This window comes from Niallia laureatilytica (genome assembly GCF_046613985.1).
In the GTDB taxonomy this organism is placed as follows: Bacteria; Bacillota; Bacilli; order Bacillales; family Cytobacillaceae; genus Niallia.
This window is the reverse complement of the sequence record NZ_JBKKHP010000006.1, coordinates 115,344-171,656: the sequence shown is the minus strand read 5'-3', so window position 1 is coordinate 171,656 and position 56,313 is coordinate 115,344. Positions and strand designations below refer to the sequence as shown.

Annotated in this window: 71 protein-coding genes (2 of these 71 running past the window's edge); 19 read left to right on the top strand and 52 right to left on the bottom strand. The window is 35.6% G+C overall.

Translation table 11 applies throughout. The features are described from left to right. The 8 genes from ACLIJJ_RS16260 to alsS all read right to left on the bottom strand — a co-directional run. Positions 1-62: the start of an antibiotic biosynthesis monooxygenase family protein gene (locus tag ACLIJJ_RS16260; protein ID WP_233315426.1), read on the bottom strand. 265 nt of this gene lie to the left of the window's left edge; only the first 62 of its 327 coding nucleotides appear in the window; its start codon is at positions 60-62; its stop codon lies off the left edge, out of view. A gap of 124 nt (positions 63-186) precedes the next feature. Then, positions 187-627 (bottom strand): MarR family winged helix-turn-helix transcriptional regulator, encoded by a 441-nt coding sequence (locus ACLIJJ_RS16255; protein WP_237942532.1) that lies wholly within the window; start codon positions 625-627, stop codon positions 187-189. 155 nt (positions 628-782) lie between these two features. Further along, positions 783-1,151 (bottom strand): DUF2750 domain-containing protein, encoded by a 369-nt coding sequence (locus ACLIJJ_RS16250; protein WP_411411294.1) that lies wholly within the window; start codon positions 1,149-1,151, stop codon positions 783-785. A gap of 213 nt (positions 1,152-1,364) precedes the next feature. Next, positions 1,365-2,801, bottom strand: coding sequence for a glycoside hydrolase family 1 protein (locus ACLIJJ_RS16245; protein WP_233315428.1), 1,437 nt, complete (start codon positions 2,799-2,801; stop codon positions 1,365-1,367). A gap of 301 nt (positions 2,802-3,102) precedes the next feature. Next, positions 3,103-4,002 carry an NAD(P)/FAD-dependent oxidoreductase gene (locus tag ACLIJJ_RS16240; protein WP_411411293.1) on the bottom strand — a complete coding sequence of 300 codons (900 nt, stop codon included), beginning with the start codon at positions 4,000-4,002 and terminating at the stop codon, positions 3,103-3,105. A 62-nt stretch (positions 4,003-4,064) separates the two neighbouring features. Further along, entirely contained in the window at positions 4,065-4,508 is a 444-nt protein-coding gene (locus ACLIJJ_RS16235; RefSeq protein WP_237942528.1) for an Rrf2 family transcriptional regulator, read from the bottom strand. 196 nt (positions 4,509-4,704) lie between these two features. Continuing rightward, complete coding sequence (gene budA / locus ACLIJJ_RS16230; protein ID WP_411411292.1) at positions 4,705-5,478, bottom strand: acetolactate decarboxylase; 774 nt, start codon at positions 5,476-5,478, stop codon at positions 4,705-4,707. A 51-nt stretch (positions 5,479-5,529) separates the two neighbouring features. After that, entirely contained in the window at positions 5,530-7,245 is a 1,716-nt protein-coding gene (gene alsS / locus ACLIJJ_RS16225) for an acetolactate synthase AlsS (protein ID WP_411411291.1), read from the bottom strand. Between the two features lie 152 nt (positions 7,246-7,397). Between alsS and alsR the strand changes: the two genes are divergently transcribed. Next, the gene (alsR, locus tag ACLIJJ_RS16220; protein WP_237942524.1) at positions 7,398-8,285 is read left to right on the top strand and encodes an acetoin biosynthesis transcriptional regulator AlsR; all 888 of its coding nucleotides are present in this window, start codon (positions 7,398-7,400) and stop codon (positions 8,283-8,285) included. Positions 8,286-8,377: 92 nt separating this feature from the next. On the opposite strand, the gene ACLIJJ_RS16215 is transcribed toward alsR, so the two are convergent. Continuing rightward, positions 8,378-9,301, bottom strand: a complete 924-nt coding sequence (locus ACLIJJ_RS16215) for a LysR family transcriptional regulator (protein WP_341080642.1) — start codon at positions 9,299-9,301, stop codon at positions 8,378-8,380. Positions 9,302-9,432: 131 nt separating this feature from the next. Here ACLIJJ_RS16215 and ACLIJJ_RS16210 point away from each other — a divergent pair, with 131 nt between their 5' ends. Next, on the top strand, positions 9,433-10,476 hold the full coding sequence (locus tag ACLIJJ_RS16210) for a 2,3-butanediol dehydrogenase (protein ID WP_233315434.1): 1,044 nt from the start codon (positions 9,433-9,435) through the stop codon (positions 10,474-10,476). Positions 10,477-10,519: 43 nt separating this feature from the next. Here the strand turns inward: ACLIJJ_RS16210 and ACLIJJ_RS16205 are convergent, their stop codons facing one another. The 6 genes from ACLIJJ_RS16205 to ACLIJJ_RS16180 all read right to left on the bottom strand — a co-directional run bounded on the left by ACLIJJ_RS16205 (position 10,520) and on the right by ACLIJJ_RS16180 (position 16,153). Continuing rightward, entirely contained in the window at positions 10,520-10,900 is a 381-nt protein-coding gene (locus tag ACLIJJ_RS16205) for a VOC family protein (protein WP_237942519.1), read from the bottom strand. A 24-nt stretch (positions 10,901-10,924) separates the two neighbouring features. Continuing rightward, positions 10,925-11,485, bottom strand: a complete 561-nt coding sequence (locus ACLIJJ_RS16200) for a maltose acetyltransferase domain-containing protein (protein ID WP_237942517.1) — start codon at positions 11,483-11,485, stop codon at positions 10,925-10,927. Between the two features lie 25 nt (positions 11,486-11,510). Continuing rightward, positions 11,511-12,710 (bottom strand): MFS transporter, encoded by a 1,200-nt coding sequence (locus ACLIJJ_RS16195; RefSeq protein WP_237942515.1) that lies wholly within the window; start codon positions 12,708-12,710, stop codon positions 11,511-11,513. A 360-nt stretch (positions 12,711-13,070) separates the two neighbouring features. After that, positions 13,071-14,258 carry a Ger(x)C family spore germination protein gene (locus ACLIJJ_RS16190; protein ID WP_411411290.1) on the bottom strand — a complete coding sequence of 396 codons (1,188 nt, stop codon included), beginning with the start codon at positions 14,256-14,258 and terminating at the stop codon, positions 13,071-13,073. A 174-nt stretch (positions 14,259-14,432) separates the two neighbouring features. After that, on the bottom strand, positions 14,433-15,425 hold the full coding sequence (locus tag ACLIJJ_RS16185) for a DUF3231 family protein (RefSeq protein ID WP_233315439.1): 993 nt from the start codon (positions 15,423-15,425) through the stop codon (positions 14,433-14,435). A gap of 149 nt (positions 15,426-15,574) precedes the next feature. After that, complete coding sequence (locus ACLIJJ_RS16180) at positions 15,575-16,153, bottom strand: DUF6944 family repetitive protein (protein WP_411411289.1); 579 nt, start codon at positions 16,151-16,153, stop codon at positions 15,575-15,577. A 179-nt stretch (positions 16,154-16,332) separates the two neighbouring features. On the opposite strand from ACLIJJ_RS16180, the gene ACLIJJ_RS16175 reads away from it, so the two are divergent. Further along, positions 16,333-16,542: a hypothetical protein gene (locus ACLIJJ_RS16175; protein WP_237942506.1), complete on the top strand. Its 210-nt coding sequence runs from the start codon at positions 16,333-16,335 to the stop codon at positions 16,540-16,542. A 94-nt stretch (positions 16,543-16,636) separates the two neighbouring features. Here ACLIJJ_RS16175 and ACLIJJ_RS16170 read toward each other — a convergent pair whose 3' ends face one another. Beyond that, positions 16,637-17,428, bottom strand: a complete 792-nt coding sequence (locus ACLIJJ_RS16170) for an aminoglycoside phosphotransferase family protein (RefSeq protein ID WP_411411288.1) — start codon at positions 17,426-17,428, stop codon at positions 16,637-16,639. A gap of 140 nt (positions 17,429-17,568) precedes the next feature. On the opposite strand from ACLIJJ_RS16170, the gene ACLIJJ_RS16165 reads away from it, so the two are divergent. After that, positions 17,569-18,357, top strand: a complete 789-nt coding sequence (locus ACLIJJ_RS16165; RefSeq protein ID WP_411411287.1) for a PhzF family phenazine biosynthesis protein — start codon at positions 17,569-17,571, stop codon at positions 18,355-18,357. 251 nt (positions 18,358-18,608) lie between these two features. Here ACLIJJ_RS16165 and ACLIJJ_RS16160 read toward each other — a convergent pair whose 3' ends face one another. The 5 genes from ACLIJJ_RS16160 to ACLIJJ_RS16140 form a co-directional block, all read right to left on the bottom strand. Next, on the bottom strand, positions 18,609-18,992 hold the full coding sequence (locus ACLIJJ_RS16160; RefSeq protein WP_411411286.1) for a DUF3221 domain-containing protein: 384 nt from the start codon (positions 18,990-18,992) through the stop codon (positions 18,609-18,611). A 93-nt stretch (positions 18,993-19,085) separates the two neighbouring features. After that, the gene (locus tag ACLIJJ_RS16155; RefSeq protein ID WP_411411285.1) at positions 19,086-19,634 is read right to left on the bottom strand and encodes a DUF4240 domain-containing protein; all 549 of its coding nucleotides are present in this window, start codon (positions 19,632-19,634) and stop codon (positions 19,086-19,088) included. Positions 19,635-19,794: 160 nt separating this feature from the next. After that, on the bottom strand, positions 19,795-20,379 hold the full coding sequence (locus tag ACLIJJ_RS16150) for a hypothetical protein (protein ID WP_411411284.1): 585 nt from the start codon (positions 20,377-20,379) through the stop codon (positions 19,795-19,797). A gap of 117 nt (positions 20,380-20,496) precedes the next feature. After that, positions 20,497-21,153: a hypothetical protein gene (locus ACLIJJ_RS16145; protein WP_233315447.1), complete on the bottom strand. Its 657-nt coding sequence runs from the start codon at positions 21,151-21,153 to the stop codon at positions 20,497-20,499. Between the two features lie 19 nt (positions 21,154-21,172). After that, positions 21,173-21,910: an alpha/beta fold hydrolase gene (locus ACLIJJ_RS16140; protein WP_233315448.1), complete on the bottom strand. Its 738-nt coding sequence runs from the start codon at positions 21,908-21,910 to the stop codon at positions 21,173-21,175. A 303-nt stretch (positions 21,911-22,213) separates the two neighbouring features. Here ACLIJJ_RS16140 and ACLIJJ_RS16135 point away from each other — a divergent pair, with 303 nt between their 5' ends. Continuing rightward, positions 22,214-22,759 carry a PadR family transcriptional regulator gene (locus ACLIJJ_RS16135; RefSeq protein WP_233315449.1) on the top strand — a complete coding sequence of 182 codons (546 nt, stop codon included), beginning with the start codon at positions 22,214-22,216 and terminating at the stop codon, positions 22,757-22,759. 42 nt (positions 22,760-22,801) lie between these two features. Here the strand turns inward: ACLIJJ_RS16135 and ACLIJJ_RS16130 are convergent, their stop codons facing one another. The 7 genes from ACLIJJ_RS16130 to ACLIJJ_RS16100 all read right to left on the bottom strand — a co-directional run bounded on the left by ACLIJJ_RS16130 (position 22,802) and on the right by ACLIJJ_RS16100 (position 28,784). Further along, a complete protein-coding gene (locus tag ACLIJJ_RS16130) occupies positions 22,802-23,662 on the bottom strand; it encodes a phosphotransferase (protein ID WP_233315450.1) in 861 nt (286 codons plus the stop codon). Positions 23,663-23,803: 141 nt separating this feature from the next. After that, the gene (locus ACLIJJ_RS16125) at positions 23,804-24,361 is read right to left on the bottom strand and encodes a histidine phosphatase family protein (protein ID WP_233315451.1); all 558 of its coding nucleotides are present in this window, start codon (positions 24,359-24,361) and stop codon (positions 23,804-23,806) included. Positions 24,362-24,411: 50 nt separating this feature from the next. Next, positions 24,412-24,621 (bottom strand): hypothetical protein, encoded by a 210-nt coding sequence (locus tag ACLIJJ_RS16120; RefSeq protein WP_411411283.1) that lies wholly within the window; start codon positions 24,619-24,621, stop codon positions 24,412-24,414. A gap of 225 nt (positions 24,622-24,846) precedes the next feature. After that, entirely contained in the window at positions 24,847-25,800 is a 954-nt protein-coding gene (locus ACLIJJ_RS16115; protein ID WP_251647938.1) for an NAD-dependent epimerase/dehydratase family protein, read from the bottom strand. 818 nt (positions 25,801-26,618) lie between these two features. Beyond that, the gene (locus tag ACLIJJ_RS16110; RefSeq protein WP_233315454.1) at positions 26,619-26,816 is read right to left on the bottom strand and encodes a hypothetical protein; all 198 of its coding nucleotides are present in this window, start codon (positions 26,814-26,816) and stop codon (positions 26,619-26,621) included. 476 nt (positions 26,817-27,292) lie between these two features. Then, positions 27,293-28,156 (bottom strand): MurR/RpiR family transcriptional regulator, encoded by an 864-nt coding sequence (locus ACLIJJ_RS16105; protein WP_267913386.1) that lies wholly within the window; start codon positions 28,154-28,156, stop codon positions 27,293-27,295. 64 nt (positions 28,157-28,220) lie between these two features. Beyond that, entirely contained in the window at positions 28,221-28,784 is a 564-nt protein-coding gene (locus tag ACLIJJ_RS16100; RefSeq protein ID WP_233315657.1) for a TetR/AcrR family transcriptional regulator, read from the bottom strand. Positions 28,785-28,942: 158 nt separating this feature from the next. Here ACLIJJ_RS16100 and ACLIJJ_RS16095 point away from each other — a divergent pair, with 158 nt between their 5' ends. The 3 genes from ACLIJJ_RS16095 (at position 28,943) to ACLIJJ_RS16085 (ending at position 30,635) form a co-directional block, all read left to right on the top strand. Beyond that, positions 28,943-29,863, top strand: a complete 921-nt coding sequence (locus ACLIJJ_RS16095; RefSeq protein ID WP_411411282.1) for a DsbA family protein — start codon at positions 28,943-28,945, stop codon at positions 29,861-29,863. Positions 29,864-29,878: 15 nt separating this feature from the next. Next, positions 29,879-30,187, top strand: coding sequence for a monooxygenase (locus ACLIJJ_RS16090; RefSeq protein WP_233315457.1), 309 nt, complete (start codon positions 29,879-29,881; stop codon positions 30,185-30,187). A gap of 229 nt (positions 30,188-30,416) precedes the next feature. Continuing rightward, the gene (locus tag ACLIJJ_RS16085; protein ID WP_411411281.1) at positions 30,417-30,635 is read left to right on the top strand and encodes a hypothetical protein; all 219 of its coding nucleotides are present in this window, start codon (positions 30,417-30,419) and stop codon (positions 30,633-30,635) included. Positions 30,636-30,847: 212 nt separating this feature from the next. Here the strand turns inward: ACLIJJ_RS16085 and ACLIJJ_RS16080 are convergent, their stop codons facing one another. The 6 genes from ACLIJJ_RS16080 to ACLIJJ_RS16055 form a co-directional block, all read right to left on the bottom strand. Beyond that, complete coding sequence (locus ACLIJJ_RS16080) at positions 30,848-31,681, bottom strand: hypothetical protein (RefSeq protein ID WP_251647934.1); 834 nt, start codon at positions 31,679-31,681, stop codon at positions 30,848-30,850. Between the two features lie 170 nt (positions 31,682-31,851). Beyond that, positions 31,852-32,289, bottom strand: coding sequence for a GNAT family N-acetyltransferase (locus tag ACLIJJ_RS16075; protein WP_411411280.1), 438 nt, complete (start codon positions 32,287-32,289; stop codon positions 31,852-31,854). A gap of 84 nt (positions 32,290-32,373) precedes the next feature. Next, positions 32,374-33,171: a phosphotransferase enzyme family protein gene (locus ACLIJJ_RS16070; RefSeq protein ID WP_411229130.1), complete on the bottom strand. Its 798-nt coding sequence runs from the start codon at positions 33,169-33,171 to the stop codon at positions 32,374-32,376. 331 nt (positions 33,172-33,502) lie between these two features. Further along, positions 33,503-33,814 (bottom strand): DUF6980 family protein, encoded by a 312-nt coding sequence (locus ACLIJJ_RS16065; protein WP_248574489.1) that lies wholly within the window; start codon positions 33,812-33,814, stop codon positions 33,503-33,505. A gap of 78 nt (positions 33,815-33,892) precedes the next feature. Further along, positions 33,893-34,072, bottom strand: coding sequence for a hypothetical protein (locus ACLIJJ_RS16060; RefSeq protein ID WP_233315462.1), 180 nt, complete (start codon positions 34,070-34,072; stop codon positions 33,893-33,895). Positions 34,073-34,336: 264 nt separating this feature from the next. Continuing rightward, a complete protein-coding gene (locus ACLIJJ_RS16055) occupies positions 34,337-35,218 on the bottom strand; it encodes a LysR family transcriptional regulator (RefSeq protein ID WP_411411279.1) in 882 nt (293 codons plus the stop codon). Positions 35,219-35,330: 112 nt separating this feature from the next. Here ACLIJJ_RS16055 and ACLIJJ_RS16050 point away from each other — a divergent pair, with 112 nt between their 5' ends. After that, a complete protein-coding gene (locus ACLIJJ_RS16050; RefSeq protein WP_237942471.1) occupies positions 35,331-35,780 on the top strand; it encodes a rhodanese-like domain-containing protein in 450 nt (149 codons plus the stop codon). Between the two features lie 211 nt (positions 35,781-35,991). Here ACLIJJ_RS16050 and ACLIJJ_RS16045 read toward each other — a convergent pair whose 3' ends face one another. The 6 genes from ACLIJJ_RS16045 to modA all read right to left on the bottom strand — a co-directional run bounded on the left by ACLIJJ_RS16045 (position 35,992) and on the right by modA (position 40,756). Continuing rightward, positions 35,992-36,690 carry a hypothetical protein gene (locus tag ACLIJJ_RS16045; protein ID WP_251647923.1) on the bottom strand — a complete coding sequence of 233 codons (699 nt, stop codon included), beginning with the start codon at positions 36,688-36,690 and terminating at the stop codon, positions 35,992-35,994. A gap of 674 nt (positions 36,691-37,364) precedes the next feature. Continuing rightward, on the bottom strand, positions 37,365-37,964 hold the full coding sequence (locus ACLIJJ_RS16040; RefSeq protein WP_251647921.1) for a histidine phosphatase family protein: 600 nt from the start codon (positions 37,962-37,964) through the stop codon (positions 37,365-37,367). A 250-nt stretch (positions 37,965-38,214) separates the two neighbouring features. Beyond that, on the bottom strand, positions 38,215-38,850 hold the full coding sequence (locus tag ACLIJJ_RS16035) for a LysE family transporter (protein WP_233315467.1): 636 nt from the start codon (positions 38,848-38,850) through the stop codon (positions 38,215-38,217). A 138-nt stretch (positions 38,851-38,988) separates the two neighbouring features. Continuing rightward, the gene (locus tag ACLIJJ_RS16030) at positions 38,989-39,204 is read right to left on the bottom strand and encodes a hypothetical protein (RefSeq protein WP_233315468.1); all 216 of its coding nucleotides are present in this window, start codon (positions 39,202-39,204) and stop codon (positions 38,989-38,991) included. A gap of 80 nt (positions 39,205-39,284) precedes the next feature. Continuing rightward, positions 39,285-39,941 carry a molybdate ABC transporter permease subunit gene (gene modB, locus ACLIJJ_RS16025; protein ID WP_411411278.1) on the bottom strand — a complete coding sequence of 219 codons (657 nt, stop codon included), beginning with the start codon at positions 39,939-39,941 and terminating at the stop codon, positions 39,285-39,287. 5 nt (positions 39,942-39,946) lie between these two features. Next, on the bottom strand, positions 39,947-40,756 hold the full coding sequence (modA, locus tag ACLIJJ_RS16020; RefSeq protein WP_411411277.1) for a molybdate ABC transporter substrate-binding protein: 810 nt from the start codon (positions 40,754-40,756) through the stop codon (positions 39,947-39,949). A gap of 149 nt (positions 40,757-40,905) precedes the next feature. Here modA and ACLIJJ_RS16015 point away from each other — a divergent pair, with 149 nt between their 5' ends. Then, positions 40,906-41,829 carry a substrate-binding domain-containing protein gene (locus ACLIJJ_RS16015; protein ID WP_237942465.1) on the top strand — a complete coding sequence of 308 codons (924 nt, stop codon included), beginning with the start codon at positions 40,906-40,908 and terminating at the stop codon, positions 41,827-41,829. 39 nt (positions 41,830-41,868) lie between these two features. Here the strand turns inward: ACLIJJ_RS16015 and ACLIJJ_RS16010 are convergent, their stop codons facing one another. Beyond that, positions 41,869-42,411 carry an RBBP9/YdeN family alpha/beta hydrolase gene (locus ACLIJJ_RS16010; RefSeq protein ID WP_411411276.1) on the bottom strand — a complete coding sequence of 181 codons (543 nt, stop codon included), beginning with the start codon at positions 42,409-42,411 and terminating at the stop codon, positions 41,869-41,871. A gap of 37 nt (positions 42,412-42,448) precedes the next feature. Further along, on the bottom strand, positions 42,449-42,865 hold the full coding sequence (locus ACLIJJ_RS16005; RefSeq protein ID WP_411411275.1) for a hypothetical protein: 417 nt from the start codon (positions 42,863-42,865) through the stop codon (positions 42,449-42,451). Positions 42,866-42,980: 115 nt separating this feature from the next. On the opposite strand from ACLIJJ_RS16005, the gene ACLIJJ_RS16000 reads away from it, so the two are divergent. The 3 genes from ACLIJJ_RS16000 to ACLIJJ_RS15990 all read left to right on the top strand — a co-directional run bounded on the left by ACLIJJ_RS16000 (position 42,981) and on the right by ACLIJJ_RS15990 (position 45,371). Then, complete coding sequence (locus ACLIJJ_RS16000) at positions 42,981-43,496, top strand: CBO0543 family protein (protein WP_233315474.1); 516 nt, start codon at positions 42,981-42,983, stop codon at positions 43,494-43,496. Positions 43,497-43,737: 241 nt separating this feature from the next. Next, positions 43,738-44,814, top strand: a complete 1,077-nt coding sequence (locus ACLIJJ_RS15995) for a saccharopine dehydrogenase family protein (RefSeq protein ID WP_411411274.1) — start codon at positions 43,738-43,740, stop codon at positions 44,812-44,814. Positions 44,815-44,891: 77 nt separating this feature from the next. After that, entirely contained in the window at positions 44,892-45,371 is a 480-nt protein-coding gene (locus ACLIJJ_RS15990) for a hypothetical protein (protein WP_411411273.1), read from the top strand. Positions 45,372-45,401: 30 nt separating this feature from the next. Here the strand turns inward: ACLIJJ_RS15990 and ACLIJJ_RS15985 are convergent, their stop codons facing one another. Continuing rightward, positions 45,402-45,668 (bottom strand): HPr family phosphocarrier protein, encoded by a 267-nt coding sequence (locus ACLIJJ_RS15985; protein ID WP_233315477.1) that lies wholly within the window; start codon positions 45,666-45,668, stop codon positions 45,402-45,404. Positions 45,669-45,706: 38 nt separating this feature from the next. After that, positions 45,707-46,879: an MFS transporter gene (locus tag ACLIJJ_RS15980; RefSeq protein WP_237942457.1), complete on the bottom strand. Its 1,173-nt coding sequence runs from the start codon at positions 46,877-46,879 to the stop codon at positions 45,707-45,709. Between the two features lie 230 nt (positions 46,880-47,109). Here ACLIJJ_RS15980 and ACLIJJ_RS15975 point away from each other — a divergent pair, with 230 nt between their 5' ends. After that, positions 47,110-47,997 (top strand): LysR family transcriptional regulator, encoded by an 888-nt coding sequence (locus ACLIJJ_RS15975; protein WP_411411272.1) that lies wholly within the window; start codon positions 47,110-47,112, stop codon positions 47,995-47,997. A 67-nt stretch (positions 47,998-48,064) separates the two neighbouring features. On the opposite strand, the gene ACLIJJ_RS15970 is transcribed toward ACLIJJ_RS15975, so the two are convergent. From ACLIJJ_RS15970 to ACLIJJ_RS15950, 5 genes are all read right to left on the bottom strand, one after another. Beyond that, positions 48,065-49,105, bottom strand: a complete 1,041-nt coding sequence (locus tag ACLIJJ_RS15970; protein WP_233315480.1) for an NAD(P)-dependent alcohol dehydrogenase — start codon at positions 49,103-49,105, stop codon at positions 48,065-48,067. Between the two features lie 142 nt (positions 49,106-49,247). After that, a complete protein-coding gene (locus ACLIJJ_RS15965; RefSeq protein WP_233315481.1) occupies positions 49,248-49,487 on the bottom strand; it encodes a hypothetical protein in 240 nt (79 codons plus the stop codon). 29 nt (positions 49,488-49,516) lie between these two features. Next, positions 49,517-49,657: a hypothetical protein gene (locus ACLIJJ_RS15960; RefSeq protein WP_233315482.1), complete on the bottom strand. Its 141-nt coding sequence runs from the start codon at positions 49,655-49,657 to the stop codon at positions 49,517-49,519. A gap of 111 nt (positions 49,658-49,768) precedes the next feature. Beyond that, complete coding sequence (locus ACLIJJ_RS15955) at positions 49,769-50,545, bottom strand: AraC family transcriptional regulator (protein WP_411411271.1); 777 nt, start codon at positions 50,543-50,545, stop codon at positions 49,769-49,771. Positions 50,546-50,568: 23 nt separating this feature from the next. Then, positions 50,569-51,147, bottom strand: coding sequence for a LysE family translocator (locus ACLIJJ_RS15950; RefSeq protein WP_233315484.1), 579 nt, complete (start codon positions 51,145-51,147; stop codon positions 50,569-50,571). Positions 51,148-51,311: 164 nt separating this feature from the next. Between ACLIJJ_RS15950 and ACLIJJ_RS15945 the strand changes: the two genes are divergently transcribed. From ACLIJJ_RS15945 to ACLIJJ_RS15930, 4 genes are all read left to right on the top strand, one after another. Beyond that, positions 51,312-51,626, top strand: a complete 315-nt coding sequence (locus tag ACLIJJ_RS15945) for an ArsR/SmtB family transcription factor (protein ID WP_233315485.1) — start codon at positions 51,312-51,314, stop codon at positions 51,624-51,626. Between the two features lie 82 nt (positions 51,627-51,708). Next, on the top strand, positions 51,709-52,137 hold the full coding sequence (locus ACLIJJ_RS15940; RefSeq protein ID WP_233315486.1) for a DMT family transporter: 429 nt from the start codon (positions 51,709-51,711) through the stop codon (positions 52,135-52,137). 12 nt (positions 52,138-52,149) lie between these two features. Then, positions 52,150-52,617 (top strand): DMT family transporter, encoded by a 468-nt coding sequence (locus ACLIJJ_RS15935; protein ID WP_233315487.1) that lies wholly within the window; start codon positions 52,150-52,152, stop codon positions 52,615-52,617. A gap of 230 nt (positions 52,618-52,847) precedes the next feature. Then, a complete protein-coding gene (locus tag ACLIJJ_RS15930; RefSeq protein ID WP_267913362.1) occupies positions 52,848-52,970 on the top strand; it encodes a hypothetical protein in 123 nt (40 codons plus the stop codon). Between the two features lie 57 nt (positions 52,971-53,027). On the opposite strand, the gene paiA is transcribed toward ACLIJJ_RS15930, so the two are convergent. After that, complete coding sequence (gene paiA / locus ACLIJJ_RS15925; protein WP_341080575.1) at positions 53,028-53,543, bottom strand: spermidine/spermine N(1)-acetyltransferase; 516 nt, start codon at positions 53,541-53,543, stop codon at positions 53,028-53,030. 125 nt (positions 53,544-53,668) lie between these two features. Here paiA and ACLIJJ_RS15920 point away from each other — a divergent pair, with 125 nt between their 5' ends. Then, positions 53,669-54,304, top strand: coding sequence for a YczE/YyaS/YitT family protein (locus ACLIJJ_RS15920; RefSeq protein ID WP_251647906.1), 636 nt, complete (start codon positions 53,669-53,671; stop codon positions 54,302-54,304). Positions 54,305-54,347: 43 nt separating this feature from the next. Here ACLIJJ_RS15920 and ACLIJJ_RS15915 read toward each other — a convergent pair whose 3' ends face one another. Next, positions 54,348-55,574 carry a TolB family protein gene (locus ACLIJJ_RS15915; protein WP_411411270.1) on the bottom strand — a complete coding sequence of 409 codons (1,227 nt, stop codon included), beginning with the start codon at positions 55,572-55,574 and terminating at the stop codon, positions 54,348-54,350. A 112-nt stretch (positions 55,575-55,686) separates the two neighbouring features. Further along, positions 55,687-56,313 carry the 3' portion of a TerC family protein gene (locus tag ACLIJJ_RS15910; RefSeq protein WP_233315491.1) on the bottom strand. Its footprint extends 144 nt past the window's final position, so only the last 627 of its 771 coding nucleotides appear in the window; its start codon lies beyond the right edge, outside the window; it ends in the stop codon at positions 55,687-55,689.

The window sequence follows — 56,313 nt, the reverse complement described above, 5'->3', positions numbered from 1 at the left end:
TTGTTTATTAATTTATCTTCATTGTGCTTCTCCCCTTCAAAATGGGCCTGATTAACAAACATTATGAATACCTCCTTTATATTATTAAATAATTATCTTACTAACTAAGATATTAGTTAGTAGTAAAGTTATCATTGTTACTGATAATAGTCAATGAGAATTTATATCAATTAATGATAATATTAGTTATTTTAGTTTTTTATTTAATTTACGAAATACGTTTAACATTTGATCAATTTCTGTTTCCTCTAAATCTTGCAGAAGTTCTACAAACGCAGTTGCTCTGCTTTCAATAATTCGATCAACAATTTTCTTTCCTTCAGGTGTTAAAGTAAGCTCTACGACTCTTCGATCACTTGCAGACCTTTGACGATTGATTAAATCATGCTTTAATAACGTATCAGTTAATACCGTTCCCCCACCTGATGTTATCCCTAAATATTTAGTAATATCGGATGCTGTGCAAGTCTTGATTCTGTACAAATAAGTCAAAATTAAGATGTGACCATCACTAAGATTGTATTCTGTTTTCGGGAAAAAATTATGCTGTGTTTTCGTTTTACTAAAAATATTTTCAAACAGCTCCTGAAATTCTTTCAGTTTCTTAAATCGTTGCTCAGACTCCATATCTTCCTCCATGTCCATATATTAAAGGGCAGCAGCATCATTCAACAGCGGCTCCCCCACCTCAAAGTCAATATAAAAATAAAGTCTAACTCAAATATTTTTTCACCTGCTGTTATATTCAAAATCTTAATGATAATGAAACTTATGCGTATCCGTTAAATATTACGTATCATTTCTATTATTTCTTCCCTTGTTTGAATACTTGCATCCTTTTGGTTTGGAAAGATAGCTGCTGCACCGCCGTCATTTTCCGCATCAATTAGCAGCTCCTCTATGAATTGGCTCAATGGCATGTTAAATGCTTCATATGGATCCTCTAAATGGGTTGACTCCATTTCGGCAAAGCTTCTGCTTGGCCAGACTGGCAGTACAAAAGAATACTGTTCATCGCCTTCTAATACTAATAAGTCATCTTCTTCATTACGCAATAGCCAGACTTGTTCATCTGTTGCCACAACACCGTAGAAATAGGCCATTCTTTTATCAGCAGGACGATTTAACATAAACTGTTTAATTAACTTCATCACAGGTCATTCCTTTTGCAGTATATTTTTAAAGAAAATACCAAATAAAACAATAAGTTACTAGATTTATTTTTACTCTAGCAGGATAATAACCACTATCAAGGCATATATTTATTAACTTCCTAGAAGACTATATACCTTTGTAGTGAAGGCCGTTAAGGAATAAATGCCTATAACAAAAGCGCTTGGGATAATCCCAAGCGCTTCATATTATTACAGATTTTCACCATTTGTTGCAATTACATCTTTATACCAGAAGAAGGATTTCTTCTTGCTGCGGTCAAATGTACCGCTTCCGTCATCATGTTTATCTACATAGATATAACCATAACGCTTAGACATTTCTCCTGAAGATGCACTTACTAAGTCAATACAGCCCCATGAAGTATAACCCATTAACTCAACACCGTCTTCGATAGCTTCACCCATCGCTCTAATATGTTCACGAAGGTAATCAATGCGGTAATCATCGTTAATAGAACCATCTTCTTCTACTTTATCGTATGCGCCTAGACCATTTTCTACAACGAACAATGGTACTTGGTAGCGGTCATACAGATTGTTTAAAGAGATGCGAAGTCCAGTCGGGTCAATTTCCCAGCCCCATTCACTTGCATTCAAGAATGGGTTTTTAATTCCGCCGATAAGGTTACCTTGTGATTTTTCCTCATCTGTTTTAACCTTTTTCTCTGTACGAGACATATAGTAGCTTAAGCTGATGAAATCAACTGGATATTGCTTTAACAATTCCAAGTCGCCATCTTCAATCTTCAGATTAACGTTATTTTCTTTAAAGTAGCGCTTGGCAAAAGTTGGATATGCTCCTCTTACTTGAACATCACCACACAGATAGTTAAACACTTGCTCCTCTTTAATAGCATGAAGCACATTTTCAGGGTTGCTATCATACGCATAAACTGGTGCGTAAATTAACATACAGCCGATTTGTGCATCAGGAATAATTTCATGTCCTGCTTTAACTGCTAAGCTGCTAGCAACAAATTGGTGATGCAAACCTTGGAAGCTGTCTTGCAGCTTTGTTTCCTCGTTTTCAGGAGAGAAGCCTAGTCCTAAAATAGGCATATGTGTTGCACCATTGATTTCATTGAATGTTAACCAGTATTTTACTTTGTCTTTATAGCGGTTAAATAACACTGTTGCATAACGCTCAAAGAATGTAACTAGTTCACGGCTTCTCCAGCCACCGTATTCTTTAATTAAGTGAAGCGGTGTTTCATAGTGAGAAATAGTAACAACTGGCTCAATACCATATTTAGCTAGTTCATCAAAAACTTTGTCATAAAATGCTAGGCCTTCTTCATTCGGCTCTAGTTCGTCGCCATTTGGGAAGATACGAGACCAAGCAATACTCATGCGGTATGCTTTAAAGCCCATTTCAGCAAATAGTGCAATATCTTCTTTGTAACGATGATAGAAGTCAATTCCATCATGGTTTGGATATACATATTTTGATTTATCGATTTCAAAATCAAAGCCAGTTTGAGCGATAACTTTTAGACGGACTTTTCCACCTGGCAATACATCTGCTAGGTTTAGACCTTTACCGCCTTCATTATATCCACCTTCTAATTGGTTGGCAGCAGTAGCTCCGCCCCATAAAAAGTTTTCTGGAAAGTTAAGTTTTGACATGAGTGACTTCCTCCTATTTTAACTAAGATCTAGTAATAGATTTTGTAATATCTAACCTAATGATACTATTATCAGCTGAAAAAAACTGGTCTGAAAGAGACTAGTTTTGTAATTTGCATTTTTATCAAAAGTAAATATAGTAAAGGCTATGTAAGAAAGTTTAACTTAGTAAAAGACGAGCTAATTAGTTATTTAACTGGCTTCTGTTACTATTCCCATACTTCTGAGTTCCTACCATATTAAATAAAAATAGGGCCATTTCTTATAGGCCCTTGTCCGTTATATTTTAAGAATTACATTTTTAAAAGTCCTCATTCACTAAATCACCAACAACTGCCATAGCGGCTTTGCTTCCCTCTGCTGCTGCAACAATCAATTGAGCTGGCGCAATAACAGCATTATCTCCGCATGCGTACACTCCTGCAATATTCGTTCGGCCAGAATTGTCTGTTTCGATTCCGCCCATATTGTTCAAACTGCATCCTAATACTTGTGCTAACGGTGATGCCTGTTGCAAACCTGCTGTTACAAAGCCTCCAGCTCTTGCAATTTCTCTCCCGCTTTTCAATATAATATGGCGAAGCTGCCCTTTATCTCCTTCTAAGTATTCTATCTCTTCTTCAATTAATTCTATATTGTTATTAGCTAATAACTGCTTTTGCTCGTTTGTAAAAACAGCTTTTCCGTTTGTACAAACAACAACATCTTTGCTCCAATTGTATATCATCTTTGTTATATGAAAAGCGCGCTCATTTTCTGATATCACAACTAATGGGCGGTCTTTCAATTCCCAGCCATCACAAAATGGACAGCTGAATATGCTTGTTCCATAGTAATCATGTATACCTTTAATGTTTGGCAATATATCTTTAAGTCCTGTTGCCAGAATTATCTTACGCGATTGATAGGTTAGGCCGTCACTTGTTAGAATAACAAAATGATTATTTTCTGTTTTTATATCGTATACCCTTTGATTTTTTATGGTTATTTCCGGGTATGCCTTTAAATCTTCCAAAGCAATCTGTTTAAATTCTGAAGGTTTTATCTTATCTCTAGTAATAAAACCGTGAGATTCATGTGTAACAGCATTTCTTGGTTTGTTTTCATCAAATAAAATGATCTTCTTTTTCGCTCTTCCTAATACAAGTGCGGCATTTAATCCTGCTGGTCCTCCGCCGACTACTACACAATCTAGTAACATAATCCAGTTCCTCCTATTAAATATATTAAAGACTCTTAATATCTGTAATTACACAAAAAAAATTACTTTAAGTCTGTAACTACTGTTTTTCCTTTTTTTGTTTTTTCTAATTTTGCAGCAATATCAATGATGTACTTATTTGCCAGCTCATCAGCCATATTTCTTTCTGCTTCCATCATGACATTTTCAATTAAACATACACCATTTTTAGCATCCTCATGCTCCCGCGAACAGCTGAACAATGATGTTTTCCCTTCAATTGCCTGAATTACATCTAAAAAAGAAATTTCACGTGAATGTTTCACAATACTATAGCCGCCATTCACTCCCGGAGTTGATTCAATTAGGCCAGCTTTCACTAATTTAGTTAATATCTTTGACAAATATGTCGGGGAAAGATCTTGGATTTTAGCTAATTGCTCTACTCCAACTAACTTTCCTTTCGGCATTAATGATAGATATACCATTGTATGCAAAGCGTAGTTAGTAGCTTTTGAATATTTCATAAAAATCCCCTTTAAGCATATTAAAGACCTTTGATGTCTATTATTAATAGTAAACTAAAAAAGGATATATAACAAGTTATTTCACTTTATCAATATTTATTCCTAAAAAAGGCCAAAACTACAATACTATCACTTGCTGTTCTTAAACTAAAAAAGCGAGGCCCGTTATAGTTCAGGCTTCGCTTTTTACGTAAAATTATCTCTTTTCTGGACTTCCTTCTGCTTCGGCGATATCATTGGCGAGATCAGCGCGATCTAAATCGGCTTTAAAAAACTCTTCTGTCTGAGGCAGTCTTAAGTTCATTATTTGTTTTTTACAAATACGAATTGTGACGTTCTCTATCGTAAAATCGAAAACATGGCCGCCGCTTTTTCTGTCTTTATCAATAAAATGTAAATGGTAGCCAGCAACTGCTATACCATTTGCATATTGTGGTGTGCGGAATCCAGCAATCGTACCTTCTATATGCTCTAAATTAAAAATTGGCTGTGTTTGAACTGCCTCAATCATTGGTACATATGGTTTGCTTTGAGCTTCTACTGTTCTAGTTTGGACCTTTTTAAACGCACCGTCCATCCTAATAGCATAAAATACGTTTTTACTAGGAAGAATTTCGTCTAATTCTTCTCCTAATTGCTCTAATGTCAGGGGCCGATCCACACGATGAACGATTTCCGTTTCAAAGAATGTCAGGGAACAAAATGGCGATTTGTCGTTTTCTTTCACAGGTGTTGCTGTTCCATCTGAGCGGAGCCTGTAAAACTCTCCGTCAAACCCAATTAATTCTCCGTCTAATTTATTAAAAGTGCCAATCCCGAAATCTCCGTGTTCAGGTATTTCTCCTAAACTAAAGTCTCCGTCGTAAACGCCATCCAGAAGTGCAGTCATGGTGGATACTTGATAAACTTCCTGCTTTTGATCTTGTTCGTCTTTTATTATGTCAGCATGTATTGATTTAACCATCTCCATGCATAATCACCTCTATTCTTTAAAATTCACTTATAAATGGGATGTGGCATATTAGATGGAAGAATGCCACAGTTCTTTTTCCATCATTTGTTGTTTAAAATAATCCGGCCATTTTTGGTTAGCCAAATCCATATTCTCACTGTAGTCGATTGGAATATCAATAATCACAGGTCCTTCTTGCTTTAAGCCCTCTTCTATTACTCTTGCAAGCTCTTTAGGAGAGTTTACCCTAAGTCCTGTTGCTCCAAAACTTTCAGCATATTTAATGATGTCAACTTGCCCGAAATCGACACATGAATTGCGGTTATACTTCATTTTTTGCTGGAATGAAACCATATCATATGAGCTGTCATTCCAAACTAAATGCACAATGTTTGCCTTAACTCTGACTGCTGTTTCAAGCTCCATGCTTGAAAAGAGGAAACCTCCGTCTCCAGAAACGGAAACGACCTTTTCATCTGGATTTATAATGCTGGCCGCAATAGCCCATGGCAGGGCAACACCAAGTGTCTGCATACCATTGCTAATCAGCAGTTTATTAGGCTGATATGTTCGGAAATGACGAGACATCCAAATCCCATGAGACCCAATATCACATGTTACAGTTACATCATCTGCAATCTGCCTTCTTAACTCATGAATTACATTCAGAGGATGAGACAATCCGTTTTCTTCTACCGTTCGTGGGGCTTCCATTTCCGTGTGAAGCTCTTTTAGTCGAGAAAGAAAGTGTTTATTTTCTTCATTTAATCTAACTTGGGCAGAAAACATTTCCATTTTATCTGCAGTTGCCGGGATGTCACCAATCAATTCAAGAACAGGCTGATAATAATGGTCTGCGTCTGCTTGAATCTCATCGATATGAATAATAGGAGACTTCTTTTTATTCCAAAACTTCGGATCAAATTCGATAGGATCATAGCCGATAGAAAGAATTACATCTGCCTGCTCAATCAAAAGATCACCTGGTTGATTAGGAAAAAGACCGATTCGTCCATAATATTGATGCTCTAGCTCTCTTGAAAGAACGCCAGCTCCTTGATATGTTTCAACAAAAGGTATTTGGAGTGTTTGCAATAAGTTCCGGATAGCTTTGACAGCTGCCGGTCTACTTCCTTTCATTCCTACTATGGCAATAGGAAATTTTGCTGTTTGGATGTTTGTAACAGCTGCTCGAATGCTGCTTTCACAAGCAGGGCCGAGTGCTGGCACAAACAGCGGTGCTAAAGCTTCAACTGAAGTTTCTTCTGTGACGACATCTTGAGGAAAGCTGATAAATGCAGCACCAGCCTGGCCTGATTGAGCTGCCCGAAATGCATTAGTCAGTGCTTCTGGTATGTTTTTAACATCTTGTACTTCCACACTATATTTGGTAACGGGTTTAAACAAAGCTGCGTTATCTAGCGATTGGTGCGTACGTTTTAATCGATCCGTTCTAATGACATTACCAGCTATCGCAACAACTGGATCTCCTTCTGTATTAGCTGTCAACAAACCTGTAACAAGATTGGAAGCCCCAGGACCTGAAGTAACCAAGCATACTCCTGGAGTCCCTGTCAGCCTGCCTACGGCCGCTGCCATAAATGCTGCATTTTGTTCGTGTCTGCATAGAATTAATTCTGGGCCTCTGTCTTTAAGCACATCAAACACTGCATCTATCTTTGCACCAGGTATAGCAAATACATGTGTGACACCTTGAGCAATCAATGTATCAACAATCAGCTCAGCTCCACGTCTTGTAATGTTTGTTCCTTCGTGAGAATCCATTCTTTGTTCACTCCTTAAAAATTGAAATTCTTTCTATAAGTTGGAATTTCATGATATGATTTACTATACATTTCACATGATATTTTTTCCAATATCCATTTAATGTGTTATTGATATGTTTTACGAATGAATTAGTAAGGTGGGAATATATAATGGAGCTTAGACACTTGCAGTATTTTCAAACAGTGGCCGAGGAGCTTCATTTCGGAAGGGCGGCTGCCAGACTGAATATGACACAGCCCCCTCTTAGCCAGCAAATAAAACAGCTGGAGGAAGAATTGGGTTTCCCCCTGTTCCATCGCTCCAGTCGAGCTGTGGAGTTAACAACTGCCGGAGATGTGTTTTTAGGGCAAATTCGGTCTATCTTAAGTCAATTAGACAGAGCAGTTGATACAGCACGCCATACAGCCAGAGGCGAACTTGGAAAAATCATTATCGGCTTTGTCGGTACCGCTACATACGAAATTTTGCCGCCAGCTATTAAGGAATTTAGGACTATTTTCCCGTCAATTGATATTGAATTGCGGCAATTATCAGCGCCAAATCAGCTGAATGCGTTATTGAACGGTGATATTGATATCGGCTTTTCCCATCCTCCTGTAGCAAGCTGTGAGCTTATCAGCAGAAGCTTGAAAAAAAGTGAATGTGTGATTGCGATACCTAAAAATCATCGTTTAGCTGATAAACAAGCTGTTGCGATAACAGACATGATGAATGAACCGATTATCTCCTTATCGAAGGAGGCGTGGCCTTCCCTCTACGAGGACTTTATCCAACTATGCAATAAGCATGGATTTCAGCCGAATATTGTTCAAGAGTCCACTGAATACCAAATGGTAATTGGTTTAGTCACCGCTGGTATTGGCATTGCCGTTGTGCCTGACTCTGCTAAAAAGCTGTTTAATCTAGATGTGCTTTATAAAAAACTGGATCAGGAAGAACTAATAGCTGAATGGATTATTTCTTACCGGCGAGAAAATCATAACCCAGCTCTTTTTCACTTAGTTCACCATGTATTACAGCGCACGAGCTTATTTTAGCTCCTCTAAACCTTCTTCTAAACTATTAAAAAAGCTGCCCATCGGCAGCTGACAAAAGCTAAAAATGATAACGCTCTCTAACCATCTATCTTTTACATTTTACTCCCATTGTTAACATCGCTTGCTTTTATCGTTCGATGAATACGCTTTAAAAATTCTCTAATAATACGGGATAACCCATTGTTGGCATTATAAAAATAGCCAAAGGAATATGTTTTGTAATGAGGTTCTGCAAAGTTAATGACCACATATTTATCACTTCTTGATAATCCCGCATCTGTTTGAAAGGCATAATCAAATCCTATATTTATGGCAGTATTATTTTCAAGCGTATGACGTATGGTATCCACATTATTTGTTGTGAACAGGATATCGTAGGGGAGCGAGCTAAAACTCTTCATAAATTCCTGAATATATATATCATTGTAAAGAACGATAGGCTGGTTAATTAACATTTCTTGTTTAATGAGTTTGTTACGGGCCAATGGGGAGTCCTTATTAACCGCTACCACCATGTGTCCATCCAGCAGCTTCTTAAATACGAGATTCTTATACTTTTTTTCCTCTTTTTCGGTATAAGTTATAAAACCAACATCCACTTCCCCTTCTAGCACTTTCTCAATAATATACTCAGTGCTATTTTCATAGATAGATGCCTTAATATTCGGATATTCACATTTTATGTCAGAAATTAAACCAACGAGCATTTCCATCGGTCCAGGATATGTTGCAATCTTGATTTCACCATTCATTGTATTCGTGTAAGCTTCGGCCTCATCCATAAACTCCTGTAATTTCTGCAAAACTGAATTTGCCTTTTCCACAAGCTTTTGTCCCTCATCAGTCGGAACAGATCCTCTTCTGGAGCGATGAAAAAGCATAATATTTAATTCTTTTTCAAGATTTTTAATAGATTGACTCAACGCAGGCAGTGTTACATGCATATTATCAGCCGCCTCCTTTAGCGAGCCTGTCCGTGCTATTTCTACCATGTACTTCAGTTGTTCAATATTCATCAGTATCTATTCCTTTTAATCTCTTTAGTTAAGCAGCCCTTAACCATAGTTAATATTAACTAAATTTATCATAAGTGAAACTAGCTGTATACTAATATTTGTAAACAACATTACATAAGGAGCTGTTTTGAATGAAGGCATTGAGATGGCATAATCAAAGAGACATTCGTTTAGAGGAAATAGACGAACCAACAGTAAAACGTGGCCAAGTGAAAATGAAGGTTAAATGGTGCGGTATTTGTGGCAGTGATCTTCACGAGTATTTAGGCGGACCTATTTTTATTCCAGTTGATCAGCCTCATCCGTTAACAAAAGAGGTTGCTCCAGTAACATTAGGACACGAATTCTCTGGTGAAGTCGTGGAAATTGGCGAAGGAGTAACAAACTATCAAGTTGGCGACCGCGTTGTCGTAGAACCAATTTTCGCTACATATGGACACCAAGGGGCGTATAATCTTGATGAAAACATGGGCTTTTTAGGCCTTGCTGGAGGCGGCGGCGGTCTTAGTGAATATGTAGCTGTAGATGAAGAACTTTTATTTAAATTACCGGATGATTTGTCATATGAACAAGGTGCACTCGTTGAACCAGCAGCAGTAGCACTTTATGCTGTCCGTTCAAGCAGAGTGAAGGCCGGCGACAAAGTGGCAGTTTTCGGATGCGGACCAATCGGCTTACTTGTTATTGAAGCACTAAAAGCAGCAGGAGCTACCGATATATATGCTGTTGAGCTCTCTCCTGAAAGACAGGCAAAAGCAGAAGAGTTAGGAGCAATCATTATTGACCCGTCTAAAATTACAGATACTGTTGCAGAAATTGCCCGCTTAACAGACGGCGGTGTTGACGTGTCATTTGAAGTGACAGGTGTGCCAATTGTGCTTCGCCAAGCAATCCAATCTACCGGAATTGGCGGGGAAACTATCATTGTCAGCATATGGGAAAAAGGCGCCGAAATTCTGCCGAATGATATTGTTATTAAAGAGCGCACTGTTAAAGGTATTATCGGCTATCGCAATGTTTTTCCTGCAGTCCTGTCTTTAATGCAAAAAGGCTATTTTTCGGCTGAAAAGCTTGTGACGAAAAAGATTGCTTTAGACGATGTTATTGAAGAAGGATTTGAAAGCTTGATTAACGAAAAAAAGCAAGTGAAAATCTTAGTTAAATCAGAGCAATAATAAAAAAAGCAGGCTGTCTTTAACGACAGCCCTGCCCTGCACATTATACAGTTAACTCTAACAAGTTCCCTTCCGAATCTTCTATAACACTTTCATAATAGCCGTCACCAGTAACCCGAGGACCATTTACGTGACGATAACCGTCATTTTTTAATCTGGCGGTCATATCATCCACTGCCTCCCTGCTTCCTAAAGAGATGGCAATATGAGCCCAGCCGAGTATTTCCTCGTTGCTCTTCTTATCAATACCTGCTTTGCGCATTATCTCTAATCTTGCACCTGAGTCAAATGAAAGAAAATAAGACTCGAATTCTTTTACTTTATTATGATACTTGCTTGATGACTTACCATTAAAATACTTTTCATAAAAAGCTTTCGTCGCTTCCAAATCATTGACCCAAATGGCCACATGCTCTATTCTCATTTCTGAATCACTCCGTTTTCTGTATCATAGTTCAATATATTTAATGATTCTTGCCGGATTTCCACCAACGACTGCATTGTCTGGAACATCCTTTGTAACAACCGCACCTGATGCAATAACAACATTATTCCCTACTGTCACTCCTGGATTAATAATCGCACTGCCGCCAATCCAAACATTGTTTCCAAATGTGATTGGTTTACCATATTCCTTGCCTGAATTTCTGTCTGTTGGATGGAGCGGATGTGTTGCTGTGTAGATTTGCACACCTGGAGCCAGCATGCAGTTGTCACCAAAACGGACTTCACATACATCAAGAATAGTGCAATCGAAATTGGCATAAAAGTTTTCTCCAACATAAGTGTTTCTTCCATAATCAAAACGGATATTAGGTTCCATATAAATGTTTTGTCCTGTTGCCCCAAGTAAGTCTTTTAATAATGCAGTCCGTTTTTCGCCCTCCGTTTCTATTGTTTGATTATATAGCCTTACCTTTTGTCTTGCTTCCTTACGCTCACTAGTTAGTACTGGATCTGCTGGATCATACATTTCTCCCGCAAGCATCTTTTCTTTTTCTGTTTTCATGACGAGTCCTACCTTTAATATGTTTTTATAAAGCAGTTTTTGTATTTCTTTTTAATAGTTGGTTCAATTTTTCAGAACATAACAGCATTGCCGCAGCAAAGATAATGATACAAATTGGAAAGATTCCAATTGTTAAGGAAGATGAAATAAACCCAACGAGCGGCGGCATGAAGGTTGTGCCAGTATAAGCTAATGCCATTTGGTAGCCCATGATCGTTTGTGAATGTCTCTTTCCAAAACGGGCAGGCGTTTCATGAAGCATACATGGGAAAATCGGTGCTAACCCTAAGCCTATAATGATAAAGCCTATTAGTGAAAACAGTGATGGCAGTGGTAACAATAATATGATTGCACCAAGCAAGGCAATTAATTGCCCTGAACGTATTAATGTTCGATTAGTCAATTTGAAGGTGATAAACCCTGTTAAAAACCTGCCCACAGTAATTCCTGCATAATATAAGGAAACCCATTGTGCGGCAGATGCGGCACTTAGTCCTTTCACGTTTACGAGAAAACTACTGCCCCATAGCCCTAATGTTGCTTCCACTCCACAATAAAACAAGAACGTCGCCATAGCCAGTTTTACCCCTTTAACCTGTAAAGGCTTTAGCGCTTTTTCATCATCAACAGAAGCAGCTTCTAATAACTCTTCCTGTACAGATGTATTATGATTATTACCGACTCTTTTCCATAAAGGCAATGTGAACAAAAGAATGACTACTAATACAAATTGAATGGCAGAGATAACAAAATAGCCACTTCTCCACATATTTCCCTCTGAGATAAACTGAGCCATAATAATCGGGCCAAGAGTAGCCCCCACTCCCCAAAAGCAATGCAGCCAGCTCATATGATGGGCTTTATAATGAACAGCTACATAATCGTTCAAGCCTGTATCAACGGCCCCCGCTCCTAAACCAAGCGGGATAGCGCATACAATTAGCCAAACAACAGAGGGCGCAAAGCAAAATCCAAGCAAGGCAGCAGCTGTCATTAAAACACTGACAAATGTAACCTTGCCAGTTCCGAAACGTTTGAGCACCTTACCGCTGATTAAACTCGAGATAATTGTACCGCCCGCAATGACCATAAAAAGCAAGCCGGCAGTCTCAAGCGGTGCGCCAAGGTCTAATTGCATGACCGGCCATGCTGCCCCAAGCAGCGAATCCGGCAAGCCTAAGCTGATAAATGCCAAGTAAATAATGATTAATAGAAATAATGCCATAGTTAACCTCGCTCATCATTATTTTAGTAATTTCATTGCCGCTTCAAGGACTTTTTAAAACCATTTAATAAGTCTCCAGAAACTTATTAAACAACTTTAATAAGTTATGAAAATACTATAACATATAAAATTAGCCAATTCAATTACGATTATTAAATCCTCATTTTATAGTTATTTATATTACTATTCTAGATGATTAAATTTAATGTCTATTTTTAAGCAATCAATTCATTATTGTTACCTATACGATATTACTTTCATTATATCAGGGCTTTTTTAAAATATAGGATCCCTTTCTTTTCATATAAAAAAACAGCTGCAATCTGCAACTGAAATTTATTTTTAAATATACATTATTTTCTATTTCATGATAAGACGTTCATTTCTTAGTCCAGTTCTTTTTATTTCCGAATCAAAAATAATTTGGATCTTTGATTTTGCAAACCCCTCATCCCAATTATTCTTATATTTTTTAAAATGCTTGTAGTCTTGTTCTCTTAGCAGTTCTCCCAACCCAAATATGTCTGCATTAAAATCCTCTTTCATTTTTTCAATACTATCGGTTATTTCTTTTTCCATCAGAGTGTTAATTGCTTTTTCAAAGTCCTCAAATGCATATGGCTTCTTAATATTAGTTAGGCATTGCGTCCCTAGGAGAAATCCCTCTGTTTTAACTTTTATTGTAAAGGTTGGTACCCCTTCCTTTTCTGCTGCAGTTACTTTTGTCAGCGAATTTGTAACACGATAGCCTATTTTTTTATCATCTTTCCCACACACAGCAGAAATAACGGTACTTTTAATATTATTTTGGACAAACAGCATATTTCTAACATCGTAGAAAGAGATATAACCAAGCAATTTACCACCTTTTACAATACCGAGAGAATCAACGTCTACTTTACTTTCAGGAGTTACACTTTTCATATTTTCAATATTGCCGCCTTTTTTGGGGTCTCCTCTAACCTTCATCGCTACAAGTACAGGCGTTTGTCCGTCAGAATTATAAATTCGAATAAAATCATTCAGCTTTAATTCAGGCACCCCTCCCCAGTCTTTATACATGGATACGAGCTGTGTATAAACTTTTAAGGATGAACTTTTTTTGTACATGTTATTGACTTTTAATACATCGGCAGCATCGCCGCCTCTTGCGATAACTACTTCAAAATCATCGCGTATTTCCCGATTCCTATCCAAAAAACCCATAAATTCAAGCATGCCTTTTTCTGCTATTTCTTCACTAATCACTAACAGCCTCATATGGGAAAGTATAAAACTTTGTTCACTTGTAATATTAAATTTATGGGTAATCTCCGCAATCGTGTTACCTTCTAATGTCTGAACGTTTGCAGGAGCAAAGCCTTCCGCCGTACGAGGACTGACTTCTGAAGCTGCCGTAGTTTCAACTGTCAGTCTATATTTTTGATTATCACCCTTGTCCACCGCCATCCCTGTAACAATGGAAACATTCATCAATTCTTTCCGATCCCAACAACCGCTTAAAAGATTAACTAAAACAATCAATATTATTAATTTTGTGATTTTCAAAAAATCCCCTTCTTTAATCAGCGGCATTTTCGCTAGGAGTGAGACACTTCCATTTATTATGCTTTTTATTTTGAATTTTTATCCGATACCACCAATTTACTTGCTATTAACAAGTTAAAAAAGTGAACAAGGAAGCTGGACGGAGCTCCCTATGTTTTACTATTTCCAGTTTAGTTAATTTCTGTCGGCTGACACTGGCGGCTGTTCTAACCACTCATGATCAATCATGATATTTGAACCGTCTTCAGAGAGCTTCAACACTTCCCCAATTAAACGCAGATAATCCGCAACTAAATCGCTTCTCTGACTTTCAGAAATAGATATTCCATAGTTGCCAATCCCAGCATAAACCATCAAACTAAAGTGGAACATCATGAGTTTATCCGAAAAAGGTGCTTCCATTGATTCTGTTATTTCGTGAACAGCAGACATGGGAGTCGGCAGTGAAGCCATTTCTAAATAACTGTCTAATACCTTCACATGCTTGATAGCAATTTCTTTCCCTCTTAAAAAATATTTACGAACCTTTTCATTTTTTGTAACTTGGCTAAAAGCCATCGCTAAGCATATTCCTGTATGATTTGTTTGGACATTAGCAAACAGATTGGTTACCTCAGTGCCAGATAGTACCCTCCTTCTGCCAAAACCTTCTAAAATAAAGGCTTGCTTATGTACGAACTCTAATTTTTCGGGATATGGAATAACAGGTGGACGAACTGCTATTCCTTTTTCTAATAACAGGCTAGTTATTTTATTATCAATTTCAATTGTCTCAGTTAGGCAAGCGGTAAAAAAAGTACGTATATCTTGACGGTAAGTGTTCTGCAATACTCTTCCATGTGTAGCTAGCCCGCCTTTAGACATATTTCTAAGATAAACTAAGTAAAAAGTATCTGAAAACAAGCGCTTAACATTTAAATTGACATCTTCCTCAGTAAATCCTTGGGGTATTTGAATTTTTTCCATTGAATATATCTGTCTAATAAATTCAACATGCTCTTCTGAGAGCTTCATTGCATGAATAATAATTGATTTAATATCTTCATCTTCGATATGTTTAAGAAAATACTTAAAAACACAAATAGACATACTATCTGCAAGGAAGGTAGCCCATAAGTAGGACAATTCTGCAGCAGTTAATTTAATTCGGTCGTGATTTACTTCCATTTTACTCCTCCATCTTTATCCTTACTATTGGCCTTAATATTGTTCCCTTACTTTTCCTAAAAATATGTCCAAAAGTTAAAGTAAGCTGATTGTTTTGGATTTTTGACCAACGAATCTACATATAACAACTACTAATAGTCTGTAATAATTTATTCATTAATATTAAGCCGAATTTCCTCCAGCTCCTCTTGTATTTGCCCAATAAGGGAGATGACAGAACCTGCAGCTTGTATCCAGCTGCCAGCAACCCCTGTTTTACCTTGGTTTAAGTTATTTGTGTTTAACGCTTGCACACCACCTACAGCTTGTAACGAATTGCCGATTCCTTGCAGCAGATTACCGATAATATTCTCTGCCCTGCCCATTTCTGTTGAATCAAAGAATTCATCGGCAAGACCCACAAAGCTCCCTAATGCTTGAAGCCAGTTACCAGTAATAATAAGTCTTTGCTCCGTTTCTGTATTAGTAGTTCCATAAAGGATCAGACCAGTAATGACTGTCGAATTACCAACAGCCTGGATTTCGTCCCCGATCTTTTCTAACGATACGGTTCCTTGACCATCAGCAGATAATGCACTCCCAGAAGCCTGCAGCACATTACCCACTAAGCGGAGTTCATAGTTTTGATTTTTGCTCAAATGAAAATCAGGAGTGCTCCCAATCGCAGCTTGGATCGTACCAATTGTAGAAAGAAGGGAACCAGTTATTTCTTTCCAATGACCGTTCATATAACACCATTCCAAATAAAGTAATTGATGTATCTTATTCGTCAGGCAGCTGTTTGGTTAGTGGAGTGATTCTAGTTAACGAGTGCAGAGCTTCGGACGTCCGTATTAGCAATATTGTTTATCCTTTTCATGTATGGGCCATAATGATTTTATAAACTAATTAGGAGGGATTTAAAAATATGAACAATCCTACTTTGAAAATAGCAATCGAGATAGATGACAAACAAAAGGAATATTTAGAAGTAATAAAAAATCAAATTAAAGAAAGACTGGTTGATTCTAATCAAGGCTATTTCAGCATTATTGATGAATCGAATGAAAATATATCTATTGCTTTTTCTCCTAATACTTATTCCATCCAAATGAATATGCTAGCATTAGAAAAATAATTTTGTGGCATCCAATAAAGCCTTCACATTACTGTGAAGGCTTTATTACCATATCGAGCTTATTTCATAGGCTCATTAAGAAGAGAGGGGAGCATTAAAAAAATTCATACAATCCATTTACATAAAAATCGTAAATATTTTCATCTATAATATTATCTCCATATCCTTTAAAAAATAGTTCTTTATCTACTCTTTCATCAAAAATATTGGTTCTTGGCTGTACAGCTAAGGCTGCATCATATCTTGGATCGCCAAAATCCCCGCGTCCCCAATCAATGACACCAGTTATTTCGCCAGCAGACACTAATACATTATCAATCGTAAAATCTCCATGAATGAGCGTTGATACATAGCTTGTAGGTTTCGTTTTCTTCATTTTTTCTAATAACTCCTTATTTCCATCCACCTGATAATTTTCTAGGAAGAAATCCGCCTCCTCTAGCATGCGGCTTAGCCAATGCGTGTTCCTTAGTTCACCAGGACATGGAGTGGCATGAATCTGAGCTAAAATTGCGCCAAAATTAACCAATATTTTTCGCCTCTGCTCCTTATTTTCTTCTTTCGATAAAGCCGCTCTCACTGTTTCTCCCTCTATAAATTCAAGAAGAGCCCAGCATTCATTTAGCTTGGCTTGTTTTACATACTTTATCACTTTTGGAACAGGTAATGTTGTCTGATTACTTAAGCAGTTTAAAACAACTATTTCTTTGTCCAGCCATGAGCAATAAAGGTCACCCTTTGCCCTTTTTAGCGCATAAGTTCCTTGTGTACTTTCAATTATTCCAACATCTGAGGTGCATCCCTGCCGAGGAAACTTAATTGATTTAATATTTTTAAGATAATCTGTTATAGCAGCTGGAATTTCCGTAGTTTTGATAGGCTGCATTCAAATCCCCCCTATTTATTATGAAATAATTCCCCATAATTTATGGCTGTTTACAAATTTCACTTTTACTATTGATTGCATACAAGCTACATGATATTTTAATATTTATAATTATTTGAACCTTTAGGAGGCTAATAGTAATGAAATGTTATTTTGTCGATGCTTTTGCTGAAAAAGTATTTGAAGGAAATCCAGCTGCTGTGTGTATTTTAGAGAAATGGCCTTCTGATAATCTCATGCAGTTAATTGCCAAAGAAAATAATTTATCAGAAACTGCTTTTGCTGTAAAAACCGGTGATAAATATCATTTAAGATGGTTCACACCAGGAGGAGAAATTGATTTGTGCGGCCATGCTACCCTTGCGACAGCTTTCGTTTTAGCTAATTTTTATACAAAAGAAGCAAAACAATGGATATTCCAAACACTAAGCGGTGATTTAACTGTATTAAAAAAAGGAGATTTATTTGAAATGGATTTTCCAAGCAGGATGCCAGCTAAAATAGACATCTCTAATAATATAATAAACGCACTAGGCGTTACTCCTGTTGCAGCCTATTTAGCGAGAGATCTTATGTTAGTTTTGGAAGATGAAAATAATGTGCTTCAAGCAACTCCTAATTTCACTGCACTGAAGGAAATAGAAGACGGAGTCGGTGTCATCTTAACAGCTAAAAGCAATCAGTTTGATTTTGTCTCAAGAGCTTTTTTCCCGAAATTAAATGTTAACGAAGATCCTGTGTGCGGCTCTGCACATTGCCAGCTTATTCCCTACTGGTCAGAAAAATTAAACAAAACAGAAATGGTAGCAAGACATCTATCTGAGCGGGGCGGAACTTTATATTGCAAGCTGGATGGTGAGAGAGTCAGAATCAGCGGCTATGCTGTACTCTATTCTGTTGCAGAATTGCAATTAGAAGCAGACTATTAACAGGGGTGATATTCTATCACAGCATGCATAGTTAGCGCTGTACTGAAAGTTATATATTTATTTCCAAAAAACGGAAGCAGCATAAGCTGTAACTCAAATAACCAATGGACAATCTAATAGCTGATTGTTTTTTGGTTTTTTAAAGGAATTGTTGCTTTAATCACTCCATGCCTCAATCGTATTAACTCCTTTTCCAAAAAAGAATATTGATTTGGTTTGCTAAAAACACTGCTAACTTTTCTGTATACTTCCTATTCATCTACAATGGTTACCCAATAAGCATCACCACCGCTAGGAGCAGAAGCTTCAACTATCCCACTATAGTAAATTTTCACTTCTTGGCCTTGAGATAGATTTTTTATTACTTTATCAGGAATATAGGCTGGCATATCAAAAACAATCCCTTGGTATTCATACATCTTCCTTAATTCTCTTTTCGTTTTATTTGTGGTGTCATCAGGGGAATATTCCTTTACCCATATGGAAGGGTGCCTATCTTGCTGATTATTTTGCTGAACTTCTAAAACGGTACCATGATAAATCGGGGTAACAGTGAAAAATAGCAAAACACCTATTGCTAATAGTCCTAATATCGCTGCTGCAATGATAAGAAAAAGTTTTCTTCGTTTTTTCAAAGTCACAGCACCTCCACCATTTTAAGCAGCGTCAATTCCAATTAATTAGAATCACCGCCACAGCAGTGTCTTAAACATGCCCTTTATGTAAATTCATCCAAGAGGATTTTCTCCAAATCTTTTCCATAGTATTGGAAATAAACCCTCTAAATCTTCTTCTTCCCAATCAAACTCTATTTCTTTTGCAGGCTGTAAGCCCTTCTGATCAAGTGCATCTAGAAACTCATCATAAATACTATCATTCCATTCTGTATCACCTGTTTTAATGAGACTATAAGCATCTAAGCCAGCAGAAAGCAATTCTTCATTTTGAGGGAAACCTTCTTCGTCAAGATTATCTTCGCTGATATACTCTGCTAGAAACTCAGGGTCTTTCAATACTTTATTGAACACTTCCTCTCCTTGTCCAATCAGCCATCCTCGAAAATAATCAAAAGCATCGTCAGAACATCCGCCCATTAATACATATGCCGCTCCCCATAGGCGAGATTGATAACTGCTATTCATCAGTGATTGGAAATGACATTCAAAATCTATCACTTCCTCTATTTTTTTCTGAGCTAGTTCCTCAATTATCCATTCTGCTTGATCATCACCTGATTTAGACAATTCTATTAAGCTCCACAAGTCCTTCTGTTCCACTATAAAACCTCCATTATGTTTTATAAGTTTATGTTCGACATATTGTAAACGACTTCCTTCCACCATAAATTCAATATTGTTTAAGTTATTGTAAATAAAAAAAAGCGGACTCTTTTCATAAAGAACCAGCTTTATAATATAATAAACAAGTTACACATAATTAGGATAATCCTCTAAATACAATACCTCTATTTCTATTAAAGTTATAATGTAAATGTATGAACAAAGTAAGCCATAACCAACAATCCTCTTCATATGCTGACTCTACTTCAAAGCTATGCTTATCCTCACTGTGATGCTGATATGTTGCCACAAACGATTTGTCCTTTAAAATCTCAAATGTTAAGCCATCATCATCAAAAAATAGTTGATAAATCTCATCATTAAAGGGAAATTCGTAGAAATATTTTACGGTTTCATTGTGATATGTGAGTGTAATGGTTTGGCTGCTTCCAGCCTTTTTATAAACCACTTCTCTATTTAATACACGATTAGCTGCTGATGACATGCTTGTATCGCATGTCGCTTTTATTTTTATTGTCTCCAAAGCATTTTGAATTGTGATATGGTTTTGTCTGACAAAAACCTCTTTTTGGCCAAGAATACTTCTTTTTGCTAATTTTTTAGTTGTCCCCTCTGTTTCTAATCTAATAGTACCTATTACATTTCCGTTGCCATCTTGCATATTTACAATCGTATCAAAAGAAGAAAGCGCTTTATATTGCCAAGGAATTACTTTTATCATATTAAAACCCCCGAATAAGTATTACCTATATATACGGAAACGTATGAAAATGGTTTCATTAAATCTTTTGAAACAGCCCAAAACCCCTCTTTATAAAAGAGGGGTAATAAACTTCTATTACTTTACTGGATTTCTTGCTTGGAATAAACTTGTTGATAACAATGATACTACTAAAACGACTTCAAAAAGATTAGTAACAGCATTACTGTTTATTGGTATTCGTACGGCACTCATAACAATCATTAAAAAAGCTCCGACAAAAAACCAAATCCATTTTTGTTTAATTAGAACGATAATAGCAGCAATCAAAAGAATAATAGAAACAAGGATAACCATAATAGGCGGCCCGCCGCTGTGCTCTGAACTGTATGAAAGAACACCATACTCCCACTTAGGAACGATTCTCAGGCCAACCACTTCTGTATAAAGTTCTATTAGTATTAATAATGGCGTTACGATAAAAGGCGCTATTTGAAAACTAACACTCTGACCAAAACGGCTGTTTGTTTTCTTTATCGCAGCCCAAGCATAAAAGACCAGAAAAGGTGTGAATAGTGCATGAAGAAGAAAGCGCAGGAGATTTAAGTTCTCTGCTAGCGTTCCTTCTCCAAGAAATTTCCCTATTGTAATAACACCATTATCGTATAAAAGGCCGATTACGACTGGTAATAGGAAAAACAGGCTTAAAATAGAAGATTTTTTTAATATTTTAAGGATTATAATAAGGATAACTAAGTATATAATCGTAAATAGCAAAAATAACAAACTGTCCATACATTACTCCTTACTCGAATTATTTAGTCCAATTATGCTCTTCTGCCCATTTTTCTATATTGTCTACGATACTATCTTGTTGTTCCTTCACACTGATTTTGGCTTCATTATCGCCAGACTGCTCACCATAAACACCAAATTGAGCATGGTTTCCACCTGCGATTTCAACATACTCAGCAGTATCAGGCAGATAAGGTTTATTTTCTTTAATTTTTGCTTGTGTACTTAAGCCATCTTCTGAACCACTAATGGATAGCACTGGCAGACTGGAACTAGACAGCGTTTCATTTTCAGCTGCGTAAGAACCTAATAATACTAGCCCTTGAACTTTATCAATATTCTTATCGGCATACATCGCAGCTGCCGCTCCGCCCATTGAATGTCCGCCTAAAATCCAATTTTCCACACCTTTATATTCACCGATCAGCTCATCAGCTTTACTATAATCGAAAATAGGCAAATTCAATGTTACATTTGGAATAGCTACCAGCATATTATTTTTAGCAAGCTCTTGTGCTAAGTAACCGTAAGCTTCAGGTTCCACTTTTGCTCCAGGATAAAGGATGATACCTGTTGTACTGTCCTTATCTCCATAAATTAGCCAATCACCATCCTTAGAATATTTATTGTCCATCTTAATTGCTGGATCATCAATTGCTTCATAAGTGATCTGTGTCCAGACAAAAAATGCTGAAACAGCTAATAAAATAACGATTAGTAAAGAAAGAAGAACTTTTTTGTTAAATATTTTTTTCATATGTCTAATACCTTAATTGCCTAAACATGGATGAATTGCGGCAATTATTTGCCCTTTCTAGTTTTTTCTTTAGTAGTTAATATTTCCGTTAGCCTTATAACTTAAAACAGCAATTACTAACTTCGGATTTAGAATCCTTTAGTAATTTTATTCACTTGTATACATCTTCACTCCTAACCTAAATAGTCATATGTCTAAAATGACATATGTTAATAATATAATAATATATGCCTTTATTCAACTTAGACAAGGAGTTATGGTATAATTTGATAACATTATAAGAATGGAAAAGAGTGGGATACATTGAGTTTACGGTATGCTTTATTAGGAATAATTGCAAAAAAACCTGTTAGCGGTTATGAGGTTGTGAATATTTTCAAAGAGCAGGTAGTGTATTTTTGGAACTCTACCCATAGTCAAATTTATACAGAGCTTCATAAATTAGAAAACGAAGAGTTGCTGCAGCATGAACTTATTATCCAAAATTCTTCACCTAATAAGAAAATATATACGATTACGGATACGGGAAAAAAAGAATTATTGGATTGGATACTCCATAGCCCATTAAAGCCTGCCAAAATAAAGGATGAATTTCTAATTAAGGCAGCAGCATTTGATATTATGTCAAAAGCAGAAATTATTCAGTTATTAGACGAAGTTATTACAAGAGAGGAAAGAGTGCTGAGCATGACAAAAGAATGGCAGGAAAACTTCTCTGAAAAATCTCCAAACACAAATTTAGGCTCTGTAATAACTTCAGAATATGGTATCCGTTATGCAGAAATGTATTTAAATTGGTGCAAATGGGTGAAGGAATATTTACACAATTATAATTCGGATAACAACTAAAAGAGTAAAAGCACAAAGGCAATAATTGCTCTCTGTGCTTTTTTATTTCCTATTTATTTCTTCAACTATCCTGACCCAGTAATTCCATGCAGTCAAATAGTCTTCTAAATCGCTTGGGTGATGCTTTATGCATGTTGCAAGACGAAGATATAATCCAATAAGTACTTCTTCATAGAGGGAAGCTTCGTTCAGATTATGTTTGCTTGCTAGCAATCCTACTGCACTGTTGAACGTTTCTTTCGTCAAATCATCTGGGCTCGAACAAAAGGCGTATATTAAGTCATAAAGAGGTTCGCCAATTACTGGGGTTGGATCAATAACACCTGCTAATTGCCTGTCATGAAAGATAAAATTGTGCACACCGCAGTCGCCATGCAATAAATATTGTTTTCTTTCACCGCTTCTTTTAGTAGCAACATTCAATATGTACTGATAAACATAGTTGTCTAAATAGTGCTGTAAAATGTCATTCGCTTCCTTCATTTCCGCGGTAATAAAATCTTCCCAAGATACCGATGGCTCATCAGCCCAACCCCACCCACTTTCAGTTGCTACAGGGGTATATGTATTTAAAAGACCTTGTACAAGCTTTTGTAGCATATCTTTTTTATTTACTCTCTTGTCATTCACAGTGCCTTCAATGAAGGAATAAACAAAATATCCATTTGTTTGTTCAACAAATAAAAGCTTAGGTAGTAACGAATTATCCTTGTAGCATTGCAAAAACTTTGCCTCTGCTTCCACTATCTTTGGCTGATTTTTCTTCACTACCACTTTACTATTATCAAGGTTTAGAACATACAACTCACTTACCGTTCCACCATTTAACCTGTGATAATCAAGTGGTGCTTCATGAAGAATGTTATTGTGCAGCAATAGCTTTATTACTTTTTGTATATCCATATTTTCTCCTATATCGTGATTTTATCTTCTTTTATAATGGCTAATCCATACTGCTGTCTGTTAAAGACAATTGGTTGCATTTTGTAATAAAAATAACTGTATCTTTTTCAACTATACCTTCAAAGTCCCAGTGAACATCTCTTACCTATGCCAGATTTTAACAACCTCTTTCAATACTGTTTTATCAAAGCTTAATTTATAAATATCCGGCATATCCAAACCTCTCCAGAAATTTAAATCGTATTGTTTATCGAAATAATTCATTATTAAAGCAATCAGATTACCGTGTGATCCTACTACAATATTTTTACCTTTAAATCTTTCCAAGGTATTTAACGTTGCATAGACTCCACGTTTTTGTGCAATTAAATTCGATTCTCCGCCTTCCCAAGAAAAAGATGGCTCTTCCCATAATTTCGAAATCGCCGTTTGAAAGTCCTCTACAGCATTTTTTGAAAGCATTCGTTCCTTAAAGCTGTTATCAATAATTATCTCTCTGCTACTCTTTAGGCCAACTTCCTTGACAGTTTGAATTGCCCGCTTATAAGGACTAGAAATAACCACATGTATATTTTCTTTATTCAGGAGATCTGTTACTTTTTTTACGTCGGCCAGCCCCTTTTGTGATAAAGGCCTCCCTGATTCATCAGAAGAATAAATAGAGTGAGCGTGGCGTACAAAATACAAATTTGTTAGCAATATTACCTCTCCTAAACTTTAAAGTTTACTAAAAAATTTCCGCATACATTTTATACCCCAAAAAACTCTGGTAACTGAACCCCCAGATCAAATAATGTACTCATTATAAAAAAGAACAGAATGATTATTACACAAAGGTTTACAATAATTTTTCCGATAATATTGTCATCTTGTTCTATTTCTTTCTGTTTTTTTATCTCTCTGTATATTCCTTGAACCTTTTTTTGCATGCGGATTTTATGTTTTGCTTTTTCATTCATACATTTTCCTCCTGTATTCAAGGGGTGATAAACAATCTCCAATTACCAACAATTTTACCATATTGATACATCTATGTATCTTGTGATTTGACAGAAAATTGACTTTTTTACGTCTGCAACTAAACTATTATTTACCAACTTAAAAAGACTGCCCACTATAGAGGCAGTCTTTTTAAGTTATATGAAGTTAATAGTCTAGAGGTATTCATTAGAAACAGATGCTTTCTAGTCTATTTTAATAATATTTCGCTCCAAGTAGCTTTTCACACTTTCTTCAACTGTTTCTAAAGTAGTATGACGGGGACGAAAATCAATAAGTCTTTTTGCCTTTTCCATACTAAAGTGACCACTGCGTGCAAGATGGTAATAGGATGAACTGATGTCTTCTTCCTTTTTAACATGCTCACACCATTTTTCCCACGGCAGAAATTTTATGTTTGGCTCTTGTCCAAAGAAACGATACATAGCTGTCGCAAAACCAAATAATGTCATTGATTCATCAGCAACTGCATGGAAGCTTTCGCCTATAGCTTGGTTTCTGTGTGTAATCGCATTCATAAATACTTGTGCAACATCGTCTGCATGCACATGATGCAATGTTTCCATTCCAAAATTAGGCAAGAATATCTCTTCGCCGTTTGCAATTCTTTGGAAAGTATCAGGATTTACATTTCCTAATGGGCTTATAATATTCCAGCCTGGACCTGAAATTTGCCCCGGCATAATAGTAGTTGCAGGGAAACCCTTTAAACGATATTGCTCTTGTAAATATTGTTCACATTTAAGCTTTTCCAATCCATACTCATCAAGTGGCTCTTTAACACAGTCCTCTGTTACAGGTAAGCTTCGCGCCCTGCCATGTGCCCATATGGACGAACAAAATAAATAATGAGTTAATCTTGTTGCTTGCAGTGCTTCTACCATATTCTTTGTATCTTCTAACGTAAAGTTAATTAAGTCTATAACTATATCTGCATCCATGCTTGCAATTTTCTGAGCAAATGTCTCATCATTTTTTCTGTCTAAAACAACATTTTTGACTTCATTCCATGCATAATCTTCCTTATATGGTTTGCTTTTACCTCTGCTGATATTTATAACTTCGTTTCCAGCTTTAACTAGCTTAGGTACTAAGTAAGATCCAATATGACCACATCCACCTATAATAACAACCTTCATCCATCATTCCTCCCTTAAATCTGAGATTAACAAAATCCCTTAAAAAAGAATATAGCTTCCATCAATCCTTGAAGCTTTTTCTATTTTTATATGATTTTTCAGCGATAATATGTAAAAGATTTTTCATTGCCCTTCAATCAGTAGCTCGTTCGGCTAATTCCGTCAGTATGTTGGTTTAGCTATATCTTCCTTTCTCAAAAGGGTCATAAATACTCCTATATCATTACATAACAACGGGTAATATAAAATAATTTATATATACAGAATAAGCCAAATGTTGAAATTACCTCCTAACAAAAACTCAAAAATTATTGTAGGAGGGATAAGTATGTCCTGGCGGATATAAATAGGAATGGAATAGAGAAAGGATTTAAGCATCCAGATCCTATTAAACTTAGAGAGAAACTTGATGTTCTTATCTTGAAAAACAACAAAAGAAAAGATGTTAAAAATATCGTTAAATAAAATACAGGAGATTTTGTTCTTTATTTTAGTAAAGAACAAAACCTCTTTCTCCGTTGAATCAGAACATAAGTTTAAGAATATTACATGATATTAAGGAGAAGAATTTCATGAATAGGGATAGCAGGAATATTAAATCAAAGCAATAACGCTTCCTGAACATCTTGTTAAAATAACCTGCCCATTTTAGGTGGAGAAGGATAGCTGCGATTGAGATGCTAATTCATGAAGCAATGGAGTATAACTTGCTGCTAGAATTTTAACCAATTAAGATTGTTTCCACTCATTATCTGTCACTTTTTTTTATAAACATAGCACTCAGCATTATCCCTAAACAGTATAAAACGAATAAAAACTTAATCGCTTAAAATAAAATTCAAAAGAAAATAAAGCATGGTTGACAATACAATAACGGGTATAATCCCTACACCAGCACGTGCAAGATATAGCTTAACACTACTTGATTGATATTTAGTGAATTTTAACTTTTTTACATAATTAGACACCACAATAATTGAGGCGACTGTAACTATAATAGTGACTGTGCTACTCATCACTGTGACCCACCTTTTTAAGAAAAATATTTTTCCCAAATCTAAAAACTTTACCATGTTTAATATTTGTACTTAAATGAGCTTTTATTTATTTATCCTCCTCATAAGTATATTTATCTAACTTATAATATGATATAACAACAACATATTTAAAAACTACTAAATTATGAAAATGTATACAAAAAAATACATTTTATCTCATGATATTTTTTATTTATAATTGTGATATTTTTAAAAAAATTACTGTTGTTACTGCCGTAACAAATCCAGCTGATATTTTAAATAACGGCAAGAAATGAAGTGCTTAGAAAAGGGATTATAGCTAGTTCTAGTTGGTGGACAGACAAATTCTATGAAGATAATAAAAAAGACAGCTTACGCTTGTATTTTTTTAAAGAACGTTTTTATTTTTCATCTTCCTTATCTTCAATTAGTATTAAATTAAGCTTTTTTATCAATAATATCTTATGTTTGTATCATTCTTCGTCTTCTTGTATAATCTGATTATTTATTTGACGTGTTTCCGTTTTTTGAGCTAACTTTACTTTAAAATCATAGTTACTATGATATTTAACAGAAAACAAACTAGAATATAGGATATCTAAAATAAGAGAAATCGATTCAAGTGAAGCGAAGCCTGCTATTTTAGAATACGATTTTTCTCTTGTTGTTATATGTAATGTTACATCAGCAATTCTTGATAAACTATTTTCCCCCATACTTGTAATGGCAATAAGCGGAACTTTGTTCATTTTTAAATATTGAGCTGTTTCTAATAATGAAGATGTTTCACCAGAATAAGAAATACAGATAGCACAGTCATCAGAAGATGTCATCACAGCCTCTTGATACATCATACTTTCAGTAGGATTTGTATCAGCCTTTTTACCAATATGTCTTAATTTATATACAAATTCTTGTCCTAAAAAAGTTAAATTAGAAATGGTAAATACTTTAACTTCACGGCAGTTACTCAATATTTGAACTGCTTTTTGCAAAGAGTCATGGCGAATGAGAGCTAATGTATCTTTTGCACTTTCAATATGAAGCTGAGTAATTTTACTGGCGATATTCATCATAGGATCACGATGGGTAAAAGGGGTATTTGCATCGATGTCTTGAAAATTCGTTTTTAAGTATGCAACCTCTTTAAGAAATGCCCTTTTCCATTCATTCCAACCGTTAAATCCTAATTTTTTTGATATTCTAACTAAGATGGAAGGAGAAGTGTATGTTTCTTCAGCAATCATTGTTGTAGAGTATTCCTCTATAAGTTCCTGTTTGTCTATAATAAAATCCAGAACAATTCTTTCATTAGGAGAGAACTTTAAATTTTTCATTTTCTCTTGTAGTAACACTGTTATCACCTTTTCTACAGGATGTGGAATGAATGTATCTTAATTATTATTTATCGGTATCACTACTATAAAAGCCATTCTCAAAATAAGGAATTGCAAACTTAATATATTCTTCTGGTTGTAATTCCCTGTTCTTGCTCCACTCCATTGCAGCTCCATATATTCCCCAGCTTAACAAAACAGCGGAAACTTTTGTGCTAGTTTCTGCTCGACCTTGCTTTTGCAGCATTTTATAAAAGATAATTTCAAGCTGTTCTTTAATAATCCGTGCAATGGTATCTTCATAGCCGCGATGACAGCGATTATGTAAAGTACTATGAAAATTAGTTATTGCTGTAAATATATTTATAATAACTTCTTCATTCAGTATATATCTTTTTATTAATTCATCATTTAAATTTATTAAGAACACCTCGGACAGTACCTTTTCCAGCAATTCATATTTATCAACAAAATGATAATAAAATGTTGCTCTGTTTATCATAGCCTCTGTCGTAATATCCTTTATGGTAATATCCTTAAAATCCTTCTTCCCCGAGATTTCGATAAACGCATCCATAATTGATTTACGGGTACGAACATACCGTAAATCCTTTTTTGTTTCTTTCATCATTGTTTCTCCTTTTTAGACAAATAGCTGAATATGTCGTATATACGATAATAATTCATTTTTATTGGTATTGTTGTTTTTCATTATGTACTAACATAATATCGTAAATCAACTTTAAGCCAGCTTCTTGGTTAGAATGATAGGAGTGAAATGTAATAATGAGTAAAAACCCAATGGCTTGTGATTTGGAAACAGGAATTTGTGGGGCAGCTGAAGAGGAAGCAATGGAAGTAATCGATTTTAACAAGTCTGATATATCCCTTAATTTATACTATGTAACAGATCCAATTTGTTCTCATTGCTGGGCACTGGAACCAGTACTTCGCCGTTTTGTCTCTCAATATGGTCACTACTTTAATTTCCATACGATAATGGGCGGCTTGTTAGAAAAATGGGAAGATTTTAGTGACAGTGCAAATGGTATTTCTAAACCAGCTGACGTTGCAGATCATTGGCGCGAAGTTGGTGAACATAGCCGCATGCCAATAGATGGCTCACTTTGGCTAAATACCCCGATACAGTCTTCTTTCCCTCCATCGATAGTGTTTAAAGTTATTCAGCAAAGAGATGATTCTTTAGCAACCGAGTTTTTGCGCCGTGCGAGAGAAGCAGTTTTTGCTTTTAATCAAAATATTGGAGATCCTGTTGTGCTCCTAGATATAGTAAATAAATTAAATCTTGATGGAAAATCTATATTGAAAGACGCTCAACAGGAGATTGGAAAAAATCTTCTCAACGAAGATTTTCATTTAGCGGCTAGTTTAGGAGTGAGAGGATTTCCATCTATTATCATTGTTAATAAAGATAATAAAGGTGTAAAAGTTGTTGGTGCGCGTCCATTAGAATATTATATAAACGGACTAAAGCAAGTGCTCAATCAGGATAAACTCCAACCAAAGACTCTGCCTTCTCTTTCAGAACTACTAAAGAAGGAACAGCTGTTATTCTCAAAAGAACTGGAAATCATGTATAGCATTAAACAAACAGACATCCACTCTTTTATAAAAAAAGAACTTTCCTCAGATAGTTACGAAGAAAAGGAAATACTAGGCGAAGCTTATTATCTATCAGCATATTAACTTAAGGAGAATAAAATGGCATATATTTTACAAATAGATTTTAACATGAATGGTCCCTTTGGTGATGAAATGGCGGAAGCTTTTTCAGAACTGGCAGAAAGCATTAATAAAGAAGAAGGTTTCCTGTGGAAGATTTGGACAGAGAACGAGGAATCTCGTGAAGCTGGTGGTATCTATTGCTTTCAAACAAAAGAAACAGCTCAAAGTTACTTAGAGATGCATTCTAAAAGGTTAGATAGCTTTGGTATTACTAATATTAACACTAAAATTTTCTCCATTAATACGAAATTAACAGCAATTACAAAAGGAATAAATTCACAATAAACAACGCTAGAGAAAAGGACATCCCCTTTTCTCTAGCCCTTTTTTAATCTGTCATATATTCATTTATCAGCTCATAACATCTTTCCTTTGTTGATTCGTATGAAGAAATATAATAAGCAATCCATTCATGTGTTTTCCCACTGTACTTTAGTCATTCTTCCTTGCTGACAGATACAGTCGCAAGAAGTTTCACCATTTAAAAAGTTCGAAGAAAAACGGCACATAAGCCATGTTTAATACAATAGCAAGAACTGATTTGAGAAAGGATTCTTTTAATACGATCGCTCCTATTCCAAGTAAGACTCCACAAAAAGCAAACATCGGACTTAAAAGAAACAAAACATTTATATATGTGACAGGTGTAAAGGCAAGTATAAGTAAGGCTATATTGAAAGCTATACAAGAAAATGAAAGGTTGTTTGCAGGCATCAGAACTCCCCATTTATAAATGGTATATTTCAGCATAAATGTACGAAGAATTTCTAGATAAATATAATAATTGTAAATAGCACTCTGCTTTAGTATCCTTCAATAAAAAATTTTCTTTTTAGTATCCTTTTTCGCTGTTCCGTTCGTTGTAGTTTTTGATTTCTGACATTCCTATTAAAAATAGAAGACTTGCTCATAAATAAAAAAACGGTTCTTTTTAGACGGCTTCAATTAGATACTTTCGGATAATCGATTGACTTCATCAATAAGACCTAAATTGACCATTGTCTCTATTACTATTTGAGCTAGTTCTGGGTAATCTTGCAAAACATAATTAAACTGTATGTCCCTAAACACTGCAAGTCGTGAGGCAACTGGTGCAGAATTAAGATATTCCCGCAACAAGTTCAAATCCAAATCTTTTTCCTTATTAATCTCAAATGGTTTATGATTTTCACATGGAAGTAGTGGAGTAATAATGCCTAATCCATCCTGTGTAGCAATACTTACATTTCTTTTTCGCTCCAATTCAACCTCTTGAATATATCGAAACGGATTCTCAATAAAAGGTATTTGAAAATTATTCATTATATAATTTTCGACCCTTTCCTGAGTTAACTTCTCATTTTTTGTTTGGTGGTAAAATGAGTGAGCTTCCTCTTCTTCCCATTGTTCTCTAGCTGCTAAATAAGCACCTTCACTATTAAATTCATTATAAAACAGTTCACTATTCGAAACATTTAATCTTAAAAATTCACTGAGGCTTTGGGCAATAATACGGACTGGCCTGTCAAAGTCAACGGGACAGACACAAACTATAGGTGCCTTCTCAAGATTCATAACAAGACCATAATCAGTAAGGAATCCATAATGAACACCATCTACACCAATATTTCCAAAAACAACTACATCACTTGGGGTATTGAAATATCTAATATCGTTTTCTAGAGAAAGGTAAAAATGAAGACCAAGATAAAATTGTTCAGGATCACTAAGTAATTTCTCTAATTCAACTAATCTTTGAAGCGTGGCTGGTACTTCGTATTTACCAAAATTAGTATTCATTTTGATAGCCCCCTTAAGTTATGGAATATAATTTACACCATTGATATAATCACCCATAAGTTACTTGCAGAGTGTAACAAATAAAGAAATTAATTCCATACCCTAAACCTCTAAACCTTCTTCTTTCCGAATCATGCAAACAGTCCACATCTTAACATTCACTGATTGACTCATTGTTTCCCTTCCTTTAATTCCTTTTTCAAATAGTAATGCTTATGTTCTCTCCCCACATTATCTAAAGTACCGTATACTTGGTAACCATTCTTTTCATAGAAGCCTAATGCTTGAAAGCTTAAAGTATCTACCTTTATGAAATCACAATCTTTTTCCACTGCTATTTTCTCAACCTCTGCTAATAATTTCGTACCATAACCAGATTTTCTCATGTCTTCATCTATCATAAATGTATGGTTTTCTAACCAATTCCAGCATACTTCACTCAGGATTCCGCCACGGACTGTTCCTTTATCGTCCTTCAGAAACAGACATATTTCTTCGAATCTGCCTCCTAAATCTTTAGGAAAATGACTTAGGTTATACTTGTACAGTGCTTCTTCAATGTATTGTTTATCTTTTTTATTTACCTCTCTCGTAATTTGCAATGTCACTTGAATTCCCCCTGTCTGTCTCTTTTAATAATATTCAGATTATCTAAAAAAATAGCGTCAAAAACTGACGCTACGATAACCTTCCTAATTCCACTCGTTTCCATGTTCACGAATAAATATAATGTCTTTTTGATAATGTTCGAGATGTCCTTGTTTCAGCATATTTTGAAAAGCAACATCACCTTCATTTGCTTTTTTTATCATATATTTACATAACCCAGCCAACCTTAGCAAAACCATCTCTAAATAATTCTCTTTCAGCCCCTCGATCCCGTAAGCTTCAAAAAACACGTTCACTCTATTTTTAATACGTTCGGCATCTTTTATAGAATTATAATAGATTTCCTCTCCATTTTCGTTGTGATAAAGTCGACTTAAAGGAACGCATGTGTATAGAGTATACGCTATGTCCCAAAGTCTCGGACCAGGTGCAGCGACATCAAAATCAATTATCCCAACTGGCTTTTTGTCATGAAAAATGATGTTGTATATAGCAAAATCATTATGACAGATAACCTCCATCTTATCTGGAGTATTAACCATAGGAACCCATTCATCTGTTATCGGAAAATCACTGACAGCATCATGATATTGACGAAGCATTTTTGCTATCTCTGCTAAAACACTATTAGACCACATATACTCTTTCAAAGGATAATTTCCCGCTTCTCCTTCAATAAATGTTAAAACCTCTCGACCTTTGTCGTCAATGCCTAATAACTTTGGAGCATATCCAAACCCTTTATTTTCCAAATGGTTTAATAATTTATGAATTTTGCTGCTTTCTTTTTTTAGTTCACGGCGAACAGTATCTCCTGCACGATAGACATTGGAAATATTACCGCCTGTTAATATTTCTTCCTTTTCAAATTGATTTGTCATTAAAAAAACCCCCAATTAGGGTATTTATGAATGTGACAATAGCGATGTTTTTTACTCATAAATAAAAGCAGATTAGAAAAGTATCTGCTTTGAAAACGGGAGTTTCTATTGTCCACACCATGAATCCCGAAAATGATTACAGACAGACTTATAAACTTTCGTTACTACTCTATCAATTAGATAATCATTACAAAGTCCACATGTGCAGTATAGATTCCCCTTTCTTTACATCTCTACTTCATATTACCAAAAGATGTTAATTATGTGAATCAATTTGCAGAACTATTCCGTTTATTCGATAAGTCTCTATACTCCGTAAACATAAAATCTCTCATTTACCTTTTGTATACCACTTATTTGTATGAAATTCCTTTGGAATATTTTGCTCCACTGGATCGTCAAACCCTAATTGTGCTAATGTATCAAACCATAAGTCACTTTTTGATTCTGGTAATTTTGTACCGCACCACGGACAGAAAAATATTTGTATACTCGAACTTCCTCCATCATGGATAATTAAGCCATATTCATCAAATTTTTCATGATAACTTACTAAAATGTCTGGACAATCTGATTCGTTTGTATGAAATTCACCTTTATAATTAATTTGCCCTGTCATCATTTCACAGCAGTGTTTACTCATGTAAGTTTCCTTTCTCCTAAAGAAAGTATGAGTCTTAATGTAAATCTTCGGACCACCTATACCAACCTTCATATAGATTCACTTCTCCTTTTCCCTTCCATAGGCATAGAAACAGTAAATGGCTATCGCAATTAACACTAATGGCAGTATTTGAAAAATAGAATTATATTTTGCAGAACTCACTTCTTTCAATCCGTATAAATAAATAATCATCCAAAAACTGCAACAAAGCGATATAACAGCACTTAATAATTTCATATACTCCCTCCTAATCAATTCAACAAGTTATTGTTAATATTTCTTATTTAAGTTTTTGAACTGCGCTATATAAAATGAGGCCAAACATCCTTAAAGCATCAAGATAACAGGAATATTTTAGAAGTGTAAGATAATGCAGCATAATTTGCGGTTAACATAACATTATTCCCCAGCCGACTGTAACATTACCTATAATAAAAAAACATCCTCCATGATTAGGTGCTAGTAATACGGTTATTAAATCATGGAAGTTTCAAAAAAACTTTACTGAGGAAACCTAGACTTTTTTGCAAAGAGATTTATGAAGTATTGATAGACAGGAATGTCAGAGCTGCTTTTCCGATAAAGTAATTGGCTGTAAAAATGGAAATTTTCATCCTGAAAAGGAATCCCGGTAACTTGATCATGGTCTTCCATACTAAACTCAGGCAAGAAGCCGATTCCCCATTTATTCTGAACCGCTTTTTTAATTGTTTCAATGCTGCTTAGCTCCATAGATAAGGTAAATTCAATATGATTTTTTTGTAACTGGTTCAATATATAAGCTCTGTATGTACAGCCTTCTTCTGTTAGAATAACTGTTTCATCCTTAAAGTCTTCCAACGTAAATAATGACTTTCCTGTATAAATATGATCAAGAGGTAATACGACTTTCATTTTTTGTTTTTCAATAGAGAGACTGTTGATTCTTTCTGACACAAATGGTTTATCAATTATTAGTCCAAAATCTAGTTCTTTATTATAAATTTTTTCAATTATTACTGCTTCTGTATCAGGAATGATTTGCACTTTTACATCAGGATACTGCTTTTTAAATTCGGATAATATTGCGGGCAGTTCATAAATTGCTAACGATTCAATCGACCCAATTCTTATCGTTTTTACTTCTTGGTTATGTAATCTTTGCTGTGATTCATCAAATAATGCGAGCATTTTCTCTGCATAGCTATAAAGAAGCTCACCTGATGGAGTTAATTTCATTAATTTCCCATGTCTTTCTAATAAGCGCGTTCCCCCATAAAGTGCCTCCAGCTTTTGAATATGGGTTGTAACACTTGATTGTGCATAGTCCAATACATACGCAGCGCGTGTATAATTGCCGCTTTTCACAACTTGAATAAATGTTTTGAAGTATAACAGCTCCATCTTCTCACACCCTAACTATCAGTATTATTGATAGTATAAATCAATAACTATCAGATCAGCGAATACTTTTTCCATTTATACTGAAGAAGAAATCAACTAAGGAGGAATTATTTTGAAAAAAGAACCTAGATATTCATTAACATTGGACATTCAGCCAAGTGAACCAGAAGCAGCCTATGCTCATTTTATGAAAAAACTATCCTTTGAGGCAGATGTTGCTGATTTATTAATTGATTTGAAAAAGGGATACCAAGGCCTGACTGTTATTGATGTTAGAGATGAATTGGCTTATGAAGAATGTCATATTACGGAGGCTATTTCTTTTCCAGGAAATAAAATATCTGATCGTACTGTTGGTACACTACCTAAAGATAAACTAATCGTAGTTTATTGTTGGGGACCAGCTTGCAATGGTGCAACAAGAGCATGTGCTAAACTGTCCAAATTAGGATTTAAAGTTAAAGAATTGATCGGCGGGCTTGAATACTGGCGGAAAGAAGGCGGCGCAGTAAGCGGGACATTAGGTGAAAAAGCGCCTATGTATTGGGCTCATAAACATTAACTCCTGTTCCCCATATAAAGTTAGAAGGAACCTTAAAATATTATTCTAAGGTTCCTTTATGCACAGTCATCTTAACAACTTATGACCATACTTTATCAAGAAGTTTTTTCAAATATTTCGGGGATTCATTATTTGCTTATTAACAACATTACATGTCTACCTTGATTTAAAAAGGACCTCATAGATTCAGCAATTTTTCTATAAGTGGTAGTTATCTATATTCATATATTGCCCAAGGCAGCCACAAAACTGGTTCGGTTTCTACTTCCTCATCATTACAATAATGACAATAGCTGATTGCTTCTTCTAAAGAGCTGATAAAGCCATTTTCATTTAAAGTAAATCTAAAGTTCTCTTTAAAATCCTTTTCCAGTCCGTTGCACAAATAGGTGTGAAATTTCCCACTTTCGAATCCAAGGATTTCATAGCCCAACATCTTACAATCTGCTTTTGACATCAAATTTTTATTTAAAAGCTTCTTTTCTAGTACATATTGGTTTTCTTCCGGTTTAGTTTCAGATTCTTCTTCTGCAATAAACTCATGTACCAATCCTTCTGGCAAACCAATACCAAAAATTTTGGTATCCTGTAAATTACTCAAATATTTCTGTTTATATTTTCTAGCAACAGCCACAGTTGTAAATAGATTTGGATAAGTAATTTCACCTAATTCAAACATTTCTTCAACCTCTGCTTCTAAATGATAGTAAGTATTTTCAGATATTCGCAGTTTTTCACTATATTCTTTTTTGCTCTTTTTAGAACTAGCCCATAAGATATTTATATCAGGATGAATATCACATAGACATTCACTCGCTGAGTATATTAGCTCTGGAATAACTTCTTTATCTAAATATTCAGGCCGTTCTGATGAGGAAATAATATAATACCCACCTAAAATATGTCTCATATCACATACTCCTTGCCTCTGACATGTTAGTAATTCTTTAAAATCCTTTTTAATATAAAGATAATCAGTCACTTCATCATTAATAAAGAGCTAACTAAAATGAAATTTTAATAATTACTCAGCTACAGTAATGACAAATTCAAGGCTGGTCGGTTTTCTTTTAAATGGTTCATTGTATTCCTTGAACAGGAATTTAATTTTTGACATATCGTCAGGGAGGGGCGGTGACACTATGTACTGATAAGATATATGTCCATTTGAACCTCCTCCTACTCTAATTTATAATTCGACTTTAACATATAATGGGTATTTATTAAAACTAATACTAAGGTGAGTATTTACCTAAAGTTCACACAAATATGAACCTACCATGACCTGATATTACTGATAATATATTATTTTTTCTTTCAAGCTAATATTTCTGTTCCCATAGTTCCCTTTAAGGCAGCTTGTGTAATGTAGACAGTATGAGGGCATTCCTTTATAGTAACCTTGAAATATAAATACAACCCCTGACATCACAGGAGTTCTTATATCTCTTTTTCTGTTTTTTGCAGTTCACTGATAAATAAGTCATATAGAGCTGTGGATGGTTCCTAATGATACTACCACCATACGCAATAATTTTTTCAAAACAAAAAAGACACCCAACTACAGGGTGTCTTCACATGAATTTAAGAAACAACTGGTAATTCACCTTTTACATCACTAACGTTCTGGTTGATAATTTCCACTAGTTTAAATTCTTTGTTTTCATATTCAAACTTCATGATGCAGCAATTTCCAATTTTCTGTAGCTGATTGATCGTGCTTGTATGTTCCCAAACTCTCATAAAGTTTCGGCATGCTCCCCCATGGGATACTGCCAACACTACTTCATTATCTTCTTCCATTATTTTTTGACATGTCTCAGCCATTCTTTGCTGTACTTCCTTCTGGTCTTCTCCTCCGTACTGTACAAAGAAATCATTGTAAGGCAAAGGCGGATTTAAATCTTCACTTTCTCCTTCAAATGTCCCAAAATTCCATTCCTTTAACCCTTTTAATCTTGTATATGGTAAATCTGTAATAATCTCTAATGTGTCACTTGCTCTTTCTGAGGTGGAGCAATAAGCTTGATCGAAGACAATATTTTGCTCTTTAAAATAAGCTGCAGCAGCCTCTGCTTGCTTAATCCCCAATTCTGTTAGCGGTGAATCACACCAGCCTTGTACTTTTTTTCGTAAATTAAACAATGTTTGACCATGTCTCATTAAATATAATGTCTTTTTCACGTGTATCCCCCTCTTTTTTATAAAGAACATCTTTTTAGTCAATAGCATTTCAACTACCTTATTAAAATTATCCTCTAAATCGAAAAAAAGCGTTATCATAATTCTCTTAAATCATTGCCTAAAACTCTCAAAGTACATCTTAATAACACTTTCCCTATATCTTTATTTACGTTAAAATCTAAAAATGACAAATAAGCATGAAAAAGACAGCTGCAATTGTTAGCAGCTGTCTTTACCTTTACATTACCTTTTAAGAAAAAAGCGACTGAATACCTATGTAGAATTCATATAAGAAATAAAACCCAAATCCAAATAATAAAATGCCTGCAATGATGGAAGTCCATTTAATCATTTGGCGGTTCATTATTTTTCTGGTGAAAGACACAATTGTCAGTAAGCCAATATCGTGTAATAAAATGCCTGAGATAATTCCTAGCGCTACAATAATAAAGCTGTTTGAATCACTGCCTTCATATGAATCTGCTAAAACAGCTCCAAATACCGAAATCCAAAACACTAAATTCCCAGGAGAAACAGCTACAAGCAGACCATTACGATATGTTTTGAAAAGTGATTTATTAGCTTTCTCCCCTGCCATTGTTATATCTTTATCGGCATTTTTTATGGAATCATAGGCTAGAAAGAATAAGAAAATCGCCCCGACTATCCATAATGGCATTTGAATAAAAGGAATCGCCAAAACTTTTGCTAATCCAAAATACAGGGCAAATATTAAGATCAGATCAACTGTCATTCCGCCAATACCAACTGCCCAGCCATGCATAAAACCATTTTTCAAACCTTGCTTTGTCATTTCAACTGTAATTGCACCTACTGGCATTGCAATAGCAAGTCCCACCATTACATAAGCAAAATACAAACTCACATAAACACTTCTTTCAACTTAAAGAATAGCTTCTTACGTCCGTTTTATATGCATTATTATACATAACATTCAATAAAAATAAAAGATTAATAGACAAATTAAAGAAAAAACCAGTTAGTTTATACTAACTGGTTAAAATTATCTTCTAAATGTTACCGGCAAATTTGGTCCTAAATAAGGAAAAAAAGGATGTGCCCCTGGAGGTCTTGGAGCAATATTATATTGTTGCCCTCCTAACATATAGTGATATGGTGTGACTCCAAGCAGCTTTTGATTCCAAGCTCCATATGATGGATTCGGAAAGTTTTGATAAAGTGCACCACCATTTAACCCAGTAATAATACTCGGATGCATAATAATTCCTCCTTACAGTTTGTTTATTATATGCTGCCGAGGCTAATTACGCTTAAGTACAAATAAGGGCGATATATCCTTTAAGACCTTATAAAATATACAACTGCCAACATAAAAAACGAAATAACTATTATACTCGTTACCCACAGCCAAGCCATGTCCATATTGCCTGAATCAATAGCAACATAGATAGCTGTTGGGATTGTTTGTGTTTTTCCTGGGATATTGCCAGCAAACATTAAGGTTGCTCCGAATTCCCCTAATGCTCTTGCAAAGCTCAAGATTGCTCCAGACACAATTGACTTTAAGGTGAGCGGAATGGAAATAAACATCATTAAACGTAATTCACCGGCCCCATCCACACGTGCTGCATTTTCTATATCTGCATCAATCGCTTCAAAGCCTGTTCTGGATGACTGATACATAAGAGGAAATGCAACAACTGTAGAAGCAATCACTGCTGCCCACCAAGTAAACATTATCGGCTGATTAAAAACCCATTCGATAAATTGACCTGCCGGGCTGTTCCGGCCAAAAATAATAATTAATAAAAAACCTACCACCGTTGGAGGCAGTACTAAAGGTAAAAGCAAAATTGTATCAACTAATACTTTTCCCTTAAATTTTCTGCCTGCCATCAGTTTCCCGAATATTATTCCAAATACAATGACAAATAATGTTGAAACAGCTGCAATTTCAATTGATAATATAACAGGTGCTAAAAAGTCAGCAGTCATCTTTTTTACTTCATCCCTTTAAAACCATATTGTTCTAATATTTTTAAGGAATTAACACCTTGCAAATAGTCATAGAAGGTCTTTGCTTGTGCATAGTAAGTACTATTTTTGATCACCCCTGCTGGATAAATAATCGGATCATGGCTACTTTCCTCTGCAGTTGCAGCTATTTCCACTTTATCGGAAGTTAATGCATCTGTTTTATATACAATCCCGGCGTCCACATTATTTGTTTCAACATATGTAAGTACTTGGCGCACATCTTTGGCGTAAATCACTTTATCCTCTAACTTAGTCCAAAGATTTAAACTTTCTAATGTATCCTTACCGTATTGTCCTGCAGGCACAGATTCAGGCGTACCAAGAGCTATCTTACCTGTCTTTGTTAAATCTTCAAAGCTCTTAATCCCTTTATCCAAATCTCTAGGGACTACCAATACAAGTTCATTTCCAACTAAATCTGTACTGTCACTCTTTTCCATAAGTCCATCATCCACCAAAATCTGAAATTTATCTTCTGCTGCCGAGACAAATACGTCAACAGGTGCTCCTTGGGAGATTTGCTGCTGCAATGCTCCTGATCCGCCAAAATTAAAATGGAGGATTATGTTTGGGTTTTCCTTTTCAAAGTCTGCTTTAATATCAGTCAAAGCATCTTGCAAACTCGCAGCAGCAGAGACCGTCAATTCCACTTTATCTTGACTAGCATCTTGTTTATTACTATTTTCTGCAGTCGTTTTGTCGTTTGCTGAACACCCGCTAAGGATAATCAATAGCAAAAGCACACTTAATACGGAACGATAGTAATTCTTCATTTTTTATCCCCTTCTTATAATTAGTTATAATTGATTATAACTAATTATAACTAATTGCTAAATCGAAAATTGTGAAAACTTTTAGAAATTTTTATTTACTTAATTATTTTTTTAACGATTACGTTAAAATATTAATGGAGGGGTGCACAATGTCAAAAGAATTTTCTTATACGATTGAAGAGGTATCTCAACTATTAAAAGTTTCCAAGCTTACCTTATATGATATGGTTAAAAAAGGAGATATCCCAGTTTTCCGTGTTGGGAGGCAGATGAGGATTGATTCAAGAGATTTAGATGTTTATATAAATAACCATAAAACAAAACAAACTTCGAACCTTTCTGTAACTGTACCGAAAGGCGAAACTGATGCGAAAACCATTGTAATAAGCGGACAAGACATGGTTCTTGATATTCTGAGTAAATATATGGAGAAACACTCATCTTATCAAGCATTGCGTTCCTACACGGGAAGCTTAAACAGCCTGATTTCCATGTACAATGGCAAAGGAGATATTGTTAGTTTACATATGTTTGACGGAGATACTGGAGACTATAATGTTCCTTATTTAAAAAAAATATTAGTCGGACGCCCCCTTATTTTACTTAATCTCTTATCAAGAAAAGCAGGCTTTTATGTTCAAAAGGGCAATCCGTTAAGCTTGACTGCTTGGACAGATTTACAGCGAAAAAACATAAAAATCGTCAATCGTGAGAAAGGTTCAGGAGCACGCATTCTCCTTGATGAACAGCTCAGAATAAACAATATCCTTTCAAGTGAGGTAAATGGATATGATAAGGAAGAATCGAACCATTATAGTGTAGCAACAGCTGTTGCAAATGGAATGGCTGATGTTGGGGTTGGAATTGAAAAAGCCGCAAAAATGGTCGGAATCGACTTTGTACCGTTAATATCAGAAAGCTACGATTTAGTTATGTTAAAAACTCCTGAAAATGAACCGTTAATCCAGACAATAAAAGATATTTTAAACTCTGCCCACTTTCGGGATGAAATACAACTTTTAAGAGATTATGATATTTCTAGAACTGGAGATATTGTTTATGAAACATTTTAAAGGAGACTGCATTTTTTGCAGTCTCCTTTTTAATGTCTATCAAAGCCACTGAGAACGGATGATATCCTTAACACAATTCATTTCAATTACACCCTCACCTGTAGTAAAATGCCCTCCATCAGGCAATAAAATAAATGGAATCCCTAATTTTTCTGCTAACACATTCGTTATCTGCCAATCAATTATCTGATCTGTTCTAGAGGATATTATAAAAGACTTTCCTAATAAATGCGTGATTTTGTTTAAATCTAAGTTATCCATATAATTATCGAATTGTGGAAAATCTTTAATTGCTTGTGCAAATCCTGATACAAACACCGCTCCCTTTATCTGTATATGATGACGAAGAAGAAATCTTAAAAAAGTAACACAACCTAAACTATGACATACAAAATACGCATCTTGCGCATTGCTGACAGCTCGGTCTAAGTCACTGTCCCATTGTTTTACATCTGCAACTGAGGCAGTCGTGTATTCCACTACTTGTATCTCTAAAAAATCTTTAAAGTTTTGTTTAATATCAGCAAGCCAATTTATATCAGGTGAGCCGCCGAATCCATCTATCAAATATAGTTTATCCAAGATTATTCTTCTCCTTTTATGCCGTTGTGTCTTTTATTTATTTCTCCTCTATAAGTATTTCAAACAGTTCTGCCGACCTTTTATCGTCGCTGTTTAGTTGCATATATTGGTTTTCAGAAGATGGGATAATAAATTCTACTTTATCTTTCTCGTCATTTAGCCAAATATCATAGCTTAATGATTTAATTTCTGTGTCAGAATCATCAGACTGCGCACTGTATCTGTAATCTGCTGGGCGTATATCTATACTTCCGTTATTCCATTCTAATCCGCCTACAATCTGATTCACTCTTTCAATCTGCTTTTGTTTAGTGATCTTTTTGAATTCCTTGTAATCAGCATTTTCTCCTGCACGTTTTTCAACGACTATATAATATCTGTCATTACTTAAACAGCCGCTCAACAAAATTACTAATAAACCAAGACTTATGAAAAAACAGTTACTCTTTTTCAAAAAAAGCCCCCCTAACAATCGATTTAAAAAGCTGTAATCCAAATATTGCATAATAATATTTCTGTAAGCTGAAAATAAATACAAAATACATTTACTTAGGGGTTTTTATGCAATTATGCAAACAATGTTTGTTGTATTTTTTATCTTCATTAGTTTATTTTTTGGTGTTTGGAGACGTTTTAATGAATGGTATTCGACATTATTATTTTGGATAATTGGTGATTTGCTGTACGCTTCCCTACTTCATGATTTTAGAGTGTGGGAGTTTCACCCTGTCTGGGTTGATCACTTTATTCTCCCTACCCACACATTAATTAGCACCGCAATCGCATTTTTTATTTATCCGTCTGTTATTGTTGTGTTCTTAGGACGATTTCCTTCTTCTTTCTTTCATAGAATTGGTTGGATTATATTATGGGCTGTGATTTTTGAAAGTATTGAAATAATTGCTTATGTGAATAAAAGTATTTTCCATCATTACGGCTGGACTCTTGGCTGGTCCTTTTTGTTTAACATCATTACTTTTTCTTTATTAGCTGTACATAAATGGAAACCTTGGGTCGCTTGGCTATTATCCTTATTAAGCATAAGCTCGCTATGGTTTATATTTCAGCCTCCCCTTCCTAAGTAATGGAAAGGGAGGGCGCTTACTTTATAGAGACTGCTCTTAATAGTACTAATAAAGTTGACTACTTGACCTTCCGATAATTCCACTAACTTCACCTCTTTCAACAAAAACCTACTAAGCACATATTAACACTTCCACACTTTTCCATAAATAAAAAATATCCCATGATTCTGGGATATTTTCTTAACTTACCTTTCTATACACTGTTCCTATAGTTATGGAAATTTAGAAAGGTGTGGTTTTTTTGGAAAGGAAAGATATTGTTATCGTTGGTGGTTATGGACATGTAGGAAGATTGATATGCAGTAAGTTAGGAGAAATTTATCCCGGCTATGTGTATGCTGCTGGCAGAAGCATGGAGAAAGCGGAAAGGTTTTCTGCATCAACAAATGGAAAGGTATTGCCGCTGTTACTAGATATCAATAAAGCTGTTCCTGCATCCTTACTGGCGAGTGTAAAACTCGTCATTGTTTGTCTGGAACAAGAAAATGCTCTATTTGCTACCACCTGCCTTCAAGCAGGGATTGATTATATCGATATTTCTGCATCATACCGGTTTTTAGCTGAAGTGGAACAGCTCCATGATTTAGCAGTTAACTCCAATGCTGCAGCGATGCTCAGTGTCGGGTTAAATCCGGGAATAACGAATCTACTGGCTAGTTGGATGGCAGAAAAAGTCGACCATACAGACGCAGTGGATATTTTCTTAATGCTCGGGTTAGGAGATACACATGGGCATGCTGCCATTGATTGGACAATACGGCAAGCAAAAACGGACTATTATAAATGGATAAAAGGTAAACAGGTGAAGTTGAAAAGCTTTGGCGGCATGAAGTCTGCCTATTTTGGTGAACAGCTTGGCTGGCGAAACGCTTATCATTTTGATTTTGCAGATCAACATGTTTTGCATCATACAATAGCAGTTGATGATGTCACCACTTATCTTTGTTTTGATTCACGCTTTGCAACTGGTGCTTTAGCCTTTTTGAAAGCAATTGGACTGATTCGTTTCCTGCCTATTCGCTTGTCTACAAAATTGTTAACTAGAATTTCAATTGGAAAGCCGATGTTTTGTGTAAAAATTACCGTTAGCGGACGTAAATCAGGGAAGCCAATCGTGTTAGAAACAGAGCTTTATGGGAAAGAAGAAGCAAAAATAACTGCATTGGTAACCGTATGGGCTGCTTGCTATATGTGTGAAAACAATTCCTGCACAGGTGTTTTCCACATGGAAGAAGTATTGGATTGGACTGCTCTTCAGGATGAATTAAAGAACTATATTATTTGGGAAGCTCCGCAACTTTTACAAAAGGAACAATGAACAAATTTTGCTAATTTATACAAATAACTGGAATAACTACTGTCTTTCTATCCAAACTATAGTAAAGGAGGGTTTATATGAAGAAAATCGGTAAATTCCAGGCGATTATGTGGAGTATTGCGTTACCAGGTTTCAGCCAATTATTAACTGGACATTTCTTTAAAGGTACATTATTTGTACTAACAGAGATTCTTATAAACGTATATAGTCATTTTAATACTTCCATTATGTACAGCTATTTAGGGGAATTCTCTAAAGCAGAAGAAGTAATCAATTATGAATGGTTATTATTTTATGCTTGTTTATATTTCTTCCCTATGTGGGATGCATATCAATACGAGATGCCTGCTGATGAACAATTGTCTTTTCTTCCCTTTTTATCTGCGGCTGCTTTCGTTACACTCGGCTTAATTTATTCTAGTAAGATTACTTTATTTGGCCAGTCACTCGGCCCTGTTTTTTTGCCAATGATGTTTGTAATTCCTGGGGTTGTTATTGGTTTTATTATTAGATACATACTGCTTAAGTTTTCCAATGAAAAAAGAAGTTATATCTAAATGAGATTAACTTCTTTTTCATTTTGGAAATCAGATTTCGGCATTTATTTCTTCTACTAGACAATACTTAAGCTTGCTAATGGCAGCCTGCTCATCTTCCCCATTTACAAATAAGGTAACTTTATCACCTTCTGCTACAGATAAGTCCATCACTTTCATTATATTTTTGCCATTGGCGGACCTTCCTTTTTTAGTCAGGATTATTTCGCTGCGAAAGGTCTGAGCTATTGCCACAAAAAGGGCAGCATTTCGCGCTTGAAGCCGATTTACTTCCACTGTAATCCTTGTTATTAACAAATGCTTTCCACCTGCCCATTTATAGTGCTTGTTAGATATTAACCAGCAAGCTGATTAGTTCTAGAACGATATTTATAGTTTCTTAGCAAGATTGAGATGGTCCCGAAAATTAATGATATAAAACCTACTAAGACTACATATTGAATTCCTAATTGAGCTATAAATAATCCGCCAGCAGCAGCGCCAATCGTTGTACCTAAATTACAAGCTGAAATAAATAATCCATTAGCAAAGTCTGGAGCTTCTGGTGAAGAGGACATGATCCAATATTGATTGATATTGCCGCCCACCCCAGCTAGAATTCCCCAAATAAACGTTATGATTGCCATTGGGATGGAGAAATGACCAAATAGGAACAACACCATATAAACAGCTCCTAATAAAAACGGAAATGCGATGACCGTTCTTCGAGCATTATTCGTCAACAGCTTTCCTGCTGTTATATTTCCAATAATATTGGCTGCACCGAATACAGTCAGCATAATAGTAATCGAGGCAGAAGACATGGATGTTACTGATGTTAAATATTCAGCAAGATAACTGTATACACCAAATATTGCAGAGTTAAGGAAAACGACTGCAATGATAGACTGCCAAGTAATCAGCTTTTTCAAGATCGCTAACTGTGAGCCGTATGAAAGCTTTTCTTTAACAGGCATGCTTGGCACGAATAAATATGTCGCAATAAACGCAACTATATTCACCGCAGCAAAGAACGACATCGCCAATTGTAATGACATACTGCCAGCAATAAAGCTTGCGACTGGCACACCAATGACCATTCCGGCAGATACTCCTATGAATACTTTAGCAACAGCTTTAGGTGCTTCTTCTTTACGGACCGAAGCACCTGCTACCGAAAACGCTAATGAACAATAAATAGGATGGAACAGCGCAGGTACAACTCTAGCAGCTAATGCAATGGTAAAATTAGTAGTAAAGATGGACACAATGTTACCGATAATGAAAACTCCAAGCACAAGTAGCATTACTTTTTTTCGGTCTAAGCCTGAAAAAAATAATGGCATTGTCGGCCCAGAAACTGCGATAACAAGGGCAAAGAGACTAACCAGCAGGCCTGCTTTTGAGACACTGACACTAAAGTGATCAGCAAGAGCAGGCAATATTCCGATAACCCCCATTTCTGTATTGATAATGCCAAATACACCGATGGTTAATATCATGATAAGCAATTTATTATTCTTGACCAAAATTACACCTCAAACTTTCTGAATTTCAAAACACAAAACCCCGTAATGATGACTACTTTGTTGGCAATTACGGACATTTTTTTATGTTCCCTTCATATGTGATTTAATCATTTGCTTTTATTTTAGCTTCGATTTTCACATATAACCAATACTTATATCTCATATCTAGAAATGCCTGTTAAGCATTTCTGGATACATGTATACTTAAACATAATGAAGGGGGAATACAGATGGAAATAAGGGTGTTACGCTACTTCCTCGCAATTGCCAGGGTTGGTAATATCACAGCTGCTTCAGACCTGCTGCATGTTACACAGCCGACTTTATCAAGACAAATGAAAGATTTGGAAAAGGAATTAGGAAAAAAATTGTTTATTCGCAGCAGTCACAGTATCATTCTTACAGAAGAAGGCATTTTGCTGCGAAACAGAGCAGCAGAAATTGTTAACATGGTCGATAAATTGGAATCGGAATTTCATTCAATGGAGGAAACTATTAGCGGAGATGTTTATATCGGCGGCGGTGAAACGGATGCGATGAGATGGATTGCCCGTGTAATTAACGACGTAAAGTTAAAGTATCCTAATATACGCTATCATCTTTACAGCGGAAACGAGGACGATGTTACAGATCGGCTTGACAAAGGGCTGCTCGATTTTGGCATCCTAATTGAACCTGCAGATATATCCAAATACAACTATATGAATATCCCAGCTAAGGACGTTTGGGGTGTTGTTATGCGCAAAGACAGTCCTCTCGCTGATAAACCGGCAATACGAGCAGCTGAACTTTTGGAGCTGCCTTTAATATGTTCACGACAGGCTATCAAACAGACATACTCGACAAATAAATTTGCAGACTGGTTCGGTGAAGATTTTGATAAATTAAATATTGTCACAACATATAATCTTGCCTATAATGCCGCCATTATGGTGGATGAAGGGATTGGTTATGCGGTTACTATTGATAAAATAGTGAATACATCGAGTGATAGCAATTTATGCTTTAGACCGCTAGAGCCTAACCTTGAATCTGGTTTAAATATTGTGTGGCGCAAGCATCAAGTTTTTTCTGAAGCTGCTAATGTCTTTATTAAAGCTATCCAAGCGAAATTTTAAAGCTTTCTGATAAAATTTGTAAACAGCTAAAAAGGATGCCCCTTTGGGACATCCTTCACTCAAAAAATCACATGGTGCTTGTATCAATAACGAATCGATATTTTACATCAGAAGCTAAAACACGTTGATATGCTTCGTCAATTTCATCTGCAGAGATAATTTCAATATTAGGAACAATATTATGCTCCGCACAGAAGTCGAGCATTTCTTGTGTTTCTCGGATACCGCCAATCATAGAACCAGCAAATGAACGGCGATGGCCGATTAAAGACATCACATTTAGTGACAAAGGCTCGCCAGGTGCGCCAACATTCACCATTGTACCATCAAGGGTTAACAAAGAGAAATACGCATCAAGGTCAAGCTTTGCACTTACTGTATTGATAATAAGGTCAAATTTTCCAGCAAGCTTCTCAAATGTAGCTGGATCGCTAGTAGCATAATAATCAGCTGCCCCAAATTGTAAGCCGTCTTCTTTTTTGTTCAATGTTTGAGATAAAACAGTAACCTCAGCACCCATCGCATGGGCAATTTTCACAGCCATATGACCAAGTCCGCCTAACCCAACAACGGCTACTTTTTTACCTGGTCCAGCATTCCAGCGATTCAGTGGTGAATAAGTTGTAATTCCTGCACATAGCAGCGGTGCTGCCACATCTAATTCAATATTATCAGGAATTCGGACAACAAAATCTTCTATTACAACGATATGTGTAGAATAGCCACCTTGTGTAGGCTCGCCATATTTATCTACACCAGCATAAGTAGGGATATTTCCTTTCAGGCAGTATTGTTCCTCTCCTTTTTGGCAGTTTTCACACTCGCCGCAAGAATCAACCATACACCCGACTCCAACGCGGTCACCTACTTTATATTTTGTTACTTCCGCTCCGATTTCCGTAACAATACCAGCAATCTCATGACCTGGAACAAGAGGGTAATTTACAGGACCCCATTCGCCGTGGGCAGTATGAATGTCAGAGTGACATATACCTGCATATTTAATTTCAATTAAAACATCATGTAAATCAAGGTCCCGTCTCTTAATTTCTGCCGCTCTGAACGGTTTGTCTGGACCATCAACTGCTCGCGCTTTAGCTGTTGTCATGTTTCTTAGCCTCCTAGTAGTTTCATTTTTTTTAACATTACTAGAATACGCCTTCTAGTTAACTCTAAGTCAAGTAAAAAGACTAAAAAAAACACCTGAACGTTATATAAATTAGTTCAAGTGAATTTATTGCATGTGTATATCAACCCAGTCCTTCTATTAAAGTACCTAAATTATCTAAATCCTGTGTGATATTTAAGATAATCACAAATCTCCACTCTTTATTAATTTTGCCTAGCTTAACTACTTGGTGGACTTCAATCTGATCATTAGAATAAGTTCTGTGAGAATCACAAATCTCGTATAAAGTTGCTGCAAAATTTGTATTGTTCCAATCTCTAATTTCTAACGAAACATATTCTTGGCTTTTTTTAAGATTCATTTTTAACTCCTATTAAGGTTATTGCCTTGCTAAAATAAAATTTTGTATCCAATGATGATAATGATGATTCCGATAACAATAAAGCCACCGATGGTAGGACTGCCATACAGCGCTCGATTCCAACTGTCGTCTGTTTCAATTTTACTTTTCTCTTCATCATTATTTTTCAAAAAAGCCCTCCTATCCATTTCTTCATAATCCGGTAATGTTACATACGTTTATTCATCAGATAAGTTTCATCCTCCTCATGCATAAAAAAACTGTTAGACAAAGTCTAGCAGTCAATTTAAATTAGACAAATATTCATATGCTGTCGTTCCATAGACACTTTTAAAATGTTTATTTAAATGAGGTAAATCTACAAAACCGCATTCTGCTACAGCAGCATAGATATCTCTCTTTCTTTCTATTAACTGCTTTGCTTGTTCTAGCTTGCTGTTTAGAAAGTATTGATATGGGGAGATTCCTGTATGAGCATTGAATATTCGGATAAATTGATATTTTGATAAATCAAGCTCACCGCTTATATCGTCAAGCTTAGGAACGGCCAGTAAGTTATCACGAAGCATCTCCTTTGCTTTTCTTATCAGAACATTATCTTTTTTATATTCTTGAGAGAGGTTTGTTTGAACAAGACTGTCTGTTAGCGACAGCAGCAACTCACTGCAGACAGCTTCCCCTTTTTTATTAAGAATAGCATTAGCTAGTCTTATAACTTTTTGCTGAAGGATTTTATCGTATACAATAGGTGTTGAAAACTTGATTATTTCCTTTTTCTCCGATACCTCTAAGAACAGTTGTGGATCGATATAAAGCATCACATAATCAAGGCCTGCATCATCATGTGCCATCCCGTCATGAGCTTGTTCTGGATTAAAAAACATGACGCCGCCTTTATGGGACAACTGCAAACTGCCATCTAAATGATATCGTTGAATGCCGCGTAATGTGACCCCTATTGCATACTCTTTATGAGCATGCTTTTTATAGGTAAACTCATACATACTGGCTGCTAAGGCAGTTATGCCAGCTGATTTTTTATAAATAAATTTCTCCACTGCAACCACCCCTTTTTTCTCTGCTAAAACCACATCATTCCAGCGGCGTATACTAGAAATAAAGCCATTAGAAGATTGACTGCCTTTTTATGTTTTTGCAAAAAGGCTTTAAATATTGCGCCGAAAAGCACCCAAGTAATAAAGGCTAAAAAACCGATGAAAGTAATACCGGCTATACTTGTCATCAATGCTGATGCTGACTGGAAATACGGCATGATATAGCTTGGAATAATGGTCATCGTAAACAGAATTACTTTAGGATTTACAAATTGCATGATAAATCCAGATAAAAACGTGCCTGTATTATTTATTAAATTGCCTTTTGCTGAATCACTTTTATATATTTGCACTGCCAGATAAATCATGTATAAGCTGCCGATAATCTGCATCACCATTAAAAGCTTGGGTATGATTGTATAAAGCACAGAGTTCAGAAAAGCAGATACAACAAGCAGTAGGCCGAACGCAACCGTTGCTCCATATGTATATTCCATTGCCTTTCTAGTACCAAAATTGTGCACTGTTGATAAAATAACGATATTAGTAGGACCTGGTGTGAATGTTACGATAAAGCAGTATATTATAAATGATGTAATATTCATGAGGGAACTCCTTTCCTTTTGTCCTTATGAATATTACATCTATGTTTATAATGTATATAGTATATTATTGCAGATATTAACTCATTTACTCAATAAAAGGCCGTTAAGCATTTCTTATAAAAGTAAAAATTGACATATCTAAAAAAACCGATATAATCGGTACCATGGAACCTATTCATGTATTTAAAGCACTCTCTAATGAAACAAGATTGAATATTTTAGAGTGGCTGAAGGAACCTGAGAAGCATTTCCCAAAACAAGGCGCTCATTTGCCTAAGGAGGTAAGCTACAAAGGCGGAGTTTGTGTTGGGGATATTCAAGAAAAGGCTAAAGTTTCTCAATCTACCGTTTCTAGCTACTTAAACATGATGCAAAAAGCTGGACTGCTTGACTCTATTCGTCATGGTCAATGGACATACTACAGGCGAAATGAGGAGTTTATTCAACAGCTAGCAAAGTATTTTCAAACAGAAATCTAACTTTGCATGGATTTCTGTTTTTTTAAGACTCTATATCTATATTTCTAGATATATAATTATTCAAAAAAGGAGAACTGATTTTATGCGCTATCTTTCTTATTTGTTAGCCCTTCTGGCTGGAGCAGCGCTCAGCTTTGAAGGAGCTATTTATGCTGAACTGGGAAAAACAATTGGACAAATAGAAACAAGTTTTTATAACTTCTTTATGGGCTCTATTATTATGGGGCTATTATGGATTTTCTTTGGTAAAGGAGATCTTTCTTATACATTAAAAGCACCTAAGTGGACATTGCTTGGCGGCGGATTAGGTGTCGTTTATTTAACTGCTATTGTTATTAGTGTTCCATACGTCGGTGTTGGAATCTCAATGGTTGCAGTCATCATCGGACAACTGGTGATGAGCATGGTAATTGAGCATTTCGGATGGCTTGGCAGTAAAAAGACTAAAATTAACAAGGAAAAGATATTTGCCGTAATCTCTATGATTATCGCACTTATATTAATAAACTAGGAGGTTATCAATTTGGGGTTATTTATGATTTTATTCACATTAATCGGCGGTATCACACTAAGCGCTCAATCTTCTATCAATGGTACATTCAGCCGCAAAGCAGGCACAATTGAAACTACTTTTTTAACTTTTCTAACTGGAACCTTGTTTCTTACTGTTTTCATTATCTTTTTTGGACATGGGGATATTCTTGCACTTTTAGAAGCACCTAAGTGGCAATTAAGTGCAGCCTTTTTAGGCACAGCCTATTTGCTGCTGACTGTTATCGCCGTTCCTCGAATTGGGGTAATCGCAACAAATATCGCGGGGATTGCCGGTCAACTAGTAATTGGAGTGATAATTGATCATTTTGGCTGGTTCAATAGTTTAGTTATTGAATTGGATATGAAACGGGCCTTTGCATTACTATTTATGATTATTTCTTTATACTTCATCTATAAAGGCAATAAGCGTTCGAATGAAGAAGCACAAAATTCTTAACAACCTGATAAAAGGTGGTGTTCCTAACAATAGGAACACCATCTTTTTTTGATATATCAGCTATATATAAAATTGCACTGCAAGATAATTCAGTGTGTACAGCATATCAATACACCGTCAGGACATAATCGTTCCGCTTAAAGGAAGATCCATACCATATAATAATTTTTAATATAATAAGACAAGTAGCAAGAGCTGTTCGTACTTCCCTTCTCGTAGACGAAAAACACATGCAACCAAAGATGGTGTTAGATGACCCTATACAAGGAATTAATGATGTTTATCTTGTCGTTGGATTGCTGCCGAATGGAGCAAAATACAGAGACTGCTTTCTAAAAGTGCTGAAGCGTTAAAAGACTAAGCAAAAGAGAAATGAACGTTATTCTTGTTCATTTCTCTTTTGCGCCTTATTAAAGTGTTTTACACATGATAAAGTCAGTCTGTTCTTCATCACCCATATAAAAGGAATGAGCTCCCTTTTGCCTAAATCCCATTTTCTTATAAAAGGCTATAGCATTTTCATTTTTTTCCCAGACGCCAAGCCATATTTTCTTTTTATTGTTTTCTCTGGCAATATCAAGTGCTTTTTGGAAAAGAACCTTCCCAAGTCCGTGTTTTTGAAATCGGCTTTTGATATAAATCCTTTCGATTTCAAGTGACTCAGTCCCCATTTCCTCAGTTTGTGCGTCATTCGTATTTACCTTTAAATATCCAGCCAATTCCTTATCTAAATATAGAAAGAAAAATTGGGATGAAATGTTGGACAGCTCTTTCTCTAACTGCTCTAAAGTAAATGCTTTATCTAAATAGTTCTTCATATTTTCAGGTGAATTTTGGTCTTTAAATGTTTCATTAAAGGTTTCATAACTGATTTCTCGAAGCTTTTGTAAATCTTTAACTGTACATATTTTAAGTTCTAATGTCATTTGAATGCTGCTCCTTTTATTTATAATAAGCCCACTAATTTTATTGCAAATGCAATAAAGATATCTTATATTAAATATAATGTATTTTTGTTGCATTTGCAATAAAATCTCAAGGAGGCAATCATGTGAAATATGTATTTTATGTAATAGGGATATTTATTTTAACCTGTGGAATTTCCTTAACGATTCAATCGAATCTTGGAACTTCACCTTTTGACGCCCTTTTAGTTGGCTTATCTCAAAATATAGGGCTAACTGTCGGCAGCTGGGAATTTATCTTAGCAATTATCTTGATTTTATTTAACTCCTTGTTAAAAAGACAGCAGCCTGAAGCTTTAGGATTGGTAACAGCTTTTATAACTGGAATTGGCATCGATTTATGGCTGTTTTTATTGCACGGTTTAATAACACCTGAAATTTGGTATAGCCAATTGATTTGTTTTATTAGCGGCTTAATTGTGATTGGATTTGGAACCGCCATATATTTACACACAAACTTCGCTCCAATTCCAGTCGATCGGTTAACATTAATTATTCAGGAACTAACTAACACAACTATTTTTCTTTCGAGAACATTTATTTATTTAGTATTTTTAATTATTGCATTCAGTTTAGGTGGACCAATTGGCATTGGTACGTTACTAACGGTTTGTTTAGGAGGACTTGTTCTGCAATACTTTATGCCAGCAGCGAAAAAAGTATTAAACAGGTTTATCGCAGATTCTAATCCGTCTACACATGATAAAAAGCAGGCCATATAAAAAGACGTGAGACTTCTCCATACTCACGCCTTTTTACAAGCTGCTATAATTTATGCTTCTCTATATAAAAAACAGGTTCAGACTCAACATTTTTAATCCATATACTATCTTTGCCTTCAAGCCCTTCTCTAATCCAAACATTATTTTGCTCATTTTCCATATGCCGGACCCAAGTTATATAGCCATTAACGGCTTGAGGGGTATCATCTCGTTCCTTTTCTTTAGGTGCTGTCAATTGCTTTTGGTCATTAGACTTCAAATGAATGGAATAAAGGCTAGTATACATTGTAGGTACCGGGCCTTCCTTCCATTCTTTATTTTCCTTAGAACGAGCAACAATCACTACATCAGGAGAATACCATGACAAATCCAAGTCAACATCCCCCTTTGGTGTATAAACTTTCTGTCCGATAAAAGCAGGCATTTCTGCGATGGTTGTCCGCTTATTTTCAACGAGAAATCTTCCTTCGCCAGAAATATAGGCAAGCTGATTTTTATTCGGGGCCCAATTAAACCAATCCTGATTGTTCAGCATTTTGCCGACCTCTTGAAAACGTTCTCCCTTTGCTGTAATAACACATAATGAATTACTGTCATTGGACCAGGATGCTGTCGGAATAGCCAGAAAGCTAAGCCACTTTCCATCATCACTCCACTTAAACTCCTCTGCCGTTATTGCAAATAAATCTTTATTAGTCAGGATTGTAAAAAAGGGATGAATCTTTTCTTGTTGTAAGTTTGCATCAGCTGCAACTTTAAATAATTCAATGGGGCCCCAACCTGTCGGTAATAAATTGGATTGAGAAGACACAATAAATTCTTTGCCGTTCGGAAACCATTCAAATCCGCTGACACCTAAAGAAACGTTCTCAAACATTTCAGGCCGTCCGTTTTTTATTTTAGTGACGTTTAATATTCCTTGATCATTATAAGCTAACTGATTATTATTTGGTGACCATTTGTAATCCGTTGCACTCACTTGCACATATGGTTGATAGCTTTCGTTTTTGACCATATCATAAATATACAGATCAGACTTTTCACCTTGCTCATGCCCATCTATATACGCAATAAAACGGCCATCAAAGGACCATTTAGGGTTGTATACATGCTGAGAATAGGTGAGCTGTCTTTCTTCACTTCCCTCCTTCACCCACAGCTGATTGTTTCGCACAAATGCAGCTGTTAAAGGCACTTCCCCTGCGGCTCCAGCAGCAGTAGATAAACTAAAAAAAATAACAAAAAGAGATAAGAGCATTCGATAATTCATAACTAGTCCTCCATTCTGCTACTAAGATGCCCCGGGTTATTATTTCTAATGCTATAAAATACACTAAAAAAGCTCTACTCCCAAGTGGATAAGGGAATAAAGCTTTTGATTTTTAGGCAGGGTCTTTCTTAGCCTTATTTTTATTGTTTGGCGCAAACCAGCCGATTAATGCTACCGCTACTAATACTCCATAAAAGATTAACGTCCAGCCAGTGCTATGGGGAAAATGATGGTCCAGTACACCAATATCTTCGTGTGCCAGGGTAATTACGCTCAGCTTGACACCGACCCAAGCTACAATTACATATGCTGTTGTTTCTAATGCAGGTCGCTTATCAAGCAGCTGTACAAACCATGTGGCTGCATATTTAATTAAAACTAGGCCGGCAATCCCACCAAGAAGAACAACGAGAAACTGTCCTCCATCCATACCGCCGAACTCACCAAGCGGTGAATCAGGAAGGCCGAGGGCAAGAGCCACTGCCGCTAAAATGGAATCAATCGCAAAAACTAAATCTGCTAATGCAATCTTTCCCACAGTAGGTAAGAAGCCCTTTCCTTTAGCCTCTTCTTCCACTTCCGTATGCGGCTTTTCTTTCTTAAACCATGCCTTAAAGATATGCTTTAAGCCTAAATAAAGCAGATAAACGGCACCGATTGCCTGTACCTGCCAGACGTTTGCAATAAATGATATCGCAAACAGTGCTGCAAATCGAAAAATAAAGGCGATAATTATACC

Coding starts and splice junctions, on each gene's coding strand:
- ACLIJJ_RS16255 (WP_237942532.1), bottom strand. CDS start 627: ATGGAGTCTGAGCAACGATTTAAGAAACTGAAAGAATTTCAGGAGCTG.
- ACLIJJ_RS16250 (WP_411411294.1), bottom strand. CDS start 1,151: ATGAAGTTAATTAAACAGTTTATGTTAAATCGTCCTGCTGATAAAAGA.
- ACLIJJ_RS16245 (WP_233315428.1), bottom strand. CDS start 2,801: ATGTCAAAACTTAACTTTCCAGAAAACTTTTTATGGGGCGGAGCTACT.
- ACLIJJ_RS16240 (WP_411411293.1), bottom strand. CDS start 4,002: ATGTTACTAGATTGTGTAGTAGTCGGCGGAGGACCAGCAGGATTAAAT.
- ACLIJJ_RS16235 (WP_237942528.1), bottom strand. CDS start 4,508: ATGAAATATTCAAAAGCTACTAACTACGCTTTGCATACAATGGTATAT.
- budA (WP_411411292.1), bottom strand. CDS start 5,478: ATGGAGATGGTTAAATCAATACATGCTGACATAATAAAAGACGAACAA.
- alsS (WP_411411291.1), bottom strand. CDS start 7,245: ATGGATTCTCACGAAGGAACAAACATTACAAGACGTGGAGCTGAGCTG.
- alsR (WP_237942524.1), top strand. CDS start 7,398: ATGGAGCTTAGACACTTGCAGTATTTTCAAACAGTGGCCGAGGAGCTT.
- ACLIJJ_RS16215 (WP_341080642.1), bottom strand. CDS start 9,301: ATGAATATTGAACAACTGAAGTACATGGTAGAAATAGCACGGACAGGC.
- ACLIJJ_RS16210 (WP_233315434.1), top strand. CDS start 9,433: ATGAAGGCATTGAGATGGCATAATCAAAGAGACATTCGTTTAGAGGAA.
- ACLIJJ_RS16205 (WP_237942519.1), bottom strand. CDS start 10,900: ATGAGAATAGAGCATGTGGCCATTTGGGTCAATGATTTGGAAGCGACG.
- ACLIJJ_RS16200 (WP_237942517.1), bottom strand. CDS start 11,485: ATGAAAACAGAAAAAGAAAAGATGCTTGCGGGAGAAATGTATGATCCA.
- ACLIJJ_RS16195 (WP_237942515.1), bottom strand. CDS start 12,710: ATGGCATTATTTCTATTAATCATTATTTACTTGGCATTTATCAGCTTA.
- ACLIJJ_RS16185 (WP_233315439.1), bottom strand. CDS start 15,425: ATGGAAGTAAATCACGACCGAATTAAATTAACTGCTGCAGAATTGTCC.
- ACLIJJ_RS16180 (WP_411411289.1), bottom strand. CDS start 16,153: ATGAACGGTCATTGGAAAGAAATAACTGGTTCCCTTCTTTCTACAATT.
- ACLIJJ_RS16175 (WP_237942506.1), top strand. CDS start 16,333: ATGAACAATCCTACTTTGAAAATAGCAATCGAGATAGATGACAAACAA.
- ACLIJJ_RS16170 (WP_411411288.1), bottom strand. CDS start 17,428: ATGCAGCCTATCAAAACTACGGAAATTCCAGCTGCTATAACAGATTAT.
- ACLIJJ_RS16165 (WP_411411287.1), top strand. CDS start 17,569: ATGAAATGTTATTTTGTCGATGCTTTTGCTGAAAAAGTATTTGAAGGA.
- ACLIJJ_RS16150 (WP_411411284.1), bottom strand. CDS start 20,379: ATGATAAAAGTAATTCCTTGGCAATATAAAGCGCTTTCTTCTTTTGAT.
- ACLIJJ_RS16145 (WP_233315447.1), bottom strand. CDS start 21,153: ATGGACAGTTTGTTATTTTTGCTATTTACGATTATATACTTAGTTATC.
- ACLIJJ_RS16140 (WP_233315448.1), bottom strand. CDS start 21,910: ATGAAAAAAATATTTAACAAAAAAGTTCTTCTTTCTTTACTAATCGTT.
- ACLIJJ_RS16130 (WP_233315450.1), bottom strand. CDS start 23,662: ATGGATATACAAAAAGTAATAAAGCTATTGCTGCACAATAACATTCTT.
- ACLIJJ_RS16120 (WP_411411283.1), bottom strand. CDS start 24,621: ATGAATGAAAAAGCAAAACATAAAATCCGCATGCAAAAAAAGGTTCAA.
- ACLIJJ_RS16115 (WP_251647938.1), bottom strand. CDS start 25,800: ATGAAGGTTGTTATTATAGGTGGATGTGGTCATATTGGATCTTACTTA.
- ACLIJJ_RS16110 (WP_233315454.1), bottom strand. CDS start 26,816: ATGAGTAGCACAGTCACTATTATAGTTACAGTCGCCTCAATTATTGTG.
- ACLIJJ_RS16105 (WP_267913386.1), bottom strand. CDS start 28,156: ATGAAAAATTTAAAGTTCTCTCCTAATGAAAGAATTGTTCTGGATTTT.
- ACLIJJ_RS16100 (WP_233315657.1), bottom strand. CDS start 28,784: ATGAAAGAAACAAAAAAGGATTTACGGTATGTTCGTACCCGTAAATCA.
- ACLIJJ_RS16095 (WP_411411282.1), top strand. CDS start 28,943: ATGAGTAAAAACCCAATGGCTTGTGATTTGGAAACAGGAATTTGTGGG.
- ACLIJJ_RS16090 (WP_233315457.1), top strand. CDS start 29,879: ATGGCATATATTTTACAAATAGATTTTAACATGAATGGTCCCTTTGGT.
- ACLIJJ_RS16085 (WP_411411281.1), top strand. CDS start 30,417: ATGTTTAATACAATAGCAAGAACTGATTTGAGAAAGGATTCTTTTAAT.
- ACLIJJ_RS16080 (WP_251647934.1), bottom strand. CDS start 31,681: ATGAATACTAATTTTGGTAAATACGAAGTACCAGCCACGCTTCAAAGA.
- ACLIJJ_RS16070 (WP_411229130.1), bottom strand. CDS start 33,171: ATGACAAATCAATTTGAAAAGGAAGAAATATTAACAGGCGGTAATATT.
- ACLIJJ_RS16065 (WP_248574489.1), bottom strand. CDS start 33,814: ATGAGTAAACACTGCTGTGAAATGATGACAGGGCAAATTAATTATAAA.
- ACLIJJ_RS16060 (WP_233315462.1), bottom strand. CDS start 34,072: ATGAAATTATTAAGTGCTGTTATATCGCTTTGTTGCAGTTTTTGGATG.
- ACLIJJ_RS16055 (WP_411411279.1), bottom strand. CDS start 35,218: ATGGAGCTGTTATACTTCAAAACATTTATTCAAGTTGTGAAAAGCGGC.
- ACLIJJ_RS16045 (WP_251647923.1), bottom strand. CDS start 36,690: ATGAGACATATTTTAGGTGGGTATTATATTATTTCCTCATCAGAACGG.
- ACLIJJ_RS16030 (WP_233315468.1), bottom strand. CDS start 39,204: ATGCATCCGAGTATTATTACTGGGTTAAATGGTGGTGCACTTTATCAA.
- modB (WP_411411278.1), bottom strand. CDS start 39,941: ATGACTGCTGACTTTTTAGCACCTGTTATATTATCAATTGAAATTGCA.
- modA (WP_411411277.1), bottom strand. CDS start 40,756: ATGAAGAATTACTATCGTTCCGTATTAAGTGTGCTTTTGCTATTGATT.
- ACLIJJ_RS16015 (WP_237942465.1), top strand. CDS start 40,906: ATGTCAAAAGAATTTTCTTATACGATTGAAGAGGTATCTCAACTATTA.
- ACLIJJ_RS16000 (WP_233315474.1), top strand. CDS start 42,981: ATGCAAACAATGTTTGTTGTATTTTTTATCTTCATTAGTTTATTTTTT.
- ACLIJJ_RS15990 (WP_411411273.1), top strand. CDS start 44,892: ATGAAGAAAATCGGTAAATTCCAGGCGATTATGTGGAGTATTGCGTTA.
- ACLIJJ_RS15975 (WP_411411272.1), top strand. CDS start 47,110: ATGGAAATAAGGGTGTTACGCTACTTCCTCGCAATTGCCAGGGTTGGT.
- ACLIJJ_RS15970 (WP_233315480.1), bottom strand. CDS start 49,105: ATGACAACAGCTAAAGCGCGAGCAGTTGATGGTCCAGACAAACCGTTC.
- ACLIJJ_RS15965 (WP_233315481.1), bottom strand. CDS start 49,487: ATGAATCTTAAAAAAAGCCAAGAATATGTTTCGTTAGAAATTAGAGAT.
- ACLIJJ_RS15950 (WP_233315484.1), bottom strand. CDS start 51,147: ATGAATATTACATCATTTATAATATACTGCTTTATCGTAACATTCACA.
- ACLIJJ_RS15945 (WP_233315485.1), top strand. CDS start 51,312: ATGGAACCTATTCATGTATTTAAAGCACTCTCTAATGAAACAAGATTG.
- ACLIJJ_RS15940 (WP_233315486.1), top strand. CDS start 51,709: ATGCGCTATCTTTCTTATTTGTTAGCCCTTCTGGCTGGAGCAGCGCTC.
- ACLIJJ_RS15930 (WP_267913362.1), top strand. CDS start 52,848: ATGCAACCAAAGATGGTGTTAGATGACCCTATACAAGGAATTAATGAT.
- paiA (WP_341080575.1), bottom strand. CDS start 53,543: ATGACATTAGAACTTAAAATATGTACAGTTAAAGATTTACAAAAGCTT.
- ACLIJJ_RS15915 (WP_411411270.1), bottom strand. CDS start 55,574: ATGAATTATCGAATGCTCTTATCTCTTTTTGTTATTTTTTTTAGTTTA.